Annotated in this window: 52 protein-coding genes and 1 tRNA gene (1 of these 53 running past the window's edge); 3 read left to right on the plus strand and 50 right to left on the minus strand. The window is 60.7% G+C overall.

Annotation, left to right across the window (positions count from 1 at the left end):
- The 18 genes from PLZ73_03565 to PLZ73_03650 form a co-directional block, all read right to left on the minus strand.
- Positions 1–28, minus strand: partial view of an RnfABCDGE type electron transport complex subunit A gene (locus PLZ73_03565; protein ID HOO76944.1) — the 5' end (the start) only. It extends 635 nt beyond the left edge of the window; only the first 28 of its 663 coding nucleotides appear in the window; its start codon is at positions 26–28; its stop codon lies off the left edge, out of view.
- A complete protein-coding gene (locus PLZ73_03570) occupies positions 28–549 on the minus strand; it encodes a hypothetical protein (GenBank protein HOO76945.1) in 522 nt (173 codons plus the stop codon). The genes PLZ73_03565 and PLZ73_03570 overlap by 1 nt, the downstream gene beginning before the upstream one ends.
- Entirely contained in the window at positions 549–1,151 is a 603-nt protein-coding gene (locus PLZ73_03575) for an electron transport complex subunit E (GenBank protein ID HOO76946.1), read from the minus strand. The genes PLZ73_03570 and PLZ73_03575 overlap by 1 nt, the downstream gene beginning before the upstream one ends.
- On the minus strand, positions 1,148–1,759 hold the full coding sequence (locus PLZ73_03580) for an FMN-binding protein (protein ID HOO76947.1): 612 nt from the start codon (positions 1,757–1,759) through the stop codon (positions 1,148–1,150). Before PLZ73_03580 ends, PLZ73_03575 begins: the two co-directional genes overlap by 4 nt.
- 14 nt (positions 1,760–1,773) lie before the next feature.
- Positions 1,774–2,760, minus strand: a complete 987-nt coding sequence (locus tag PLZ73_03585) for an RnfABCDGE type electron transport complex subunit D (protein HOO76948.1) — start codon at positions 2,758–2,760, stop codon at positions 1,774–1,776.
- Positions 2,757–4,079: an electron transport complex subunit RsxC gene (rsxC, locus tag PLZ73_03590; GenBank protein HOO76949.1), complete on the minus strand. Its 1,323-nt coding sequence runs from the start codon at positions 4,077–4,079 to the stop codon at positions 2,757–2,759. Before rsxC ends, PLZ73_03585 begins: the two co-directional genes overlap by 4 nt.
- A gap of 30 nt (positions 4,080–4,109) precedes the next feature.
- Positions 4,110–4,949, minus strand: a complete 840-nt coding sequence (locus PLZ73_03595) for an SH3 domain-containing protein (protein ID HOO76950.1) — start codon at positions 4,947–4,949, stop codon at positions 4,110–4,112.
- Positions 4,949–5,104, minus strand: coding sequence for a small basic protein (locus PLZ73_03600; GenBank protein HOO76951.1), 156 nt, complete (start codon positions 5,102–5,104; stop codon positions 4,949–4,951). The genes PLZ73_03595 and PLZ73_03600 overlap by 1 nt, the downstream gene beginning before the upstream one ends.
- A gap of 101 nt (positions 5,105–5,205) precedes the next feature.
- Complete coding sequence (locus PLZ73_03605) at positions 5,206–6,486, minus strand: HEAT repeat domain-containing protein (GenBank protein HOO76952.1); 1,281 nt, start codon at positions 6,484–6,486, stop codon at positions 5,206–5,208.
- Entirely contained in the window at positions 6,483–7,451 is a 969-nt protein-coding gene (locus PLZ73_03610; GenBank protein ID HOO76953.1) for a tRNA 4-thiouridine(8) synthase ThiI, read from the minus strand. Before PLZ73_03610 ends, PLZ73_03605 begins: the two co-directional genes overlap by 4 nt.
- Before the next feature lie 22 nt (positions 7,452–7,473).
- The gene (locus PLZ73_03615) at positions 7,474–8,271 is read right to left on the minus strand and encodes a sulfide-dependent adenosine diphosphate thiazole synthase (GenBank protein ID HOO76954.1); all 798 of its coding nucleotides are present in this window, start codon (positions 8,269–8,271) and stop codon (positions 7,474–7,476) included.
- Positions 8,272–8,443: 172 nt separating this feature from the next.
- A complete protein-coding gene (locus PLZ73_03620) occupies positions 8,444–9,580 on the minus strand; it encodes a M20/M25/M40 family metallo-hydrolase (protein HOO76955.1) in 1,137 nt (378 codons plus the stop codon).
- A 125-nt stretch (positions 9,581–9,705) separates the two neighbouring features.
- Positions 9,706–10,218 carry a hypothetical protein gene (locus tag PLZ73_03625; GenBank protein HOO76956.1) on the minus strand — a complete coding sequence of 171 codons (513 nt, stop codon included), beginning with the start codon at positions 10,216–10,218 and terminating at the stop codon, positions 9,706–9,708.
- A 2-nt stretch (positions 10,219–10,220) separates the two neighbouring features.
- A complete protein-coding gene (locus PLZ73_03630) occupies positions 10,221–10,718 on the minus strand; it encodes a hypothetical protein (protein ID HOO76957.1) in 498 nt (165 codons plus the stop codon).
- Positions 10,715–11,284 carry an RNA polymerase sigma factor gene (locus PLZ73_03635; GenBank protein ID HOO76958.1) on the minus strand — a complete coding sequence of 190 codons (570 nt, stop codon included), beginning with the start codon at positions 11,282–11,284 and terminating at the stop codon, positions 10,715–10,717. Before PLZ73_03635 ends, PLZ73_03630 begins: the two co-directional genes overlap by 4 nt.
- Before the next feature lie 147 nt (positions 11,285–11,431).
- A complete protein-coding gene (locus PLZ73_03640; protein ID HOO76959.1) occupies positions 11,432–12,199 on the minus strand; it encodes a hypothetical protein in 768 nt (255 codons plus the stop codon).
- Between the two features lie 4 nt (positions 12,200–12,203).
- On the minus strand, positions 12,204–13,532 hold the full coding sequence (locus PLZ73_03645; protein HOO76960.1) for a hemolysin family protein: 1,329 nt from the start codon (positions 13,530–13,532) through the stop codon (positions 12,204–12,206).
- Positions 13,529–14,821 (minus strand): hemolysin family protein, encoded by a 1,293-nt coding sequence (locus PLZ73_03650; protein HOO76961.1) that lies wholly within the window; start codon positions 14,819–14,821, stop codon positions 13,529–13,531. Before PLZ73_03650 ends, PLZ73_03645 begins: the two co-directional genes overlap by 4 nt.
- A gap of 327 nt (positions 14,822–15,148) precedes the next feature.
- Between PLZ73_03650 and PLZ73_03655 the strand changes: the two genes are divergently transcribed.
- Together PLZ73_03655 and PLZ73_03660 are read left to right on the plus strand one after the other, a co-directional pair.
- Positions 15,149–16,003: a J domain-containing protein gene (locus PLZ73_03655; GenBank protein HOO76962.1), complete on the plus strand. Its 855-nt coding sequence runs from the start codon at positions 15,149–15,151 to the stop codon at positions 16,001–16,003.
- A complete protein-coding gene (locus PLZ73_03660) occupies positions 15,991–16,293 on the plus strand; it encodes a nucleoside triphosphate pyrophosphohydrolase (GenBank protein ID HOO76963.1) in 303 nt (100 codons plus the stop codon). Before PLZ73_03655 ends, PLZ73_03660 begins: the two co-directional genes overlap by 13 nt.
- Before the next feature lie 18 nt (positions 16,294–16,311).
- On the opposite strand, the gene mtnP is transcribed toward PLZ73_03660, so the two are convergent.
- From mtnP to PLZ73_03705, 9 genes are all read right to left on the minus strand, one after another.
- Positions 16,312–17,169, minus strand: coding sequence for an S-methyl-5'-thioadenosine phosphorylase (gene mtnP / locus PLZ73_03665; protein HOO76964.1), 858 nt, complete (start codon positions 17,167–17,169; stop codon positions 16,312–16,314).
- 70 nt (positions 17,170–17,239) lie between these two features.
- Positions 17,240–17,701 (minus strand): dUTP diphosphatase, encoded by a 462-nt coding sequence (dut, locus tag PLZ73_03670; protein HOO76965.1) that lies wholly within the window; start codon positions 17,699–17,701, stop codon positions 17,240–17,242.
- Positions 17,702–17,710: 9 nt separating this feature from the next.
- Entirely contained in the window at positions 17,711–18,052 is a 342-nt protein-coding gene (locus tag PLZ73_03675; protein HOO76966.1) for a histidine triad nucleotide-binding protein, read from the minus strand.
- Positions 18,053–18,060: 8 nt separating this feature from the next.
- Complete coding sequence (locus PLZ73_03680; protein ID HOO76967.1) at positions 18,061–18,834, minus strand: hypothetical protein; 774 nt, start codon at positions 18,832–18,834, stop codon at positions 18,061–18,063.
- Positions 18,835–18,902: 68 nt separating this feature from the next.
- Positions 18,903–20,357: a hypothetical protein gene (locus PLZ73_03685; GenBank protein HOO76968.1), complete on the minus strand. Its 1,455-nt coding sequence runs from the start codon at positions 20,355–20,357 to the stop codon at positions 18,903–18,905.
- Positions 20,358–20,417: 60 nt separating this feature from the next.
- Positions 20,418–21,116, minus strand: a complete 699-nt coding sequence (locus tag PLZ73_03690; GenBank protein HOO76969.1) for a 4'-phosphopantetheinyl transferase superfamily protein — start codon at positions 21,114–21,116, stop codon at positions 20,418–20,420.
- Between the two features lie 147 nt (positions 21,117–21,263).
- Positions 21,264–22,556 carry an alginate export family protein gene (locus PLZ73_03695; GenBank protein ID HOO76970.1) on the minus strand — a complete coding sequence of 431 codons (1,293 nt, stop codon included), beginning with the start codon at positions 22,554–22,556 and terminating at the stop codon, positions 21,264–21,266.
- Between the two features lie 88 nt (positions 22,557–22,644).
- Complete coding sequence (locus tag PLZ73_03700) at positions 22,645–23,295, minus strand: tetratricopeptide repeat protein (protein HOO76971.1); 651 nt, start codon at positions 23,293–23,295, stop codon at positions 22,645–22,647.
- Positions 23,296–23,349: 54 nt separating this feature from the next.
- Positions 23,350–25,860, minus strand: a complete 2,511-nt coding sequence (locus PLZ73_03705) for a glycosyltransferase family 39 protein (GenBank protein ID HOO76972.1) — start codon at positions 25,858–25,860, stop codon at positions 23,350–23,352.
- 115 nt (positions 25,861–25,975) lie between these two features.
- Here PLZ73_03705 and PLZ73_03710 point away from each other — a divergent pair, with 115 nt between their 5' ends.
- A complete protein-coding gene (locus tag PLZ73_03710) occupies positions 25,976–27,013 on the plus strand; it encodes a hypothetical protein (GenBank protein HOO76973.1) in 1,038 nt (345 codons plus the stop codon).
- Here PLZ73_03710 and PLZ73_03715 read toward each other — a convergent pair.
- From PLZ73_03715 to PLZ73_03825, 23 genes are all read right to left on the minus strand, one after another.
- A complete protein-coding gene (locus PLZ73_03715) occupies positions 27,003–28,232 on the minus strand; it encodes a PHP domain-containing protein (protein ID HOO76974.1) in 1,230 nt (409 codons plus the stop codon). The genes PLZ73_03710 and PLZ73_03715 overlap by 11 nt on opposite strands.
- A gap of 14 nt (positions 28,233–28,246) precedes the next feature.
- Positions 28,247–29,155, minus strand: coding sequence for a ribonuclease HIII (rnhC, locus tag PLZ73_03720; protein HOO76975.1), 909 nt, complete (start codon positions 29,153–29,155; stop codon positions 28,247–28,249).
- The gene (sppA, locus tag PLZ73_03725; GenBank protein ID HOO76976.1) at positions 29,152–30,156 is read right to left on the minus strand and encodes a signal peptide peptidase SppA; all 1,005 of its coding nucleotides are present in this window, start codon (positions 30,154–30,156) and stop codon (positions 29,152–29,154) included. The genes rnhC and sppA overlap by 4 nt, the downstream gene beginning before the upstream one ends.
- Positions 30,157–30,167: 11 nt before the next feature.
- Entirely contained in the window at positions 30,168–30,818 is a 651-nt protein-coding gene (gene deoC / locus PLZ73_03730) for a deoxyribose-phosphate aldolase (protein HOO76977.1), read from the minus strand.
- Between the two features lie 276 nt (positions 30,819–31,094).
- Positions 31,095–31,574 (minus strand): ribose 5-phosphate isomerase B, encoded by a 480-nt coding sequence (gene rpiB / locus PLZ73_03735; GenBank protein ID HOO76978.1) that lies wholly within the window; start codon positions 31,572–31,574, stop codon positions 31,095–31,097.
- 232 nt (positions 31,575–31,806) lie between these two features.
- Positions 31,807–32,685 (minus strand): NAD(+)/NADH kinase, encoded by an 879-nt coding sequence (locus PLZ73_03740; GenBank protein HOO76979.1) that lies wholly within the window; start codon positions 32,683–32,685, stop codon positions 31,807–31,809.
- Entirely contained in the window at positions 32,682–33,431 is a 750-nt protein-coding gene (locus PLZ73_03745; protein ID HOO76980.1) for a TlyA family RNA methyltransferase, read from the minus strand. The genes PLZ73_03740 and PLZ73_03745 overlap by 4 nt, the downstream gene beginning before the upstream one ends.
- A 38-nt stretch (positions 33,432–33,469) precedes the next feature.
- Positions 33,470–35,344: a 1-deoxy-D-xylulose-5-phosphate synthase gene (gene dxs, locus PLZ73_03750; protein HOO76981.1), complete on the minus strand. Its 1,875-nt coding sequence runs from the start codon at positions 35,342–35,344 to the stop codon at positions 33,470–33,472.
- Positions 35,341–35,589: an exodeoxyribonuclease VII small subunit gene (locus PLZ73_03755; protein ID HOO76982.1), complete on the minus strand. Its 249-nt coding sequence runs from the start codon at positions 35,587–35,589 to the stop codon at positions 35,341–35,343. Before PLZ73_03755 ends, dxs begins: the two co-directional genes overlap by 4 nt.
- A gap of 91 nt (positions 35,590–35,680) precedes the next feature.
- The gene (xseA, locus tag PLZ73_03760; GenBank protein ID HOO76983.1) at positions 35,681–37,075 is read right to left on the minus strand and encodes an exodeoxyribonuclease VII large subunit; all 1,395 of its coding nucleotides are present in this window, start codon (positions 37,073–37,075) and stop codon (positions 35,681–35,683) included.
- Positions 37,072–37,884, minus strand: coding sequence for a TIGR00282 family metallophosphoesterase (locus PLZ73_03765; protein HOO76984.1), 813 nt, complete (start codon positions 37,882–37,884; stop codon positions 37,072–37,074). The genes xseA and PLZ73_03765 overlap by 4 nt, the downstream gene beginning before the upstream one ends.
- A 61-nt stretch (positions 37,885–37,945) precedes the next feature.
- Positions 37,946–39,505, minus strand: coding sequence for a ribonuclease Y (gene rny / locus PLZ73_03770; GenBank protein HOO76985.1), 1,560 nt, complete (start codon positions 39,503–39,505; stop codon positions 37,946–37,948).
- On the minus strand, positions 39,502–40,125 hold the full coding sequence (locus PLZ73_03775) for a 5-formyltetrahydrofolate cyclo-ligase (protein ID HOO76986.1): 624 nt from the start codon (positions 40,123–40,125) through the stop codon (positions 39,502–39,504). Before PLZ73_03775 ends, rny begins: the two co-directional genes overlap by 4 nt.
- A complete protein-coding gene (locus tag PLZ73_03780) occupies positions 40,115–41,431 on the minus strand; it encodes a replication-associated recombination protein A (protein HOO76987.1) in 1,317 nt (438 codons plus the stop codon). Before PLZ73_03780 ends, PLZ73_03775 begins: the two co-directional genes overlap by 11 nt.
- A gap of 277 nt (positions 41,432–41,708) precedes the next feature.
- Positions 41,709–44,111: a phenylalanine--tRNA ligase subunit beta gene (pheT, locus tag PLZ73_03785; protein ID HOO76988.1), complete on the minus strand. Its 2,403-nt coding sequence runs from the start codon at positions 44,109–44,111 to the stop codon at positions 41,709–41,711.
- Between the two features lie 7 nt (positions 44,112–44,118).
- Positions 44,119–45,138 carry a phenylalanine--tRNA ligase subunit alpha gene (gene pheS / locus PLZ73_03790; protein ID HOO76989.1) on the minus strand — a complete coding sequence of 340 codons (1,020 nt, stop codon included), beginning with the start codon at positions 45,136–45,138 and terminating at the stop codon, positions 44,119–44,121.
- Positions 45,139–45,186: 48 nt separating this feature from the next.
- Positions 45,187–45,546 (minus strand): 50S ribosomal protein L20, encoded by a 360-nt coding sequence (gene rplT / locus PLZ73_03795; GenBank protein ID HOO76990.1) that lies wholly within the window; start codon positions 45,544–45,546, stop codon positions 45,187–45,189.
- A gap of 15 nt (positions 45,547–45,561) precedes the next feature.
- Positions 45,562–45,759 (minus strand): 50S ribosomal protein L35, encoded by a 198-nt coding sequence (gene rpmI / locus PLZ73_03800; protein HOO76991.1) that lies wholly within the window; start codon positions 45,757–45,759, stop codon positions 45,562–45,564.
- Positions 45,707–46,309 (minus strand): translation initiation factor IF-3, encoded by a 603-nt coding sequence (infC, locus tag PLZ73_03805; protein ID HOO76992.1) that lies wholly within the window; start codon positions 46,307–46,309, stop codon positions 45,707–45,709. Before infC ends, rpmI begins: the two co-directional genes overlap by 53 nt.
- Positions 46,310–46,335: 26 nt before the next feature.
- A complete protein-coding gene (gene thrS / locus PLZ73_03810; GenBank protein ID HOO76993.1) occupies positions 46,336–48,060 on the minus strand; it encodes a threonine--tRNA ligase in 1,725 nt (574 codons plus the stop codon).
- Between the two features lie 141 nt (positions 48,061–48,201).
- Positions 48,202–48,276, minus strand: a tRNA-Val gene (locus PLZ73_03815).
- 198 nt (positions 48,277–48,474) lie between these two features.
- Positions 48,475–51,426 carry a DNA polymerase III subunit alpha gene (gene dnaE / locus PLZ73_03820; protein ID HOO76994.1) on the minus strand — a complete coding sequence of 984 codons (2,952 nt, stop codon included), beginning with the start codon at positions 51,424–51,426 and terminating at the stop codon, positions 48,475–48,477.
- Between the two features lie 17 nt (positions 51,427–51,443).
- Complete coding sequence (locus tag PLZ73_03825) at positions 51,444–52,151, minus strand: hypothetical protein (protein HOO76995.1); 708 nt, start codon at positions 52,149–52,151, stop codon at positions 51,444–51,446.
- Positions 52,152–52,300: the final 149 nt, after the last annotated feature.

A 52,300-nucleotide genomic window follows, 5' to 3' on the forward strand; every position in this document is an offset into this window, starting at 1 on the left:
AAAAAACCATGAAAACTTCCGCGGCCATCAGCGGATTTCTCCCCTGTCGGTGCTGGGAGAGGGATCGGGCCGGGCGGCGGACGGCGGTTCCTCAAGTTCGTCGATAATCGCCTGAAAATTGACGACGTACCTGCTCTCCGGTTCCATCTCGATAAATTTCCGGAGATTCTCGATGGCTTTATCCCGGTACGTGACCGGATCGAGGTTGTAATACGAAGCGCCGAGGACTCCATACGCGGTCGAATAATCGGGGTACATCGCCAGGCCCTGTTCGAGTGCCTCGATCGCGCGCGCCGGCTGCTGGAGTTCGTATAGACACAGTCCCATCTCGCAAGATATCTTCCCTTTCTGTACCGGATCGGTCTCCAGCATCAGGGCGCGCCGGTAATTTTTGATGGCGGCTTCGTAATTTCCGTCCACCGCGTCGTTCTGAGCGGCTTCGCAATACTCGGGGCCGGTGCTGGGGCCGCAGGAGACACAAAACCCGGCCACCGAGGCCAGCAGCACCGCCGCCATCAACTTTTGCCTGGTCGTATACCCTTTCATCATCAGTTCCTCGCCGTTTTTGCGCCGCTTCGTCGCATCCGAAACAGGGCCAGAAGCACCCCGATGGTTAAAAACGCCCCGGGAGGCAGTATCATGATCAGAGCCGGAGAATAACCGGCGATCACGCGGTACCCCCAGATGGAATTGCTTCCCGCCAGCTCGCGGACCAATCCGATCTGAAGCAGCGCCAGGGTAAAGCCGACCCCCATTCCCAAGCCATCGAGTATGGAAAGACCGACGGGATGACGGGAAGCGAAAGCCTCGGCTCTTCCCAGGATGATGCAATTAACCACGATCAAGGGAATATAGATGCCCAGGCTGCGGTTCAACTCGGGCAGATACGCCTCAAGGACCAGTTCGACCACCGTCACGAAGGTGGCGATAATTACGATAAAACAAGGTATCCGTACCCGGCGCGGAACCAGATTCCGAAGCAGCGAGACCAACAGATTGGAGAAAACCAGAACAAAGGTCGCCGAGACTCCCATCCCCAGGGCGTTCTTGACCGAAGTGGACACCGCCAGGGTGGGACAGAGCCCGAGCATAAGGATAAAAACCGGATTTCTCCGGAACAACCCCTTGGTCATTTCCTGAAAAGGCGTCATGGTTCGGGGCCGTCCATGCCCTGTTGGCGCAGAAAAGCTTCCAAGCTGTCCCGAACCGCCTTAACCACCGCTTTACTGGTGATCGTGGCCCCGGTCAAAGCTTGAATGTTTTCGGTCTCGGCGGCTTTGACCACCCTGAGCTGCTTGAGCTTTTTCCCCGCAAACTGCTCCTGGAACCACGGCCGGGCGGGCGCTTCGGCGGAGGGAGTCCCGGCCAGAACGCCCCAGAGCGAACGATCCTTACCGGTCACGACCGCCTGGTCGCCCAGTCCTGGGGTCTCGCTTTGACGGAGTATGTCGATGCCGGAAAGAGTTCCCCCGGGATCGATGCCCACCATGACTTCGATCGGCCCGCTGTAGCCGCGGGCGGAACCGATGAAAGCATACCCCGCCGGGTCGCCGTTTTCGAGGTAGCCGATATAATAATCGATGGAGCTCCCGGCGGAAAGATCGGAGAACGTTGCCGCCGACGGTAAGACCACCCGGAGAGAAGCAAGGCGTTCCTGGGTTTGCCGCTTTTTCACTTCTCCCGAGGTATGGCCGGCGACTTCAAACAAGACGACGGCCGCGGCTAGGCAGATCGCCCCCAGCACTACCCCCATTTTCATTATTCCGTCGGATTTCATCTGGTCCCGAAGGCCGGGGGCCGTAAGTAGTGATCTATCAATGGAGTAAACGCGTTCATAATCAATATCGAATAACAGACTCCTTCGGGAAAACCCCCGTATAGTCGGATCAGTGAAGTCAATGCTCCGCAGCCGCAGCCGAATAACAGTTTCCCCTTTCCCGTTAAAGGGCTGGTTACCATGTCGGTGGCCATGAAGAACGCCCCCAGAAACAAGCCCCCGCTGAGCATGTGTTCGAGAGGGGAAAGAGCTATCCTGCCCGCGGAGGAGGGAAGCAGCCAGGTGAGGAGCGCCACCATACCGATGAATGACACCGGGATCTCCCAGGTGATGTAGCCGAGCGCCAGGAGGAATACCCCGCCCGCCAAAAGGGCCAGGGCCGAGGTTTCTCCGATGCTCCCGCCGGTATTCCCCAGAAACAGGTCGAGGTCGGTGAGTCCGCCGGGGCCGCCCGGCATCCACTGGGCCACGGCGTTTTTGGCCGCGCCCAGCGGAGTGGCGTACGTCAAAGCGTCGACGCCGCCGGCGCCGAGAGGGGGAACCCATTGGGTCATGTTCGTCAGCCAGGAATGCATGACGAAGGTTCTTCCCGCCAGCGCCGGATTGAAAATATTGCATCCCAGGCCCCCGAACGCCTGTTTGGCCACGGCGATACCGAATGCGGAACCGACGGCCGGGAGCCAGAGAGGAACCGCGGGAGAAATGCAGAAAGCAAGAAGCAACCCGGTGAGGAAAGCGCTGCCGTCGGAGACCGTGACTCTCACCCCCCTCGCCTTCTGGATCACCGCCTCGGTCGCGACGGCGCTGGCAATGGCGATACATTCGATCAAGAGGGCCCGGAAACCGAAAACCAGTACGCTGCAGACCCACGCCGGGACCAGAGCCGCCGTAACCGACCACATGATTCCGGGGACCGAACGCCTTTCGGAGAGATGAGGCCCGGGGGCGACAACGAAGAGCGGGGCCGAGGCAACGGTTTTCATGTTTCTTTCCGGCCCCCGCGCGCGGCGGCTTTTCCCAACTGTATCAGTTGCACCAGTTCACGCTTGGCCGGACAGACAAACGCGCAGCAGCCGCATTCCAGGCAATTCTCGCCGCCCGCCTCTCGAAATTCATCGTACTTACCCTGTTGCGACAACCGCGCCAGATCGCAGGCGGCCAAACCCATCGGGCAGACCCGAACGCAGCTGCCGCAGCGGACGCAGGGATATTCGACCGGGGACGGTGGCGCCGGAAGTACGACCACACCCGATGTCCCCTTGATAACCGGCGCATCGAGCGACGCTTGCGGTATCCCCATCATCGGTCCCCCCGACAGAATCTGGAGGTTGTCCCCCCGGATCCCCCCGGCGGCGACGGTCAGCCAGGAAAACGGAGTCCCCACGCTGACCCGGAAATTTCCGGGTTCGACTACCCCCGGACCGGTGACCGTCACCACCCTGGAGATCAGAGGCTCTCCGAGTAAAACTGCATCGGCCACTGCCGCGCAGGTTTGGGCGTTTTGGACCACGCACCCGACATCGGCGGGCAACTTTCCCGAGGGGACTTCCCGGCCTAAAAGCGCTGCAATCAGTTGCTTTTCCGAACCTTGCGGATACTTGATTCGAAGCAGAACGGGGAATATTTCCGGAAACGGGGCCAGGAAAGGGCCGATTTTATCCAGAACGTCCTTCTTGTTCTCCTCCAGGGCGATAATGCCCTGGGCAGCGCCGGCGGCTTTCATGGACAAGCGCAGACCCTGGAGCGCCTTCTCAGGCGTTTCGAGGAGAATCCGGTGATCCACGGTTAAAAACGGCTCGCATTCGGCTCCGTTGAGAATTACGTACTCGATTCGGGCACTGTCGGGGGGGGTCAACTTGACGTGGGTCGGGAATCCCGCTCCGCCCATGCCCACGATGCCGGCATCCCGCACCCGGGCTCGAATCGTCTCCGGAGTCCACTCGTCTTCACGCGCCAGGGGAGGCAGCGGAGCCCTCCGTTCGTTTTCTTCTCCCGCGGTTTCGATCGCGATCGCCCGAGATCTTCCCCTGATCGGATGCGGGAACTCTCCGATCGCCGTGACGCATCCGGTCGCCGGAGCATGAAGTGGAACGGAACAGTAACCGACGGGTTCGGCGATGACCTGACCGCGCCGGACCTCAGTCCCCCTCTCCACCACCGGGCGCGGAACGGCGCCGGAATTCTGGGCCAGGGGAAGGATCAGAACCGGAGGCAACGGAAGAGCGCGGATGGGCTTATGCGCGGTCAGTTCTTTATATTCCGGCAGTCTGACCCCGCCCGAAAATGTTGCTGGGCGCCTCACAAAAAGCCCTCCGATACCCGCGCCGGATTTTTACCACATCACCTGGATTCCCTTGACCTCATAAACCGGATAAGGAGCGTCGGCTTCGATGCGTTCGCCCCAAACCCGCACCTGCCGCCGCGCATAACGGTCCAGCCGGATATCTCCGCCCGCCAGCCAGGCCGTGATCCCGCTGTCGGGAAGTTCTTCGATTAATTTATATCCGACTTCCCTCCCCGCCACGGAAATCGGACCGGCCAGAGGCTTGACGTACCCCGAGAGAAGTTCGACCCTCGGTTCCTCCCGGGGAACCGGCGCGACGGTCAGCGGTTCGAAGACACTCTCCGAACCCTCGGACGAACTCGAGGATGGTTCCGGTTCAGAACCGGCGGGAGAAGCGGTTTCGTCGATCGACACCACCACTTCCACCCTTTCCCCTTCGAACTTCGGCACGGCGTCGGGAACAAATTCCATGTAATCGGCGTGAACCCAAAGACGGGCCGAAGAAGGCATGGAGATGCGGACCCATCCGCTTTCCCGGCCGAGTTCTTCCACCGCATCCCCCCGGTTGAGAACGGCTATGCGGGCATAGGCGAGGCCGGGCCCGCTGCGAACGTTCACCCGGTCACCGCCGACGGCCCCGTCCCGGATGTACTCCCCGGAGACATACGCCGAAAGAGTCGCCGGAGGCACGATCTGCAGCCATTCCCCCTCCCTGGAGACCATACGCACTTCCTGGCCTTTCTCGAGTTGGCCGACCACTTCGGCGCGCAGAGAAGGCCCCGCGCGGAGATTCACGTCGCCGGCGACGGCACGTACCCCGCTCTCCCCCCCCCGGGCGGCGACCCCTGAAAGAACGACACCGAAAAATACGATGGTGGGACGAAGCATTACTCGACGAATTTAGTCTTGGGCAGTCCGAAAACCGATTCGTCTTCCTGCAGCTTGCCCTGGTCCGCGAGATGGCGGATACGTTCGTAGCGCTTTCTGACGTTACGCTTGGGCTTGACCTTGCCTTTTCCGCCGAAACTGGGATGCTGGGACATTGTCTTTCTCCTTATTTAGGATAACCGCCAGGAAAACCACCGGATCCGGCCGGCGGTCATAAGGTATTACTTATAATACTTCCCGCTCCCGGAACCAAGTATTAATCTTTCCCGAACGCCGTTTTCCCGCTTAGAATCGCATGAGCCGCCGCGGCGGGGGCGCTGCCCCGGTATTCCCTCGTCACAAGTTCCAGGGCCCGTTTCCCTTCCTCCGTTTTCCCGGCTTTCAGGGCGCTCAACCCCCAACAATACAGAGCTTCCGAACGTTCCCCGAAACGAGGAAACCGGGCCGACAGTGCCCGGAACCGGTCGGCGGCCTCAGAATATTTACCGGTTTTGCCCAAAATATACGCCCGCGTGAACAGAGCGTTGTCCAGCAGACCGCTGACATTATCGGGGTCGGCGGCCAGAATTACACCGGCCAGCTCCCAGGCGGGGCTCCAAGCCTCCTCCTCCAGATATCTGCCCGTCAGTATCCATGCCGCTTCCAGGTCCCCGGGATCGGTCGAAAGTCGCCGACGGAGCTCGGACGAGTTCATCCCCCCGTCCAACCCTTTCAGGAGCCGGTCGAGAAACTCCGGTTTGGAAAGTGTCCCCTCCCCGCGACTGAGGACACGGCCCCGACTGTCGAGACAGATCAGAGCCGGGACTTGCCGGACCCGGTAGCGTTCGAATTCGGCCGGGGCCCGGGAATAATCGAGCCAGACCGGCACCGTTCTTTGAAGAGCGTCGATTATTTTTTCATCTCCGAACATCTCGGCTTCGTACGAGGGGCACCCGCCTCCCCCCTGGCGAAAATACAAGACCAGGAGTTTTCCCCCCGCCGAGGCCCGGCGGCGGGCGCCCGAAGGATCGGTTCGCCAGCCGATCGATCCCTCCAACAGCCGCACGGACTCGGCGGCGGCTTCCCGGACCGGGTAAACTTCCCTGTCGGGATCGTAGTAGGGATCGGCGGCGGCGGATCTTCTCAGCTCCGGAAGCGCCCGCCGGTCCCGGCTGCGCCCCAGGGCATACGCGGCGGCCCATCGGACTTCCCAATCGGGATCTCCCATGAGCGGCTCGACGGCTTCGAAGCTGTCCATCTTCCCCATCATCCCCAGGCCCAGGGCCGACATGCGCCGCATCTCCGCGTTTTTTGAGGAGAGACCGCGGGTGAACAAGCTCTCGACCCGTTCCCCCCCGATGCGAGCCAAGGCGAAAGCGGACGAATGCCGAACCAGCATCGATTCGTCATCAAGCAGCGGAATCAGTTCGTCCACCGCCGCCGGGCCGCGTTCCGCCGCCGCCAGGCAGGCCGCCGAACGGTCGGCGGGAGTGGGAGAATCCAACCCGGAAGCGTGCGCCCCCCACAGGGCCGCCAGGGCAAGTATCGCTAAGTTCATATTCGCCAATTCTCCAGTTCCCCGTCGGGCATCGGCTTCGCCCGGATGCGGTTTTCAAGAACACCGGAGCCGTTTCCCCAGGCTATCTCCAGTTCCCCGCCGGGAGCCGGGACGCTGTAGCGGGCGCAGATCCGGGCGGCGGGGAGGATATCCCCCTCCCCGCCGGGACGGAGGAGCACCAGGGACCGGGGACGGTCGGCGCGCTGGAAGAAAAGGTCGGATGCCCTTCCCATGAGCCGCAACCGCTCGTTCTCCTCCCGGTCGCGACCGGAGACCGCCTTGGCTCCCGAGGGGAGCCGAAAATGCCTCCCGATCTTAAGCAGTTCGATATCGTCCCGTGCCCATCCTTCCCGGCCCTCCAGATCGCGCAAACGCGAACAGAAGCCGGCATCGGTCAGAAGACAACCGCCGGAGGGCGAGGCATACTCGGAAATTCCGTACCGGGAGGCCAACTCGATTTGTTGGCGTCGGGAACGTCCGGAAAGCGCCAGCAGTTTCTCGCGGTCCACCCATCCTTCCCGTTCGGGAACGGTGGGCGGTAAGAGTTTGGCGGAGAGGGGCCGGAGGAGGTATCCGCGCCGGCCGGCGGCCGCCACCGCATTCAGCATGTCTTTCCCCTGGGATTTCGGCCTCTGGGCCAGGACTTCACCCGTAAAAACAAACGCGGCTTCTGAGCTTTCCAGCCGTCGAAACGCTTCGGCGATCATTATCCGGTGGCAATCGGCGCAGGGATTCAGGTTTTTTCCCAGCCCGTACCGGGGATTTCTGATCGCCTCCAACAGCGGCTTGGTGATATCGACGGCGCACAGGGTGATGCCCAGTTCTTCCGCCGAACGACCCGCGCGCTCGTCGGAAAAGAACGGGCTGACGAAAACCAGACCGGCCACCTCGACCCCCTGCTCCTGGATGATCCGGACTGCCAGAACGCTGTCCAATCCCCCGGAAAGTAACCCCAACGCCCTCAACCGGTTTCTCCCCGGCCCGTTTTCAACCGTTCGATTCCAGTATCCGTTGCGCGACCTTTTTCCCGGAGAGAAGCATCCCCCCGAATATGGGGCCCATTCTCGGAGCTCCAAAGACGGCGTTGGCGGCCATGCCGCAGACGAAAAGCCCGGGAAAAACCTGCCGGCTGTTTTCCACCACCAGCTGTTCGGCGGCATCCATCCAGAGAGAGCCTTCTCCGACGGGTCTTCCCGTGGCAGTGCCCAGTTCCAATCCCTTTTCCCGCGCAATCCGGCATACTTCATGGGGATGGCCGGTGGCGTCGAGAGCCCAACGAGACGTGATGACCAGGGGGTCGACTTCGATACCGATGCCCCGCGCGGCCAAGGCGCCGACCGTTCCCCAATTGATCACAAATCCGCCGACCCGTTTGCCGCCGTCGGCTGTCGGGAATACGGCGACGTCTTCAACGGTAATCCCGTTGAATACCTCGACCCCGGCCTCCACCGCTCCCGTCACCAGGCGCGCAACGCATTCCACAGCCGACGCCGCCAAGAGCCCGTCCGCAGACCGGTAACGGATGCCGAACTCCCTCAGAACGCCCTCGGCTTCAGGTTGAACCACGCACGTGTTGAAAAACATACCTCCGCCCCACATCCCGCCCCCCAGCGATACTTTCCGGTCGAAAAGAGCCACTTTCAAACCGGCCCGGGCCAATTGCGCGCCCGCGACCAGACCAGCCGGACCTCCGCCGCAGATCGCGGCATCCACTTCCAGATGATCGGTCAATCTCTTGAAATAATCTTCGATTATCAATCGGGTGACGGCGACTTCCCGCAACATGGCATCCTCCTCCCGCATCGGGTTCTCGGGGGACGGTACCACACCTCCCCAACGGTGGCAAGCCGGCCCCGGGGCCAAACCCGTCAGGAAATGAACGCGGTTATCCCCGCACGATCGGAACCGGCGCCCCTTTCGAGAATCTTCGTCCTTCCCGAGGCCGCCGGTCCCCGCCTCAGGACTCGGGTCGAAAAGACGGGTCCATGGAATCGATTATCTGCAGGATCAAGCGGCCGGCATTGATCAGGTCGATTCGGCGCAGATATTCCGAATGGCTGTGAGGGCTCCCCATGCCCACGGAAAGGTTGAGGACGGTTATCCCTTTGCCGTTGAGTATGTTGGCGTCGCTGGCGCCGCAAGAGGTGTCGACATGGAAAGGAAGACCCAAAGCCTCGGAAGCGGCTTCGGCCAACTTGAACACCCTCGTATCCCGATGTATGTGAAAACCGGGATATTCGCGGGTCGATTCTATCTCGACCGTCCCGCCGTATTCCCGGGCGGCGGCGCGAAACGAATCGACCATGGCCCCGACCTGGTCGGCGAGCCGTTTCGGGTCGAGCGAGCGGGCTTCCCCCCAAACCTCTACTTCCCCGGGGACGATGTTGGTGGCGCTGCCTCCTTTGATGATCCCGATGTTGGCGGTGGTCTCGGGATCGATCCGTCCCAACGGAGTCCGGTCGATGGCCCGGGCGGCGATGGAGACGGCGCTGATCCCCTGCTCCGGCTCGATCCCGGCATGAGCCGGTTTCCCCTTGATCAGAAACCGAAGCTTTTGGCCGTACGGCGCTCGGTTTACCAGGGTGGTTATCTCGCCCCCGAGGTCGAGGACAAAACCGTCGCGGGCCTGGAGCCACGCCGGGCTCAGGGCCGAGACCCCCCGCAAGCCCGTTTCTTCCGAAACCGTAAACAAATACTCGAGCGCGGCGGGACTGCCCCCCGATTCGCTCAGAACCCTGGCGGCTTCAAGCATGACCGCGATTCCGGCGCGGTCGTCGGCCCCCAATATCCTCTCTCCTCTCGACCGGAAAACCCCCGCTTCTTCGTAAATCTCAATCCCCGCGGTCGATTGAACCGTGTCCAAGTGCGCTGAAAACAGCACCGGAGGGGTCACGGGACCGGGAATCCGGACGAGGATGTTGCCGCAATCGCCGTCCCGGTCGGCGCCGAGCTCCTCTTCCTCCGTCTCCAATCCCAACTCCTCGAACCGCGCCCGGAGAAAATCGGCCAACCGGCGTTCATGCCCGGAAACGGCGTCGATCAGCGCCAGTTCGACGAACGTGGAAACCAGCCTCTCCTCGTTCAAAGTCCGCATTGGGTTTTTACCTCCGATCGGAACCGCGGTTTCGAACCCGGGAAAGTTCTGGGTAGCATGCCGGTCCGGAAAAATCAAGACAATAGACTCGACCTCGTTCCCGGAAGCGAACGCGGGACCGGATATCAGAACGCCGGAGAGCCGCCGGGTTCCACCTCTCCCCCATCGGGGGGAAGCGGCGGGGTGGGAACGACTTCATCGAGTATCCCGGGATAGCGCCGAGCCAGGGTTTCCTCGATTTCGGCGAGCGCGGATTCGGCCTCGGCATGCCGTTCACGGGCATGAGCCAGTGCCTTACCGGTGATCTTCAATTTCTCCCGAGCGAGTCTGATTCTCAATTTGGCCCCGTCCCGGTGGACATTTTCAAGCATGGACTCCACCTGATCCCGCTCGGGACCGGGCTCCATTTCTTCCAGGCGTTCCTCGAGTTCGTGGGAGAGATGCCGGTTGGCCCTGATCTGACGCCCTAATTCCCTCAACTCCCGCTTAAAAGGAGCGGCGCGAAAACCCATTCCCGACGCCCAGGGCGGCCCGATGGGGCGACACCGCCCCGGGACCTCCTGGTCGGCCCGGGCGGCCTCGGCCCAGACTGTCGCCAGGCAAACCGTCATTCCCGCAACCATGGCCAGTTTATTCATTTTCAGCTCTCCGATATGCCGCCCGCGCCCGCGGTGCCATTGAAGAGTGCATCCAGATCGTCGATCTGGGCGCAAAGTTCGCCCACTTGAGCGAATTCATCCTCCATAACGACGGTCAATCCGTCCAGAACCATCACTTCTTCGGGAAGGTCTTCCGGGGCCGGGCTGCGGGAGATATAAATTATGCCTGCCGCCAAAGCCGCCGCCACCGGGACCGACCACCGCCAGAGCATGCGCACGGTACCGGCGGGAGCCGGCCGGCCGACCGGTCCCGCGCCCGCATGCCGAACGACGCGGGCGCGCAGGCGCCGCTTTTCTTCCTCCCCGAAAACCGGAGGGGACCAGATCGAGGTCAACTCCATCAAACGGCGAATCCGCTCGAATTCACGGCGGCACCGCGGACAGGCCCGCAGGTGGGCGCCGAGTTCTCCGCCGGGAAATTCACCCGGGGCATCGATCGGATATAAGGTCAGATTTTTCCGGAATTCCGCGCAGTTCATGTCTCCCCCGGTGCTCCGGCGTAAAAATCCCGTAAAAGGCGCCGTAGTTTCCGAACCGCATGAAACAAATTCGCTTTCACCGCGCCTTCGCTGCACCCTTGGATTTCGGCGATTTCACGAATCGTACACTCCTGGTAATGTCTTAATACGAACGCCTCTCGCTGACGGCGGGGGAGCCGGGAAACCGCGCTCCGGATGTGGCGGCCGATTTCTTCGTCTCCCAATGCCCCGCCGGGAGACGTATCCGTTCTCCGGTCGGCCGTTTCCGGCACTTCCTCCAGTCCGACCCGGCCTTCCCGCGCCAAACGACGTCCGCGATCACGGGTCAGGTTGACGACAACCCGATACAGCCATGTGAACAACGACGCTTTCGGCTCCCAGCGGGGAAGGACGCGGTACATCCTGATGAATGCTTCCTGGGTTATGTCCATAGCGTCGTCCCGGTTGCCCGTCAAATACCATGCCAGGGAAAGCGTCCGATCCTCAAAAAGCTTCATCAGCGCCTCGAAAGCGTCCTCCTCCCCGGCCCGGAAACGCCCGATCAATTCAGCTTCGGTTAATTCCATCCGACCATGACCGGCACCCCTTTCATGTATTTAACTCCGATCCGCGGGGGTGGTTTAAGAAAATTCCCGAAAACCGGCGGGGACAAACAGGTTCTCCCGCGCCGAAGTTTTCAGCCGTAGGCTGCGTTTGCCCCCGCCGAACGCTCTTTAGAAAGCCACTCCGGCCCTGATTCCGAGCATTCGGGTCGAATTTTCGGGCTCTTTATAGCCGCCGACCGTATCCGAATCCCCCACCTTCCAATAGCGGAAATAGATTTCGCCAAGAAGCGCGAGTTTATCGTTGATATCGCAACGGATACCGGGCGCGAATTCAAAGGCCCAGCCCGAGCACTGCGTGAAGGTCTTGGCGACCGGGGAACCGCTGTGGTTATAACCGTACAGCAGAATATCCCATTCCATCCGCAGACTCAGCTCCCACTTGTCATCCTCCGGAAGCCGATAGGTGGCGGTAGCGCCCCACGGCCAGTAGAGATAAAACTGCTGACGCTTATATCCGCCGCTGCCCAGGTCGTCCAGGCGGTTCACCAGGTACCAGAACCCCAAACCGCTGAAAGGGGTTACAAAAAAATCCTCGACTTCGAACTTGTATCCGAGCAGCGGCCGCACCTGAGATATCGAGTTCCCGACATCGTCCTTGACCGAGGTCGTATCCGTACCTCCGTCATAGGTTATATCCCCGCCGAGGAACGAAACATCCAGGACCGGCATCCACGGGTCGAATTTCAGGCAGCGGGCGGAAGCCCAAACTCCGAACTGGGCCCCGTCCAAACGCATGAGATGCGATTCGTGATAATTGTAGTCGGCCAGCTCCAAACCGGCGGCAATCTCGAAATCCCTGATCACCTCCGGCCTTCCCGCCGAGGGAACCGCCGAGGCCAATGCCGCCGCCCCCAAGCACGCGACGATCCTGTTCACGGCATCACCTCCTCTCCCGGAGTTCTCCGGGGTGAGAACCGGGATCGATCCCCGGACCGGGACGGTTGGCCAATCTCGATACCGCCGGACCTTTAATCTCGAGCCGGAGAACCTGGCGGTCGGTCGCCTTACTCACGGTGAATTCATGCCCGTCGAAACTTACGCGGTCGCCCGGAGAAGGGATCGTTCCCAATAAATCGATAACGAAGCCGGCGATGGTTTCCTCCTCGTTTTCCTCGGGGAGGTTCAGCCCGAGAATCTCATTGATCTCATCGATCCGCATCCTTCCGGAAACATCGGCGAGCCCGCCTCTCAAGCGGAATTCCGTATCCTCTTCGATATCGTACTCGTCGTGGATATCCCCGACGATTTCCTCTATGACGTTTTCCAGGGTTACCAACCCAGAAACCCCCCCATATTCATCGACGACGATGGCCATGTTGTGATTGTTGGTGCGCAGTTCCTCCAGAAGCTCTTCCAGGGGCTTGCTCTCGGGAACGATGAAAGGCTTCCGGATAATGCCGGCGATGGGTTCGTTCTCTTCTGCGGTTAATAGATCCGTGGCCTGGACCGTGCCTATTATCCGGTCGACCCGTTCACGGTAGATCGGTATCCGGGTATGTCCGGTTCGCTCGACGATTTTCCTGATGTCCCCTACGCGGGCTTCTTCCGGCGCCAGGGCGATATCGATCAGGGGAACCATGATATCGTCGACCTGCGTCTCGCCGAAATCGAAGACCCGAGATATCATCCTCCTCTCTTCCTCGGTCAACGCGCCTTGGCGCTGGCCCTCCTCCATCAGAAAATTGAGATCGTCGACCGATGCGAACAGTCTTCGTCTCTGGGCGCGGCCGCCTACCAGCGAAACCAGACCTCGAGACAACAAAGCCACCGCCTTGACGACCGGATAGAGGAGGATATAGAAGACCTGCAGAGGTCTTCCCAGGGCCAGGCTGACTTCCGTCGCGCGCGGTCTGACCAGGGATTTCGGAACGATCTCGGCGAAGATCAGGACCAACGGCAACATAACCCCGGTGGCCACGATCGGGAAGAAAGCCGGATCGAGTCGGTTCACGAGTATCTGGGCGCACAAGGAGGAGGCCACGGCCGCTCCGAGCACCAGAAAAAGATTTATCCCCACCAGCGTGGTGGAAAGAAATTTCTCGGGATGTTGTATCATATCCTGAACGCTTCTGGCTTTCCTATCCCCCGAATCGGCGAGGTGGCGAATCCGAAGGCGATTAACCGCGACCAAGGCCATTTCCGACGCCGCGAAAAATCCCTGCAGAACCAGGCAGACCAGGATGATCAGAAGTGAAACGGTTATACTCACTCCGACTCCTTCTCCGCGGCCAGGCCGATCCCTTTCTTCCGGATCATGACCTGGCCGACCCGGTTTCCTTTCATGCTTAATACTTCGAAATAGATTCCGTCTTCCTGGTAAACGGCTCCGGGACGGGGAATCTTTCCCAATTTTTCAAAAAGGAATCCCCCCAGGGTGACGCTTTCCTTGCTGTAAAGATCGAGCCCGAGTTCGTCGTTGATGAACTGCAGTTCGCACCGGCCCCGAATTCTGATACTGTCCCGATCCATGATTTCAAATTCGGGCAGAATTTCCCCCTTGTCCCTGATCTCCCCCACTATCTCCTCCACCAGATCGTCAAGGGTGATCAAGCCCGAAAACGCCCCGTATTCGTCGACGACCATGGCGATATGGATTTTGCGCTGGAGAAACTGTTTAAGGAGCCGGGAAGCCCGCATGGTTTCGGGGACGAAATAGGGTCGGCGCAGATAGCACCCCAGGTGGGAGATTTTCTCTCCTTTGGAGAGGGCGACGATGAGGTCTTTCGGGTAGAGCAAGCCGACGATATTGTCTTCCTTCTCGGAATAGATGGGCAGCCGCGAATACTCTTTAAGCCTGATCGCCTCGGCGATATCGTCGAAACCGGTCCCTAGTTCGAACGAGACAACCTCGTTGCGGGGAGTCATCAGCTGGCGGACCGTCTTCGACCCCAACTCGAAGATATCGTGGATCATCTCTTTCTCTTCCCCGTCCAAGGTCCCCTCGCGGCTGCCCATTTCGATGGCCGTGGCTAATTCTTCCTTGGTCAGCGGAGGGTCGAAGCCGTCCGCCCGGCGATGGACCGCCAGTACGATACGGTCGGTGAGCCACCTGATCACGGACCGGACGGGTCCCACCATGCGGTCCAGAAACAGAATGGCCGGGGCCACGCGCAAAGACATTTCCTCCGCCCGGTTGATCGCCATCGTCTTGGGAACCACTTCCCCGAGAATAAGAATCAGAAGAGCCATGATCACCGTGGAGAAGACCCAAGCCAGGGAAGCCATGCTCGGAGGAATGACGTCGGCGGCGAAACGTTCGGCCAGAGTCGAAGAAAATATATTGACCAACATGTTCCCCACCACGATCGAAACCAGGAGACGGTCGGGGTGGGATAGAAGTTTGGCGATGATCCCTCCCCGGGCGGGATGCCGGTGCCTCATCTTTTCCCGGGCGACCGGACTTAACGAAAACAGCGCCGTCTCGGCCCCCGAAAAAAGAGCGGAAAGAGCCAAAAGCACGGCGAGAAATCCGACTTCCAGGATAAGAATCGCCGTCATCCGACCGGGAGTCCGTTGTGATTTCTAGGTGCAACCGGCCCGGGGGATAATCCTCCGGGGCGCCGAACGCCGTTTTGAGCGCCGCGGTCCATTCTCAAAGCGAATCATCCGCGGCGGCGAGCGCCGGTACAACAAGGGAGAAAACCGATCCCGGTTCTGCGGGAGCGTGAGCCGTTCCGTCTTCTTTCGAACTATCTGGTCCGCTCATGTGCGTTGGCATATTGATGATCTTGAATGTACACCGGAAGGGCGGTCGGACGCAACCACTGTTCGATATTGGCGGGGGAATCGGGCATGCGATATACTCGTAAATCGGGTGAAAACAGCATGATCTCCTTTAAAAATTATTACCGCATCCTCAACGTCGGTCTGCACGCTTCCCCGGCGGATATCCGTCGGGCTTTCCGGCGGCTGGCGAAAAAATACCACCCCGACACTTCCGAATACGATCCCGACTCCGCCGCCAGCCACATGCGGGCTTTGCTGGAAGCTTATCGGATCCTCATGGATGAGGAGAAACGAAGGATCTACAACCTTCGCTTCAAAGGGCGGCTGGAACGGGAAGAAACCACTTTCGGAGAATTCCTACGCGGCCGGGGCGACGACCCTTACGCCCGGGCCCTGCTTGTTTTTTACAACCTCCTCTCCGGCAGGCGAAAAGAGGCTATCTCCATTTACGAGTACCAGAAAAAGGAATACGGGGAATCCGTCTTCCTCCGGGAACTGCTGGGCTTCGCCGATTACCTGGACTGCGTTTTCCTCCTGGGAGAAGCGTACGAGTTTTCCGGGCGGTTCGCCGAAGCGGCCCACTGCTACGAGGAGGCCTACCGCGAGGATCTCAAGTGGTCGTATTTCCGTCATTTCCGCCTTGAGGTCAAGCACCGGATCCGAACGATTTTCTGCCGCCATCTGGCCCGGGACGCCGATCCCGAAACCTCCATCCGCTACTATCGGGTCCTCCTGGAAGAGTATGCCTTTCCCCGGCACGACCGGGCGTTTTTTTGGAAAAAGATCGCCGAGCGGTACTGCGAAATGAACGAATACGAAATCGCGCGGGAGTGCCTCGCCGAAGCCGAAAGACTCAAACCCAGGTTGACGGGAACCAAAAAACTCCGTGTCCGCCTGGAAACTGTTCCTCCCGAAACCGAAAAAGACCCGGGGGAAAGCCCGTGGAAAAATTAGTCAGGGACCGTATCCCCGAAATCATCGCCGCCGACGGCGCTCCTCCCCTCCCCCTGCGCCGACTGGAAGCCGGGGAAAAACTGGAGAAACTGGAGGAGAAATTGCGCGAAGAAGTCGGGGAATATCTGGAAAGCCGCGCACCCGAAGAGTTGGCCGACATTCTCGAAGTAATCCGGGCCCTGGCGGAGGCCCTCGGTTTACCGCCGGAGGATTTGGAGAGGATCCGCCTACGCAAAGCCCGGGAGCGGGGAGCGTTCGAACTGGGAATCGCCATGGATTTCCCGGAATGAACTTCCCGGGAAGAGCTTCTAAAGATACCTGCCGATAATCAGGTCCAAGCGATGCCGTTGCGCGGGGGGGATGGCATCGGGCGCGGTGACGATGGAATTTTCCAGAGCCCGGGAACAGAGACAGTCTCGGACACCGGGGATTCTGGGAACCGCGGTTTTGATAATCTCCTTGGCCAGGGCGGTGTTCTGCGACAGGTTCCGGATCACCATTTCCAGAGTTACGTGTTCATGGTCGGGGTGCCAGCAATCGTAATCCGTTACCATGGCCAAGCTCTGATAACAGATCTCCGCTTCCCGGGCCAAACGGGCTTCGGCCAGATTGGTCATTCCGATGATATCCATCCCCCATTGCCGATAGACGTTCGATTCGGCTCGGGTCGAAAAGGCCGGACCTTCCATGTTGAGGTAGGTCCCTCCCTTGTGAACGACGGCTCCCAGCTCCGTGGCGACGGCGAACAGAAGTTCCAAGAGCACGGGACAACTGGGTTCGGCCATGGAAACGTGGGCGACGACCCCTTCCCCGAAAAAGGTGGAGCGCCGGTCGTTCATCATCCGGTCGAAATACTGATCGGGGAGTACCACGTTCTGGGGGGCGAAATCTTCGCGCAGGCTCCCCACCGCCGTGACCGAGATGATCCTCTCCACCCCCAGCTTTTTAAACCCCCAGATATTGGCGGCGTAATTGATCTCCGAGGGCAGCAACCGGTGGCCGTTACCGTGGCGGGGAAGAAAAACAACCCGGTTCCCCTCGATCTCCCCGGTGGTATACGCGTCCGACGGCTCCCCGAAAGGAGTATGAAGGACAACCTCTTTCCGCCCCCCCAGGCCTTCCATCTCGTATAAGCCGCTTCCCCCGATGATACCGATCGCGCTCATTGCACCCTCCTTCCCCGCCTATCGTAACCCGACCGTCTTCCCCCAAAGGGAAAAGGCGGAACCAATCTTTTCAATCACATTCTCCGGTATGGCCGAACCCCCCCGAACCCCGGTCGGTGGCCCCGAGGTCGGCCGAAACCAGCAGTTCCGCCCTTACCACTTCCTGGACGACCATCTGGGCCACTCTCATGCCCCTGGTGACCTCGATCGCCTCGCGGCCGAGATTGACCGCAATCACGCCGATTTCCCCGCGGTAGTCGGCGTCCACCGTTCCCGGAGAATTCACGATCCCCAGCCCCCGGGATAGGGCCAGCCCGCTGCGGGGCCGGATCTGAGCTTCATAGCCATGGGGAAGCTCTATATGTATCCCGGTCGGGATCAACCCGATCTCCCCCGGTTCCAGGGAGAAAGGACTATCGACGGCGGCGGTCAGATCCATCCCCGCCGCCCCGTCGCTCATGTAAGCAGGCAGCGGAATATCTTCGCACCCGGGTTTCCTCCGTATCTTCACCTCCACCGTCTTCAAAATCATGCCTCCCGGTCAACCCGGAGGCCAGGAGAGCCGCCGACCGCCGAGAAGATGACAATGGAGGTGAAACACCGCCTGACCCGCGTCGGGACCCGCGTTGATCACAAGCCGGTAGCCGCTTTGCCCCACTCCCTCTTTTTCGGCTAAACGGGCGCCGACCCGCAGAAGGCGCCCGAGCAACACCTCGGCGTCGGGCCCGGCGGCATCCACCCCGGATATATGAGCCCGGGGGATGATGAGGATATGAACGGGGGCTTGGGGGGAAATATCCCGGAAGGCGACCACATCGTCGTCTTCATAAACTTTTTCGGAGGGGATCTCGCCCCCGGCGATTTTACAGAATAAACAACCCATGGTTTCCCCTACCGCTTTTCGACGTCTTCGGTCGCTACCGGGCGGCCGAAAAGAACCCGATTGAGCTTGTCGGCCCCCATGGTTATCTCCTGGCCGCCGGCCAATTCCATCTTGAAGCGGGGAGGGTCGATATATCCGCTGACGATGTCTCCGTTTTTGAGCTGAACCACTTCTTTGATATCGTCCTGTTCGCGGTTGACCCTGATCTCGAATATCAAGCGGTAATCGATGGTTACTTTCCCGTAGGAAGTCAGGATATCGATCGTTTTACCGGCCAGCTTTCCGGAAACGATATCGCCGTCGAAGGTGACGAAACGATCGGTGTGCTCGACCGGGGGTATGATCGGGGAAATCGCGACCGTCTCCCGGCTGACGGGCTCACCGTTCTCGTCCAGGAAAACCACTCCCCGAACCAGGGTGGCATTGATCTCGAACGGCCCGTAGATCGAATAGCCCCTCAGGTTGTATTCGTCCTCAAAAAATTCATTAAAAAGATCCGAACGTCCGTCGCGGAAGTTTACCTGCGTGAGGTTGTCGTCGACCTTGACGGCCGAGGCGAGCTCGCCGAAGGGGAGATCGACCTTTTCCAGACTTCCCCGCCAGCGGGGATTAAAGGCCTCGCTGGAAAACTGGAATTTTTTCTCCCAGAGATGAAGATTGACGACATCGATCTCGTCGTTGTCGATCGTGTAGATCCGGGCGTTGTATACCTCCTTCTTGGGAGGGGCGGCGCAACCGACGACAAACACCGCGGTGACGATTAATAACCAAGCGTTTCTCATCCCGAACTCCCGGGGTAACGGATTGCCGATGTATCTGCCATGGGATACATACTACGAACCGGGTGATTTTAAGGTTCAGTCCCGAATTCGTAAATCAAGATCCTCTCCCGGGGCTCCCGAAAGACTTTTCCCAGGCGACCCCGAGCCAGAAACTCCTGAATGCGGGGATCCATCCAAAAACTGCTTTCCCGAACAACCACGAATCGGAGACGCGGTTCCCGCTTCAATCGCGCCAAGGTCTCGTCCACGTCCGCCAGACCGGCCCGAAAACGCATGTGGTTGGTATCCACCATATCCAGGGCCAAATCCCTGCCGGATAGGAGCGCCAGGAGGGGTGCGGTCGTGACGTGACCGAAGATCAGATCGCCGTCACGGGAATTCTTCCGGATATACTCCAGTTCCTCATCCAACGAATAGAACCTGGTCAATTTCTCATGGAAGACCGCTCCCCGGGAATGTTCGACCGATGTCAGCGCAATCAAGGCTACGACGGCGGCCGACGCCAAAAAACGGGGCGCCCTCGGGGCCAGACGGCCGAGCCAGCCGGCGACCGCAACCGCCCCGCCCCAGGCCAGAAACGGCAGAGGAAGCATGAAGTACTGGGTGAAGAGCGGATCGAGAAACAACAGAAACGCCATAAACGTCAACCCCGCCGCTATGGCTGCCGACACGGGCCGCGAGCGCGGAGCCCAAAAATAGAAAATGGGCAGCGCGAACGGAATGAGATTTCGCGACAGCACTTCCAGCGTGACGTCCAGGGGGCTGCCCGAACCGGGAGGCTTGAGGAAATGATAGCGGATGACGGGATCGAAGTAATCTTTCCCGAACACCGCGAGCAGACAAAGGGTCACCGCCGAAAAAATCCCGGCCGAACCGACCAGGAAAAGCAGTAGCCGTCTTCCGCCCTCTCCTTTCCGCCAGTCGCGGAAGTAGTAAAAAAGAGGGATCAGTCCCCAGGGGGCGGCATAAAAACCGGAAAGAGCCCCCAGGGCCAGCAGAGTTCCGGCAACCAGGGGGAGGCCGCGAACGAAGAAAAAGAAACTGATCATGAGCCAGCAGGCGGTGAGATTGAGACCGAACGGATGAGACGTGATCTTCAGGGCTTCATAGCCGAACAGCATGCCCCCCAGGAAAACCAGCGAACCGACTCTCCCCGCCCGCTCCCACGCCAGTTGGTGCAGGAAGGCGGCTCCGACCAATATCGGAATAAACGCGGTCGCCTTCATCGCCGCGATATTGAAACCGAATACGGCGTAAACCAGGGTCAAGAGCAGCAGTTGCAGGGGGGGGTGGGCGTAAAAGAAATCACGATAGGCGATCTTGCCGCCGACCATCAGCCGGGCCATATAGTAATACGCGTTTTCATCGCCGCTTCCGGTGTACTGAATACAAAAGGATTTGACGTAGAGATACAGAACCGCCGCTAAAACAAATATGCCCCATTTCTCCAGGTAAACGCGCGCCGGAATCCTCGATGCTCCTTGAGCCGGCCCGGCCCCGCTCGGAACCGAAAGGGTTGTCATCGGAAAATTCATGGGTTCTCGCCCCGCCGGAGGCGCAAAGAAAGCTTCCGGGAAAGGCATTTAGTCATACTGATGAAAAACATCCGCCGGCAAAGCCGCGTAGTCCAACCGGGCGTTCGCCCCCGCCGCGACCACCGTCCCCGCCCAGCCTTCTCCCAGGGGCGGTTCCCAAAATAGAAACTGTCCCCGTTCCCGCGCGGATGTTTGTCCCGGCAAACCGACTTCCGTACTTAAAACCCGATATACGCTTACCCCCCGGACCTTAGCATAAGCTTCCTTTCGGGTCCAGAGCCGGAAAAAAGACTCCCGTCGGGAAGCCTCGGTCGCAAAACCCGCGACCCACTTTTTTTCTCCGGATGACCACCAGCGTTCGATCAAGGCACGGTAATCGACGGACGGCCGGATCTCCTCGATATCGATTCCCACCGAAACGGCCGGAGAGACCGCGTACGCCACCATCCTCCCGGAATGGGAAAGATTGAAGAAGACCGGGTTTTCCCGAAGATAAGGCTTCCCCTCCTCGTTGTACGCAAAATTCAGATCGCCCGGAGAAACCCCCAGCTCCCGTCCCAACAACAGCCTCAGAAGGGCGCGGGAAACGATGAAATCGTCCCGCACCCGGCGGTGAGAACAGGAATCGGCGCGGCGGCGTTCGCCCGGGCCCAGAAGGCCCCGCAATCGTTCAAGATCCGACTCCAGCGAAGCCAGGTTTACGATTCGGACTTTGACGACGTTTCCCGTTCCCGGAGCGGCGCTCATGGCTGCAGTGTACCTTCTCTCCCGGGACCCCGTCCACTTCCTCCCCGCCTCCGGGTTATCCCGGATGAGTGCGCCCTACCGGGCGCACCGATAAAAAAGCCCCGCCGGGCAGCGGCCCGGCGGGGCTTGTTGGCGAGATCCTCCCGATCAGAAGCTCAGGAAAAGCTCGGCGCGCAATTCGAAAACGTCATCCGGGCTGTTGTCGTTTCCGACGACTTCATAGGCGTCGCCGGGTTTGAACCAGGCCCCGATCAACTGAGCGCTGACATCCTCGGTGTAGTCGTATTCGAGAATGGCGTCGAACTCCACCCCGAGATAATCGTCGTTCCCGTTGGTGAGCGCATCCACTCCGCCGTTGTCCATATCGGGATTACCCATGACCATCATGGCTTTTTCCATCTGGGCATAGTAATAGAAGCTCCCGATCAGGGTCATGCTTTCGGAGGGAAGAAAGCTGATCTGGGCGTTGAGAATGCCGATGTTGGACAGATAAGGGCTGTAGGCGTATCCGTAGTAGTTGTAATTGAAGAACGGATCGAAGAACTTGTATTTGTCGTCGTCGGCCTTGCCGCCGGACCCCATGGTATAGGAAAGGGCCAGAGCCGGTTCCCAGGCCACGTCGAAGACATACACCATCCCGGCATCGAGGCCGTAAGCGGCATAGTCCTGCTGATCGGAGAGAGGGTCGGCCTGATAGGTACCCAGTTCGTAGACGAACTCGGCCCAGACATCGAAGGCCTCCAGGGGAGACGCGTCGAACCTGGCGCCGATGGCGATGGGGGCGTTCTTGTCGGTACCGTAATCTTCGTCGTAAGCGTCACGGATCCCGAACACATAACCTTCCACGGTCCAGAGATCGGCCACATACGTCAAATTCATTCCGAAGAGGTCTTCATCGTCGCCGGCATCCGCCACGCCCGGGATCCAATCTGATTCGACCAGGCGCGAATAGACCAGGTCGATCGTCCACGGAGCGAAATCGAAGATCAAGCGGGCAGCGTCAAACTTATAGTACCATTCACGGCTGCTGATCAGGAACCCGTTGCCGTAATTGAGGTACTGCCTGCCGGCCTTGAATGAAACCGGGCTGTAGAACATTTCTCCGAGCTGGATATAGGCCTCGGCCAGGTTGACGTCCCAATCGTTTTTGAACTTGGTGCCGCCGAAAGCCAGATCCTGTCCCCAGTACCCGTTGGCTTCCACCGTGGCGACCGCCCAAACGTTTTCGGTCAGATCGGCTTCGGACGAGATCCGGCTGAGCTGCCGGAAGTAGAAATCATCGTGATCGTCCTCGCTGTCGACCGAATTCAAGTTCTTGGTATAGTAACTCCGAATCCTGATGTCGCCTCCCAACCTGACGTTCTGGACTTCCGCCCAAAGAGCGGTCGTCATCGAGAACGCTACGGCCAGAGCCAACGCCGCAACCAGATACTTGCGCATGACACAACCTCCTTGTGGTGCCGTTTCAGTATCCCCCATTAACAGTGGTGAACTTTAACAAGGTGAAAGCCGCTCCGTCAAGCCGGAATCAACCGCCGTCCGAAACTGCCGGCGCCAAAGCGCAGTATCTGTCCTGCGCGAACCGGGCGTAGACGCTGCGCGGGTAGGTCGCCACCAGTTGCCGGTAAGCGTTCAACCCTTCCGTATTTCTTCCGGCGTGGATCAGGCAACGGGCCGAATTATAGAGAGCCTCGGGGAACAGGGATGAATTCGGATATTTTGCCGGGAGTTCCCGATAAGCCAGGGCGGCTTCTTCCCAGCGCTGTTGTCCTTCCAGGGAATATCCTTTGCCCATCTGGGCCATGTCCGCGAGAGGATGGGCGCCGTACCTGTTGAGGAAGGTCTGGTAGTTCTGCAGGGCGGCCGCATACTCTTCCTGGCCATAGACGAGATCGGCCAAGCGCAGCAGCGCGAGGGGAGCTTCCGGGGAACTCTGATATCTCCGGGCGATCTCGGCCAGTTGAGCCGGCGTCTCGGCTTGGGCCAGTGCTTCCCGGGCAGTCGCCTTCTGCCGGTTTCCCTGGTAGACGAACACTCCCACGAGAACGGTCGCTACGGCGACGCAGACGACTCCGATCAAATAGAGCAGGGAGTGCCTCTGGATATGCATGGATACGAGGGTTACGGTATCCACCAACCCGTCGTGCCGCAGTTCTTTCTGATCGATCTTATGGCTCATTTCACCGTTTCCTTGTACCGTTCATTTATATCAAGCCGGCCGCCGAAGGCAAGATTATTGAACCATGATCCCCGGTTTTTCCGAGGGCGGCAGCACTTCGAAAACCACGTATCCCGTGTCCTCTTCTTCGTCCCTGACGCTGTATCTGGGCACGAACCGTTTCAAGCTCCCGGGATCGTACAGCATCCGGAAAAGGAGCGTCTCCCTCAAGGCGGGCAGGGTCTTGATCCCGAGTTGCTGGGGCTGATAGACGATGTCGGGGGAAAAGCGATATTGATATTCCCCGGTTTTCTTGTTCACGGCCAACAACTTGAAATACTTCGACGAGATCACCACATAGCGGATATCGTGGCGGAGGAATTCGTCGGCGGCGGGCGCTTCCGGGGACCAATAATAGCGGGGGAGGGAGAAATCGATGTTTTCGGGAGAAAGGATCGACGGCAAGCCGGAAACCGCCTCCGCCATATATCCGTCGCTCCATGGGACGAAAATCTTTCCCGAACGAGCCAGGTTACGGTTCATCCAATGGTAGAGATCGTATTCGCCCTGAGTGCTTTTCGGGGTTTGGTTCATGGAAGGGATCACGGTGGCGAAGAGCCAACAGACCAGAACTACTCCCCAGTAACGCGGGCGCCCGGTCTCCTCCCGCCGGTCCCAGGTCAAAACCGCGATCAACCCCCCGAAAAAGACCGGCGCGACGAACTTCAGATAATCGTAGATTCCCGTTATCCCCAGCCAGAGCAGCAGCACTACCAGAACAGGGACCGCGATCGAGGCGAATATCCGGGCGCGCTTACCCCTGCCCTCGCGAACCGCCCTAACCCGGGAGCGGTTGCCCCACGCTTCCCAAAGAAGCAACAGGACGGGAACGATCAGGCAGATTTGTATCGTCCAGTATCGTTTCATCCACTCCATGGTCGCCAGCGCGTTCTGGGAATGGAGCTGGGTATAATCCTCTTTGGCGAAAAAGGCGACGGCGCCCAGAACCCCGCCGAGCGTCAACCAGGCCAGATTGCCGGCGAACACATGCCAACCCACGGGGTTCCTGTCCTTGTCGGACCATTGCAGGGCCAGACAGATGAAAACGGCGGCGGCGGGAAAGAAAACGGCGTATTCGGTGGAATACATCCCCCCGAACTGACCGATGATGAAACCCATCCAGGCCGCCAGGATCCACTGGTAACCGACCTTCCAGTGGGTAAAAGCCAGAACCCCCATGGCTACGAATCCGAAAGTCAGGGGCCGGGTCCCCCGGTCGGCGGCCAGAGAAGCCAGAAATCCCGACAGGAGCAGCACCCAGGACATGGCGTCTCTTTTTCTGAATGCCACCCAGAGGCCGACCGGGAGGAAAAACAGCAGAAAATTGAAGCGCAGCCAATAGTCGCCCAGAGAACTGCCGAGCAGGTCGCCGCTGCCGGCGCGGATTTGGGCGCCGACATCGATCCCGCGTTCCTGTAGGGCTATCTCAAAGGTTTTTTCCTTAAGCTGCGGCAGAATACTGGTATGAAGCGGCAGGGCCACGGTAAATACGATGAGGAGAAACGCGGCCATCTGGATCAAGGCAAGACCGCCGCCACGGCGCTGGTGGCGGAGAGCAAGCACGAACGCCGCCGCCCCGAAGACAACGGCCAGAAGCACCTGCGCCCACCAGCCCGTGATAGTAGAACCGAATAGCCCGTACTCTTCCGCGCCGGCCAGCCAACCGAAGACCGCCGCGGCCAGGAAACAGACGCCGGGAGCCGCCCAGGCGATCCCACGCTCGGTTCCCCGGCGCATGAATTCCCAGGCGCCGAATATCGCCAACGTCACCGCCAGCGAAACCGTCAACGCTTTCCAGGAGAATTGCCCGAAGAGGAATCGGCCGGACGCGGACACGATCGCCGCCGTTCCCGCGGCCGCCACAAGCGGGAGGAGATAGCGTGAGGGCTTGTTCCCCTCTAAAAAGACCCGGCAGGCTTCCCAGAAAAGGAACAGCACGGCGGCACCCACACCCACCAGAATCGTGGGGCCCACCTGCCTGCCCAGGAACATGGAGATCAGGGCAATGGCGGCTCCCGCCGCCTTCCACCATATTCCGGGGCGGCGGCAGGCCAGCAATACCCCGTACAGGGTCAGAACCAGCCAGGAATAGGCAAAAACATCGTGGGTCACCGTTCCCGCGCTGTTGAACATGGGCAGGACCGCGGAAGCGTAAACCAGCCCCGCCAGAAATCCGGCGCGGCGGCCGTGGAGTTCGCCGATGAACAGGCAGAACACGGCGGAGTTGAGAGCGGAACAGACGGAGGAAAGCAAATAAACGGAATAGAGGAGCGGAAGCCCCGACAGGAAACGGCCCAGAAAATCAAGGGCCCACCAGGTAGGGTCCCAGCCGGAATACAGCGGGAAAGTCCCCTGGGCGACACCGTAATAAAACCACAATTCGATTCCGCTGACGGTCTGCCATCCGTAGCGGATAAAGAGGACCAGGGTAACTATGAGGCGCTCCGAGAGCCCGAAGAGAAAAACCCAGACCATCAGCCGCCAAAGTGGTTTTTTCTCGATTTCCTGCCAGAAAGCGCTTCCCATGAACTGAGCCTGCGGGTTAGACTAAACAACAGTAAAGTGCGAGCGATGCTACCAGAGGAGGCCGGTCCCCTCAAGCAGAAAACTTTCACCGCCAACCTTGGAGGAGAAGGGAGTTATGAAAATATTTCCGTATAAATTTCCGGCTGCGGTCATAGCTGTCCTGGCCCTGGCCTTCCTGTGCGCGCAGATAAGTTCCGCCGAGACCGTCAGTGTCCGGTGCTGGAAGTGCGGCGGGACGTTCGAAACCGATTCCTCCCAGAAAATCGTCACCTGCCCGTACTGCGGTGCGAAATGCGTGGTTCCCCAGCCTCCGGCCGCGTCGGGAGATGAAGGCATGGCGGGGGAAGATGACTCGGGGGGCGGAGACCAGGCCTCCGAATCGGAAGAAGCCCAAGCCATCACCTGGCAGGAGGCCATGAGCCGCAAGGGCCATTTCGTGGTGGTCGAAGCCAAGATCGTCAGCGTCTACGACCCCGACCGGATGGGTAAAAAAGGTCCGGTCAAGCTCAATGTCGACCGCAATTGGCGGGACTCGCTGACCTTTGTCCTCTTTAACCGCGACGGCAAGTTCGGCAACCCGGGCCGTTTTCTCAACCAAGTGGTCCGGGTGAGGGGCATGGTCGGCGATTATAAAGGCGCCGTCCAGATCAAAGTGGAAAGTCCCGGCGACATCGAGATCGTGACCCCCGATTCCGAAGGCCCCTCCGAGGAGAGCACGGGAACCGAAGCCGACGTGGTGGCTGCCGGAGACGAATCGATTTCCGCCGACTCCGAGGAATCGGCGGCGGAAGCCCCCGAAGTCGAATCGGTCGAGGAAGCTCCGGCCGAAGAGACCTCGTCGTCGGCCATCACCTGGCAGGAAGCGGTCAAGAAAATCGGCCAGCAGGTCACCGTCGAGGCCACCATCGTCAGCGTTTACGATCCGGCGGCGCGGGGAAAGGGCGGCCCGGTGAAGTTGAACACCGACCGGAATTGGAAAGAAAGCCTCACCATCGTCTTTTATGCGAAAAGCCGTTCGGGGATGGACCAGGGTTTCGGTAACCCCGGTCGGTTCCTGAATAAAAAGGTGCGGGTGACGGGGGAGGTTTCGGAGCATCAGGGGGCCCCGCAGATCATGCTCAGAAACCCGAGCCAGATCGAGGTTATCCAGTAAGGGGCCCCGCCGAATTTTCTCCCGGGGAAGCCGGGGCGGCAAACTGAGTGACAAGTGCGCCGCGCGAGCGGCGCAAGGGGACGGTTTCCCTCAGCTTCTCCAATGAAGCGGGGAGAGGGCGGTTTTTGTCCGGATCGACGCCCCGTCCGGCCCCGACCAGTTTTTCCGCCAATTCATACAGGATGGGGTTACTCTCCCTATGCCGGGAGAGTACCGGATCGCGGGCGACCGACTCGCGCAGGGACAGATCGGCCGGGAATCGTTTCCGGAAATCGTCTCCCTGAAGAAACTCGTCTCCGAGCACTTGCGCCGTGTCCCGAACCGCCTGCGCCGGCGACAGCAGGCGCGGAACACCCCAATAAACGCGGGGGGAACCGGTCTCTTCCGGTTCCGGGAGACGGGGACCGGGGGAGAGGTCGACTTCACACGAAAACGCGAGGTCGACGGCGCGGGCGTACCATTCATCCGGAAAACCGAGCGAACGCATCCGCTCCTCGCTTTTCAACGAGTAGTCCCGAGCTTGTAATTCGAAGGTCGACGGCTTGCCGAACCTGGTTTTGATCAAGACGTCATGGGCCCGCCAATCCCCGTCCAGGCGGTAATGACAGTCGTTGGTGACCACGGCCCCGCAGCCGAACGACCGGTTCAATTCCGCCATCATCCGGTTGGCCTTTCCCTCGTCCGCGATGCCGTGGTCTTGAAATTCCAGGTAGAATTCCCTTCCGAATATATCCAGGTAGCGCTTCAGTTCCCGCCTTCCCGCTTCCAGCCCTCCCCGGAGACAGGCCTGGGGGAGAGAGCCCCAGAAACAAGCGCTGAGGGCGGAAAGGCCCGCGCCGTACCTCTCCAGCAATTTCCAATCGACCAATCCCCGGATTTCGCGGTAATTGTTCTCCAGCCACGACGCGTTGTTGAGCCTGATCAGATTCCCGAATCCCTCCTGAGTCCGAGCGAGAAGTATGAGATGGAACCGCTCCGAACTCCCTTCCTCCAGGGAACGCCGCGCGTCTTCCACAAAGTAGCATTCACACCCTATAACCGGGTGCAGGCCTCTCCGGCGACAGGCCCGCCAGAACTCGTAAGCGCAACCGATATCTCCGTGATCGGTTATCGCCACCGCCCGGTGGCCCGCGGATGCAAGGAAATCCAGATCTCCGGAAAAATCGAGAAGGCCGTCGTTCCAGGAACCGATGAAGTGACAGTGGAGGTGGGCGAACATCCGGCTCGATTCGGTCAGCTCAGCATGACTTCCCGAGTGGTCTTGAAATGAATCTTGGCGACTTTGACCAAGCTTTCCAATCCGTTTTTCTTGACCATCTTCTTGGCCGCCGGGATGACGTTCTTCTTCCCGTTGCCCTTGGGAAAATCGATCCCGAACTCTTCGGAGAGCCTGCCCAGCCTCAAAATAAATTCCGCGCGCGCCAGGATCGAGCCGGCGGCAACGGAGATATCCTCTTCGCCGCGGAACCGTTGGGCAACCTCGATGTTCCGGCCTTTTTTCATCAGCGCGCTCAATACCAAGTCCTTGTGACCGAACTGGTCGAGCACCGCCTGGCGGCAGGGGACTTTGCCTAGAATATTTTCGATCACCCGCGCGTGGCCCCAGGCCAAAATTTTATTGAGATTGCCCATGGTCGGGTAGAGCTGGTTATATCGTTCCGGGCCGATGGCCACCACCGAATTGATGCATTCCCGGCGGATGAGCTTGCGCAGTTCCATGACCCTGCGATCGGAAATTTTTTTGCTGTCCTTGACCCCGGCTTCGCGCAGTTTTTTTTCCAAAGCCGGAGTGATGTAGACTCCCGCCACCACCAGCGGCCCGAAGTAGTCCCCCTTGCCGCTTTCGTCAACCCCGATTCTCTCCTCTCCCTCCTCTCCGAGAACTTCCTCATAGCCCAGCCGGATCTCCTTCAGTACTTCCGGCTCCAAAACGAACTCGATGAAATCCCGGGTTCCCTTGCCTTGGATCAACACCTTGCCCGTGCGGTAGGCGGCGATGGAGACGGTATCGCCCGCGGCCTGAAAAAATCCGTATTGGAGCGGCTTGAAGACGAAGTTGCGCGCTTCCAATATCCCCTTGAGGGAGGAAAGCTGCTCGGTATCGAGCGCGCAGGAATACGATGTTAGTACTTTCCCGCTCATAAGCGCCAGAGATACATCAGGCGAGGCGTGGCCGCGGCCTCCAGGCGTTCCAGCAAGCGCACCGCGAGCGGCGCCGGGAAGGAAGCTCCCAACAGGCTCAGCACCCCGAAATGCGGCTGATATTCGACGACCGTGGACGATTCGATTCCCGCCAATTCTTCGGCCGCGGCGATCGCATCCTCGAGATACCCGATCTCGTCGACCAGGCCTGCCTGAAAAGCTTCTTCGGCGTCGAAAATCCTTCCGTCGGCGGCGGCGCGCACATCTTCTTCGGGGAGCCCCCGGTTCTGAACGATAACCTGGATGAAGCGTTCGTGCATTCCGTTCACCAGAGCCTGCAACTCTTCGTACTCGCCCGGCGTCAGCTGCCGGAAGGGCGAGAGCATATCCTTCTGCTCGCCGGCCTTGATGGTGACGTCTTCGACCCCTATTTTCCGCATCAGGCTTTCGACGTTGAACGACTGGATAATGACTCCGATGCTGCCGGTGATGGACGTGGGATGCGCATAAATCAGGTCGGCGGGGGCGGCGATATAATACCCCCCGGAAGCGGCGATATCACCCAGGAGCGCCACCACCGGTTTCCCGGACTTCTTGAAGTCCAGAAGCCGGTGATACATGACGTCGCTGGCGGTGATCCCCCCCCCCGGGCTGTCCACGGTCAGGATAACGGCCTTGACCGACTCATCCGCGGCGGCAGCGCGCAGGGCCGCCGAGAATTCGCTCACGACGTTGCGGGTCTTGAAACCGACGCTTTCGTCTTCGTCGCGGATGATCCCGCCCACCCGGATCAAGGCGATCTTGGCGGCTCCGGAGCCGCTGACCACTGCCTCGTTCAGACGGGGCCACGCCGAAACCGGTTTGTTCTCCTCATCCAACAACAGAGCCGCGGCGGCGAAAAAGCCCAGTCCCAACCCCAAGAGGAGCCAAGGCCAGATACGGCGTTTCCTGACCAGATAGACGATCTTGGAATCGGGCAGGACTATCTCGCGGTTGCTCATCACCCGGCGCTTCAGTAATCGCTTTTTACATCCTTGGCTCGAATGATTTTCAGACTGGCGCTGGCTCCCAACCGGCTGGCGCCGGCTTTCATCATGGTTTGAGCGTCGTCGAAATCCCGAACTCCGCCGGAAGCTTTGACTCCCAAGGCCGTTCCCACCACTTTCCTCATCAAGGCCACGTCGGCGGCGGTGGCTCCACCCGTTCCGAACCCGGTGGAGGTCTTGACGAAATCGGCCCCCGCCTGCTTGCTCAATTCGCACGCCTTGACTTTCTCTTCGTCGGTCAGATAGCAAGTCTCGATGATCACTTTGACCAGAATATTGGGGCGGCTGGCCCGAACCACCGCCTGGATATCCTTAAGCACCCAATCCGACCTGCCCGATTTCATGGCGCCGATGTTCATCACCATATCCACCTCCGCGGCGCCGTTTTCGATGGCGTTACGGGCCTCAAAAGCCTTGGTCCGGGACGTATTCGCCCCCAGAGGGAAACCGATCACGGTGCAGACCTTTACTTCGGACCTCCTCAGGAGCTTGGCACAGAGTTCTACCCAGGCGGGATTGATGCAGACCGACGCGAAACCGTATTCGGCGGCTTCCCGGCAGAGCTGCCGGATCTGCTCCTCGGTGGCGGTGGCCTTGAGCAGGGTGTGATCGATCATGGAGGCGATCTGTCGTTCGACCTCGCCGATGCCGGGGTGCGCGCTGATCCGGGCCAACCCGTTGGCGATCATGCGATCGACCACATCGCGGCGGTTGGTCACGCAAAGTCCGCAGTCGTTGCAGGGCTGACCGTTCAGAACCGCGCAGGAGCTGGCGGCCTCGGTTCGAACCGCTCCTTCCCGCCCGAGAAACGAGATGACTTCCTTGGTTACTTTTTCGACAAGCAGATTCTCATCCATGGGGAAAAACCGTCCTTTCAAAATAACCGCGTGCTTTCAGCGGGGACCGCGTTCCAGGGCCATGATCTTATTGACCCGAGGCCAATGGCGCCCACCCGCAAATGGGGTCGTCAGCCAAGCGGAGACCATTTCCTCGGCTAGGCTGGGATCGAGGATCTTCCCTCCCAATGTCAGGACATTGGCGTTATTATGCTCCCGGCTGCTGATGGCGGTATCCCGGTTCCAGCAGACGGCCGCCCGGACGCCGCGGATCTTGTTCGCGGCCATGCCCGAAGCCACCCCGAAACTGTCGATCATAATTCCCCGATCGCAGTCCCCGGAAGCCACCGATCGGGCGACCGCGCCCGCGTAATCGGGATAATCGCAGGCCCGGTCGTCATAAGTTCCCACGTCTTTGACGGTATAGCCTTTGCCTTCGAGAAAGGAGATCAAGGCTTGTTTAAGTTCCAAGCCTCCGTGGTCGGAACCTACGGCGATACGGCCGGCAAAGCCGTTGTTTTCCGTGGCATTCGTCATCTCCGCCTCGTTGGAGCTGCCGGGATGAGGAGGGCGCGGATTCCGGGAAACCAGGTCCGCCAAGTTCTCTAATCTTCCCATCCGTGCAAACTCTCAATGGCCGTTTTTGTTATTTTCTCCGGAATCCCGTCCTTCGTCAATACCATAATGACTCCGGAGAAACCCTGAGCGGAATCCCCATTCGGGTAGAAGTTTCAACCCGTTAGGGAAAAACCCGGAAACGCCCCCCTCTTTAAACCTCCCGTTCCGGATAGTAGGAACTCCCCCCCCAGTGCAGCTTCTTCTTCAGAACCCGGTAATAGGTGTTGCCGGCGAGCGTGAGCAGAATCAGGGGCCGGCGGTGGCGGCGGATTTCCACCAGGTCCCCTTTTTCCAAAACGGCCTCCACCTGGCCGTCGATGGTCAGCGATGTCCCCGCCGGGGCGGTCAGCAAACGGGTTTTAAAAACGGACCGGTGAGATACGACCAAGGGACGGTTGGTCAGCGTATGCGGGCAGATCGGGTTTATCAGGAAAGCGGGGACATCGGGCCCGAGGACGGGGCCGCCCGCCGACAGGGAATACGCGGTCGACCCGGTGGGGGTGGCGACGATCAGCCCGTCGGCCAGATAGGAGGTCAGGTACTCTCCGTCGAGAAAAGCTTCCATTCTGATGACCCGGGCGCGCCCCCCCTTCCCGATCACGGCGTCGTTGACGGCGACCGACCGGAACAACTCCCGCCCTCCCCGGGAGCAACGGCAATCCAGCGTGGCCAGAGAGTTTCTGACCAACGTCCCGCGCTTCATTTCCCGGACCATTTCGGGGACATGCTCCAGGGGAATGCCGGTCAGAAACCCCAGGCCGCCGAGATTGACGCCCAGCAAGGGGATGTTCCCTCCACCCAAACCCCGGAAAGTGCTGATCAGGGTCCCGTCTCCTCCCAAAACAATCAAAACTTCCGGCCCGGGACCGAACGAAGGCGTCCAGCGCTGTTTTTCTTCACCCAGCAGCCCGGCCAGTTTCTCTTCCACAAAAACGGCGAATCCGGCGCGGCGCAGGCGACGGCAGAGGTCCCCGGCCGCGTCCAGGGCGTTTTCTTTGGCCAAATTGGCGGTTATCCCGACCGTCTTCATCCCCTATCCCGATCTTCCCCGGCCACGACCACCCGGATAAAAAATTCCCGGTTGCCGGCGGGACCCGTGAGTCTCGATTCCTTCACCCCCGCAATCTTGTGGCCGAGTCCGGTTATGAACCGGATTATATCATCGATTACTTCCCGGTGCACTTCCGGGTCCCGGACCACTCCCCCCTTCCCCACCCGGCAGGGAGGGGCTTCGAACTGGGGCTTGATCAAAGCCAGTATCTCGCCGCCCCCCTTGACCGCCGGGATCAGAGCGGGAAGAATTTTCTTCAAGGATATAAACGATAGGTCGGCGACGGCCAGGTCCACCTGCTCGCCCACATCTTCCGGTCTCAAGTACCGGACGTTGAATTTCTCCCGAAGCTCCACCCGGGGGTCCGTCCGTAAGGTCCAGGCCAATTGACCGCGACCTACGTCGAAGGCGAACACTTTCGCGGCGCCGCTCTGAAGAAGGCAGTCGGTGAACCCCCCGGTGGAAGCCCCCGCGTCAATGGCGGTCTTTCCCTTTACCTCGATTCCGAAATCCGACAAGGCCCCCGACAACTTGTCTCCTCCACGGCCGACGTAGCGGGGACGGGCGAGAACCTCGATCGAGCAGTCCCGGGGAAACGGTTTGCCCGGTTTGTCCGCGGGGCGGCCGTCCACCTTGATCCAACCGGCCCGCACCGCCCGCGCCGCCTGTTCGCGGCTGGGAAACAGCCCACCTTCGGTCAAGAGCGTATCCAGCCGTTTTTTCACCGTTTCTCCCGGTCTCCGGTTGCGGCGAACCCCGTTTTTCAGGGCAGGCGCGCGGATACTTTCTCGGCTACGGCTTCCGGGGTCAGCCCGCACAACTCCCGGAGCAGGGGAACGGGACCGTGTTCGATAAACCGGTCCGCGATCCCTATCCGGATCACGGAATCCGTGCTCCGGCCGGCATCTTCCAGTTCCTCCATCACCGCGGCCCCGAAACCTCCGGCCAGCACATGCTCTTCCAACGTAACGATGCGCTGTTCCGCCGAGACCTGGCGAAGCAGGAGCTCCCGATCCAGCGGTTTTATGAAACGGGGGTTTACTACTCCGAAATCCAGCCCCTTTTTCCCCAGAATTTCGGCCGCCGCCAGGGCTACCCCGATCATCTCGCCCCCCAGGGCCCAGAACCAACCGTTCGTCCCTTCCTTGACTATCTCGGCGCGGGTGTCGGGGAGGGGAACGGGGCGCTCCGGAACCGCGGTCAGTTCGCTGGCGCCGCGCGGGTACCGGACTACGGCCGGACGACCGAGCGCTAAGGCGGTGGCGAGCATGGAGCACAATTCCTTCCCGTCCCGGGGCTGCATGATGGTCAGCCCCGGGATATGGCGAAGGTAGGAGATATCGAAAACACCGTGATGAGTCGGACCGTCGGCGCCGACCAGGCCGGCGCGATCGATGGCGAACACCACCGGAAGTTCCTGGAGGCAGACGTCGTGAACCACCTGGTCATACGCCCTCTGCAGAAACGTCGAATACAGGGCCACTACCGGCTTCAAGCCGCCCGCGGCCATTCCGGCCGCAAAGGTGACGGCATGGCCCTCGGCGATGCCCACATCGTAAAAACGGGAAGGGAAGCGGCGGCCGAAGTCGCAGAGTCCGGTCCCGAGGGGCATGGCGGCGCTGACCGCAACCAGCTTGGGTTCGGTCGCACCCAAGCGGATCAGGGTCTGCCCGAAGACATCGGAATAGGAAAGAAGGTCCGAACTTTTCCGCGAGCGGCCGGTGGCGATATCGAAGGCTCCCAACCCGTGGAACCACTCCGGATTTTTCTCGGCGGGCGGATACCCCTTGCCTTTTCTGGTCACTACGTGCAAAAGCACGGGATCGGACAAACCGCGCACTTTCTCCAGTATTTCGACCAAGGTAGTTAGATCATGGCCGTTGACGGGGCCGACATAACGGTAGCCGAACTCTTCGAATATCTGCCCGGGGGTGATGAGCCCTTTTAAGGCCTCTTCCAGCCGGTGCGAAGCGTTGACCACCCGGGAGCCGACGCCGGGAATCCGTCGCATGACTTCTTCCATTTCGTGTTTCAAGCGGTTGTAGGTCGGAGCGGTGATCAGCTGATTCAGATATTCGGAGAGAGCCCCCACGCTGGGGGCGATCGCCATTTCGTTGGCGTTCAGCACCACCAGGGTGTTGCGGGCGGCGGCGCCGCCCTGATTGAGCGCTTCCAGGGCCAAACCGCCGGTCAGGGCGCCGTCGCCGATGACGGCTATGATCTTCTCCCGACCGCCGCTTTGATCCCGGGCGGCCGCCAAACCCAGGGCGGCGGAAAGCGAGGTGCTGGCGTGCCCCACTCCGAAAGAATCGTACGGACTCTCTTTAATCTTGGGAAATCCGCTGATGCCTCCCAACGTACGAATGGAATCGAACTCCCGCTCCCTTCCCGTTAAAAGTTTATGCGCGTAAGCCTGGTGCCCGACGTCCCAGATAACCTTGTCCCGAGGCAGATCGAAGACGCGATACAGAGCGAGGGTAAGCTCGACTACGCCCAGGCTGGCGGCCAGATGTCCCCCGTTCTCGGAGACTACCCTGATGATTCTTTCCCGGACTTCCGCGGCCAGCGTCTCCAAGTCGCGGCGGGAGAGTTTCTTAAGATCGGCGGGTTCGCGGATCTCCGGCAACAGCTTCTTCACCGGTCTTCTTCCCCCTCCGTATCTTGGAGTTTAAACTCCTCCGGTTTCAGGATGCCGTCGGCGGCGCGGCGTAGGATTTCGATTTTCTGCTCGGCGGAGGCGAGTTTTTTCATACATAAACCGGCGAGTTCGACGCCTTTCTCGTAAAGCTTCATCGCTTCTTCGAGCGAAATTTCCTCGTTTTCCAACCGTCCCACGATCGCTTCCAACCGAGCCAACCCTTCATCGAACTTGAACTTTTCCATTGTTCTCGAATCTCCCCTTGCGGCCACCATCTTATCCGCGATCGGCTTCGATTCCGACCATAAAAACCCGAACCGGGGGAAGGAGGAACCGCTACGTTCCCGCCGTTTCCGAATCGAGCTCGTTTCCCGAAACTCCGGTAACGACGGAAACGAATTCTCCCGCGCCCACCCGGGTTCTGACCTCCTCTCCGGGGCTCAAGGTCCCCGCCGTTCGTACGACGGTCCCATCGGCGGCGAAGACGACGGCATACCCCCGGCCGAGCACGGCCAGGGGGCTCAATGCTTCCAGGCGTAGATACACGTCCCCCAGGCGGGAACGTCGCGAGCCGACGGCCAGGTCCGTTACCCGATCGAGCCGCTGCGCGGACTCCGCCGCCCTTCGGCGACGGAACGCAAGCAAGCGGGATGGATCTCGAAAAACGGCTGCTCGGGAAACGGCTTCCAATTTCCAACGGCGCCCGCTCAATAGATTCCCCGTAACCCGCTCCAGCCGCGCGGCCAAATCGTCGGTTCGCTGCGCCCCCTCGGCCGCCAGCCGGGAGGGACGGCGCATTGCCCAACCACCTAAAACGGCGGCGACCGCGGAACGGGAACGGCCGAGGGAATGCGCCAGGGCACGGTCGAGCCGGTTCAGCGATTCGGCGATCCGGCCGGCCAAGAGCCCGGGCTCGCGGGTAATCAGTTCGGCGGCTGCCGACGGGGTGGGCGCCCGGACATCGGCCACGAAATCGGCGACGGTCCAATCGATTTCATGACCGACCGCCGAAACGACCGGAATGGCGGATCGAAAGATCGCCCGGGCCACCCTTTCTTCGTTGAAGGCCCACAGATCCTCGATGCTGCCGCCGCCGCGGCCGACGATCAGGACGTCCACCCCCCCCCGCAGATTGAACTCCTCGATGGCGCGGGCAATATCTTCCGCCGCCCCTTCCCCCTGAACCCGCACCGGATTGATCACCACCCGCAACCCCCTGAACCTCCTTCCCAGCACCTGGAGGATATCTTTAATGGCGGCCCCGGTCGGCGACGTGATCACCCCCACTGCGGAGGGGAAAGGGGGCAATGGGCGTTTATGATCTTCGCGGAAAAGTCCTTCTTTCTCCAATCTGCGCTTCAACTGTTCCAGCGCCAACTGGAGTTCTCCGCCGCCTCGGGGACTCATCTTCACGGCCTGTATCTGATATTGCCCCCTGGGGCCATAGACGGTCAGACGGCCCTGAACGACGACCTTGAGCCCGTCTTCGGGAACAAATCTTAAAAGCGCCAGAGCGCTCCTGAACATAACCGCGGCCAATTGGGCCCTTTCATCCTTAATCGTAAAATAAGCGTGGCCCGAGGCCGGCAGTCTGAAGTTGGAGATTTCTCCCTCCACGGAAAGCATGGCGAAACTCGATTCCAACAGACGTTTGACCGAGGCGGTCACCTCGCTCACGGTCAACGGCCGGGAGTTCGCGACGGCCTGACTCGAAAAGGAAGAAACCCTCACCGAATTTCGTTCCCTCCGTAGTTGACGGCGGAGATATCGAGCGCATGCCCGCTTTCCCGATCCAATTCCAGAAGCACCCCCTGAAGCCCCGGATCTGCCGCCGCTACCGGGAAACGCACGGGGCGCCCCGTGAGAAAAGCGGTTATGACCGCCCTGGGTTCGCGGCCCAAAATCGAATCCAGGCTCCCGCACATGCCGATATCCGAAATAAACGCCGTTTTCCCCGCCAGAATCCGGGCGTCGGCGGTGGGCACGTGAGTATGCGTGCCCACCACCGCGGAAACCCGGCCGTCGAAGTGCCGGGCCAGGGCGGCTTTCTCGCTGGTGGCTTCGGCATGAAAATCGACCACGATCAGCCGGGTACGCCGGGAAAGCACGTTCACTTCCCCCTCCAAATGGCGGAAGGGACAATCCATCGGGGCCATAAAAACCCTCCCCAGCAGTGAAACCACGGCGATTTCTCCCCCGCCGGGCAACGGGGAGACCCGGCTGCCCCGGCCGGGCGCCCCCGGAGGAAAATTGAGCGGGCGCAGTACCTTGGGGTTGCCGTTCAGAAGCTCCACGGCTTCTTCCCGGCGCCAGATATGGTCCCCCGAGGTGAGTACGTCGGCTCCCGCGCGCAGCAGCTCCTCGGCGGTGTCGACCGTCAGTCCGGAGCCGCCGGCGGCGTTTTCGGCGTTGACGATGCAGAATTCCACCCCCCGCTCCTCCCGGATTCGCGGGTAAAGCTCCGCAAAGGCCGCGCGGCCGGGGCCGCCGACCACGTCGCCGACAACCAGAACCCTGACTGTTTTCTCCTCGGCCATCATGTCGAGACGGTTGGTGCCGCGGCCACAATCCTCTTTCCGCGGGCCGGAACCGCTTGTACCGTCAACGGGCGTATTCCACCGCCCTTGTCTCCCGGATCACCGTGACCCGCACCTGGCCGGGATAATCGAGTTCTTCCTCGATCTTCTTGCTCACATTCCGGGCCAGCTGCAAAATCTCGCGGTCATCGACCTTGTCCGGTTCCACCATCACCCGGACTTCCCGGCCTGCCTGAATCGCGTAAGATTTCCGGACCCCATGAAAGGAAACAGCCAACCGTTCCAATTTTTGAAGCCGCTTGATATAGGCTTCCATCGATTCGGTCCGAGCACCGGGACGGGCGGCGCTGAGGGCGTCGCCGGCCTGGGCCAGCACGTCGAACACCGTCTCCGGTTCGACCTCGCCGTGGTGCGAAGCTATGGCGTGCACCACCAAGTCGGGGAGGCCGTATTTCTTGGCCAGGTTGGCGCCGATCTCCGCGTGCGGGCCTTCGATTTCATGGTCGACGGCCTTCCCGATGTCATGAAGCAAACCGACTTTTTTCGCGGTTTGAACGTCCAAGCCCAATTCGGCCGCCATGATCCCCATCAGGTAAGCCACTTCCCGGCTATGGTCGAGAACGTTCTGCCCGTAACTGGTCCGGTACTTCAGCCGGCCCAGCAACTTGATTAATTCCGGTTTCAGGCCGTGAACCCCGACGTCGAACGCCGTCTGTTCTCCGGCTTCCTTGATCGCGGTTTCCACTTCTTCCCGGGCTTTTTTGACCAATTCCTCCACCCGGGGGGGGTGTATCCTCCCGTCGGCCACCAACCGTTCCAGGGCGACCCGGGCGATTTCGCGGCGAACGGGGTCGAAAGCGGAAAGGACCACTACCTCCGGAGTATCGTCGACCACCACATCGACGCCGGTTGCGGTCTGAAACGCCCTGATATTCCTACCCTCCCTTCCGATGATGCGCCCCTTCATATCGTCGGAAGGAAGCGCGACGGTGGAAACCACCGCTTCCGAAACGTGGTCGGCCGCATAACGCTGGATGGCGATGGAGATGATCTTGCGGGCTTCCTTTTCGGCCTTGTCCCGGGCCTCGTTCTCGATCTGCCTGATCATCAGGGCGGCGTCCCGCTCCGCCTCTTCTTTCAAAGAAGAGAGCAAAAGGGTCTTGGCTTCTTCCTGACTCAAACCCGAGATGCGCTGCAACCGGATCCTCTGTTTCTCGATAATGTCCCGAAGATCGTTCTCCTTGGTCTTGAGTTCCTCTTCCCGCTCTCCCAGCGCCTTTTCCCGGGATTTGATCCCCTCCTCCTTCTGGTCGATGAGCGCGACCTTCCTTTCCAGGTTTTCTTCCCGGCTGTTGATCCTCTGTTCCAGCTTCTTCAATTCCCGGGTGCGTTCCCGGCTCTCTTTCTCGAAAGCGGTGCGGGCTTTGAACATCTCTTCCCGGGCTTGAATCGAAGCTTCTTTTTTCATGGCCCGGGCCTCGGTATCCGCTTCCGACAGGATGCGCTCGGCTTCCCGGGCGGCAGAATCTACTTTTTTCTTGTTCCAGAGAGCCGCGACCAGCAAACCGAGCAAAACACCGGCCGCCAGAGCGGCGCCGGAAATCACCAATGCGATGCCGTTCATGATCCCTTCTCCGTAGTGAGTGGTTCTTCCTGATAAACCATGGGTAACCGGGGAGGACGAATCCTGACGACCCGGTTTTCGGTAATGAGTACGTCGATCGGCTGATCGTGGCCGGAGACGGGAAGCCGGTCCACGATCTGGCACTGAAAAGCCAGGGCCACGCGGAATATCCGCGGCCAGTGCCCGAGGAATTCGTCATAATAGCCGCCACCGCGGCCGAGCCGCGCCCCGCGGCCGTCGAACCCGACGCCCGGGACCACCGCCAGGTCCACTTCCTCCGCCGGCACTTCGACGCAGCTGCCGGGCGGAGGCTGGGGGCACCCCCGGCAACGGTCGTCCAATTCCCGGGCCGGATCCGAAATCAAAACCGGCCGCAGAAGCCGCCCGGAAAGATCGATCGCGGGAACCGCCACTCGTTTGCCGAGTTTCAGGGCGGTGAGCATGACAGACTCGGTTTTAACCTCGGAGCCCGTCGCCGAATAGATGAAGACGGTGCGGCTTGTCCCGAATTCGGGGAGGCCCAGGAGCTTGGAAGCGATCCGCTTGCTTTTTACCGCGTTCTCCTCCGGGGAAAGAGAGCAACGGCGCGCAAGCAGGTCGCGGCGGAGTTCAGCTTTCATGTTTTTTCCCCCGGTCTTCCAGCCGTTTCAGGATGACGCCTTCGTAGCCCCTGCCGGCGGGCCGGTAATACTTTTTTTTGACCGTGGTGTAGTCTTGGGAGACCCAACCGCCGGGGTGGTCGTGCGGATAAAGGTATCCTTGGCCCCGATCGAGTCGGGCCGCGCCCGCATAATGGGAATCCCTGAGGTGAGCGGGGACTTCCTGAACATTCCCCGATCTGACGTCCTGCGCGGCTTCTTCCAGGGCCTGGTACGAAGCGTTGCTTTTGGGCGCGGAAGCGAGATAGGTGACCGCCTGGGCCAGATTGATCCGGGCTTCGGGCATCCCGACCGTCTCGACCGCCTGAGCGGCGCCGACGGCGATGGTCAAGGCGGCGGGATCGGCGTTGCCGATGTCCTCGGAGGCGGCGATTACCAGGCGCCGGGCGATAAACCTGGGTTCGTCCCCGGCTTCGAGCATGCGGGCAAGCCAATAAACCGCCGCGTCCGGGTCGCTGCCGCGGATACTCTTGATCAGCGCCGATATGGTGTCGTAATGATCGTCCCCGTCCCGGTCGTAGGGCGCCGTTTTTTTCTGCAGCGCCTCCATCATGACCTCGGGAGTGATCGCCAACGGGTCGCCGGGACGTCGGGGAGTGGTGAGAAAAGCCACTTCCAGCGCCCGCAACGCCCGGCGCCCGTCGCCTTCGCAATGGGCGGCGAGGTACTCAAGCGCCTCCGGGGCCACGGCCAGGGATTCGGAACCGAGACCGCGTTTCCGGTCGGTCAATGCCCGTTCCAGAATCAGGAGAATGGATTCGCATGGGAGCTTCTTGAATTCGAACAGATGGGTGCGCGAGAGCAAGGCCGGGGCCAGCGCGAAAAACGGGTTATACGTGGTCAGACCGACGAAACCGATCGCCCCTTCTTCCACATGAGGCAACAGCACCTCCTGCTGGGCTCGGTTGAAACGATGGAATTCGTCGATGAAAAAAAGCGTGCGCTGACCCGAATTACTGAGGCGGTGGCGGGCCAGGACGATGACTTCTTTCACCTGCCGGACATTGGAATCGACCGCGCTGAGAGTGACGGGGTGGTACGCGGTGGCCCCGGCGATATATTTCATGAGGCTGGTCTTGCCCGAGCCGGGAGGTCCGTAGAAAATCGCCGCTTCCAGGCAATCGGCCTCGATCAACCGCCGCAGCAATTTGCCGGGGCCGAGGATATGGTCCTGTCCGACGAAGTCGTCCAGGGACGAGGGGCGCAGCCGGTCCGCCAGCGGCCGGGCGGCCTCCTCTTCTCCCTCGGGGGAGGCGAAAAAGTCCATAATGCCACCTTACCCGTTGCTCGGCTGCAGCGGGGCGGCGGCGTAGACAAGACGGACGGGAATCCTCCCGTAACCCGCTTCAAGCGGGCCGTACCGGCATAATCAGGGCACACTGCCGGAAAGAGTTTTCCCCACCTTTTTCATTCTCCAGAATTTAAACCGGAAAACTGACAGGCATCGACAGCCTGTTGCGCATTCATCATGTCCTGGCCGCGCTATCAACCCGCACCAGCCAAATCTATGTTCAACGACCCGGTATTCCGGGCACTCGGTTCCATCACCGCAATCTGCCGCGAGTCTCCCCGAGCAGCTCCGTTATAAGAGGGTCGTGGAGACTCGAAACCATTTTGTCGTCAAGTGTACCATCCGGGGAGCGATAGATCAAGTGAATGGCCAGGCTTTTCTTATCGGCAGGGACCTGGTCCCCCGTGTAGATATCAAAAAGCGTATACGATTCCAGGGCCGGGGGACGGAGCTTGTCCAGAATCTCCGCAACCTTCCCGTAGGGAAGTTCCCGGTCCACGAGCAAAGCTATATCTCTTTCCACGGCGGGATATTCGGGTAAACGGCTGTATTTTCTCTCCGTATGCGCGGCGCCCAAGAGCCGATCCAGGTCGAGTTCGGCCAGGAAGACGGGGCCTTCCAGGCCGGAGGCCGCAACCACCGGATCGGAAACCGCCCCCACGACGCCCGCCGGAAAGTCGCCGAGCCACAGAGCCGCGGCTTGACCGGGCTGGAAGATCGGGTCCTCGACCGGAAGGTAACGGGCCGCGGCTATCTTCAGATGGGCGCAGAGGTCTTCCACCAGACCCTTGATCGAAAAAAAGTCGGGACGGCTCGAGTCGCCGGACCAGTGGGAGAGAGCTTTTCCAGGGGCCAGGACCGCGGCCAGGCGGCACTTTTCCAGGGGTTTGCCCCCGTCCTTCGCTTCCTGAAAGACGGCGCCGGTCTCGAAACAGCGGATATCCGCCGCTTTCCTTCGTTGGTTCAATCCCGTCACCTCCAAGAGCCCGGGTATCAAGGTCGTGCGCAAAAGGTTCTGCTCTTTGTTGACCGGATTGAGGATCGCGGGTGCCTCCCGCAAGGGGTGCCCGGGAGGGAGCCCCAGATTTTCCAGGTTCCGCGCGCCGAGAAAGCTGTAGGTAATGACTTCATCCAGCCCCCGGCCGCAGAAGAATTCCCGAATTCGGGAAAGGATTCCCTCCTTGCGGGAGGGGATGGCGTTGCCGAGGGGGCAGCAGGGTAGAATCTCAGGGACCCGGTTGTAGCCGTAGAGGCGGGCCACTTCTTCGAAAAGATCCGCTTCCCGCTCCAGATCGGGACGCCAGGTCGGGATCGAGAAAACGATCCCGGCTTGATCCGCGCCGCGCTTTTCCAACCCGATCGACGATAAGAACCCCGCTATATCTTCCGGGCCGAGGGGAACCCCCAGAAAAGCGGCGGCGCGGGCCGGATCGATCCTCACCTCCCGCCGGGGAAAACCCTCCGGATGAGTGTCGATCATGCCCGAACTGGCTTGGCCCCCCGCCGTTTCCAGGATCAGACCGGTCAAGCGCTCCAGGGCGCGGGGGGCCAGGTTGGGGTCGACGATCCTCTCGAAACGCCGCGATGATTCGGTGGCGAGCCCCACCCGGCGCGAAGTGCGGCGAATCTGGCGGGATTCGAAATATGCGCTCTCCAGAAACAGATCGACTGTCTTCTCGGAAACCTCGCTGTCCTTTCCGCCCATGATCCCGGCCAGCGCTACCGGTCTTTCGGCGTCGGCGATCACCAGCATATCCGCGTCCACCTGCCGCTCGCTTCCGTCGATGGATACGATCGTTTCTCCGGGGCGGCCGCGGCGCACGACGATGCGCCCCCCCCGTAAAAGCGCGAAATCAAACGCATGCAGGGGTTGCCCGACCGCCAGCATGACGTAGTTGGTGGCATCGACGACATTGTTGATGGCACGGATGCCGCATGCTTCCAGGCGCTTTCTCAACCAATCCGGGGAAGGCGAAATTTTTACTCCTTTGATCAGGCGCGCGCAATACCGGGGACATAACTCCTCGTCTTCGACCAGGACATCGGTCAGTTCTTCCGTAGCGGGCCCGGCGCATTCGGGAGGCGCGAACCCATCGTTCACCGGAGAACCGTGCCGAGCCCCCACTTCCCGAGCCAGACCCAAGACCCCGAAAAGATCGGGGCGGTTCGGGGTAACATCAACATCGAGAACCCAATCCGGAAGTTTCAGGTAGGTCTCGAACGGAGTTCCCGGCGCCGCCGCGCCGGAAAGCTCCCAGATCCCTTCATGGTCATCGCCCAGGCCCAATTCCCGCTCGGAGCAGATCATACCGCTGGAAACACGTCCCCGGAAGGGGCGGGTTCCCACTTCCATCCCGTCCGGAAGCACTGTCCCCGGCAAAGCCACGGGCACGTCGATCCCCTCGCGAACGTTTCCGGCCCCGCAAGCGATCTCCAGGGGCTCTTTTGCGCCGACGTCGACGGCGCACCAGGTTATCTTTTTCAACTTCGGATCGCGTTCGCAACCGCGGACCCGGCCCACCACCACGCCCGCCGGCACCTCGAGGCGCTCCACATTTTCGACTTCGGCGGCCTGCAAAGTGATTTCTTCCGCCAGGGAACGCGGATCGACGTCCACGGAGGTGAATTCCCGAATCCAGTGAATCGTGGCTTTCATCAGTCCTTTAGAATTGATCCAGAAATCTGAGGTCGTTTTCGTAGAACAAGCGGATGTCGTCGATGCCGTACCGGAGCATGGCGCAACGGTCTATCCCCAACCCGAAGGCGAAACCCCGCCATAAATCGGGGTCGTACCCCACGGCCCTGAAGACATGGGGATCGACCATGCCGGCCCCCAGGATCTCAAGCCAGCCCTTGCGCGAACAGAGCGAACATCCCCGGCCCCCGCAAACTATACAAGAGATATCTCCGTCGGCCGAGGGCTCGGTAAAGGGGAAGAAACTGGGCCTGAATCTGAGCTTGGTATCGGGACCGAAAAACCGGCGCACGAACTCGCTCAGGACCGCTTTGAGGTGGGCGAAGGAGATATCGGTATCGACCATCAGGCCCTCGAGCTGGTGAAACATGGGAGAATGGGAGGCATCGACGGAATCGGCGCGGAAGGTCCGTCCCGCGCAGATCATCCGCAGCGGGGGTTTTCCCCTCTCCATGGTGCGGATCTGGACCGGGGAGGTATGGGTCCTGAGGAGAAAACCGCGGTCGAGATACAGCGTATCCTGCATATCGCGGGCGGGATGGTCGGAGGGGATATTGAGCGCGTCGAAATTATACCACTCGGTCTCCACTTCCGGCCCCGTTTCCAGAACGAAGCCCATCCCCTCGAAGATCGAAATCATCTCCCGGGCCGTCCGAGTGAGGGGATGAATGTGTCCCCGGGGGTAACGATGACCCGGGAGGGTGACATCGACCCTGTCCCGGCGCACCCGTTCGCGAAAACCGGCTTCGGCCAGTCGTAGCCGGCATTGTTCGCATTCGGATGCCAGGGTGCCCTTGATCCGGTTGGCCAAGGCCCCCATCTCCGGACGTTGCTCGGGAGGGAGCTTGCCCACCGACTTCATGCAGGAAGTGATCCGCCCCTTCCGCCCCAGATACTGGATCTGAAACTCTTCCAGGGCGGCCTCATCCTCCACCCGGCTCAAGTCATCGAGAGCTTGAGCGCAAATCTGTTCGAGTTCGTCTTTCATGTTCCGGAGCCGGGCCCGGCCCGGCCGGGACCCGGAAGGCCGAAAGTATCAGGCGGAGACGGACTCTTTCACTTCCGCGATCAGGCGGGAAAATACCTGCGGGTGACGGACCGCCAAGTCGGCTAAAATCCGTCGATCGAGCCGGATATTCGTCTTGTTGAGGCCGTCGATGAACGCCGAGTACGACATGCCCTCGGCATTCGCGGCGGCGCGGATCCTGGTGATCCAGAGGCGGCGGAAATCCCGCTTGCGCTGTTTGCGGTCCCGGTACGAATAAGCCCAAGCCCGCATCACCGTTTCCCGGGCGCTGCGGTAGAGCTTGCTCCTGCCCCCCCGATACCCTTTGGCCTGGTCGAAAAGCCGCTGCTTGCGTCTTTTTCTCGCGGGCGCGTTGGTTGCTCTTGGCATGGTGATCCCTCTTCTTTAAGCGTAAGGAAGCTGTTTCAAAACTTTCTTGGTCTCCGGCGCGGAAAGAATCTCGGCGCTGCGGAGCCGCCGTTTGCGCTTCCGGGATTTACCGGTCAAAAGATGGCTCTTGCCGCTGCGACGGTTCTTGACCTTACCCGATTTAGTCACTTTGAAGCGCTTCTGCACTCCCTTGTTGGTTTTCAGCTTGGGCATCTTCCACCCCCTCTTTCTTGGCTTTCTTGCTTGTCTTCCCCGCCGGGCTGGGGTTGATCAGACATGTCACCCGGCGCCCCATCTTCCTGTAATCGGTTTCCAAAGTGCCATGTTCTTTCAGATCTTCGATCAGCCGAGCCAGGGTCTGATAGCCCAGCTCCTGGTGGGCCATCTCCCTACCCCGGAACATCAGGGTCAGCCGGAGCTTGAACCCTTTCTGCAGGAACCCCACGGCCTTGCGCAGCTTGACCCCGTAGTCGTTGTCGTCGATCCGGGGACGGATCTTGATCTCCTTCATGCGGTCGGTATGCTGCTTCTTCTTGGCGTCCCGCTCGCGTTTGCTGATCTCGTATTTGAACTTCCCGTAGTCCATGATCCGGCATACCGGCGGAGTCGATTGAGGAGCAACGCAAACCAAATCACGGTGCTGCTCCTTGGCCAAGTTCAGCGCGTCCTCCAGGGGAATGATTCCCACCTGGGCGCCGTCTTCGGCAATCGTCCGGACCTCGCTGGCGCGGATCTCCTCGTTTACAAAGACCGATTTGGGAATGATGGCACCTCCGGTTTTTCCGGTTGTTACGATTTTTCGCGAATAGCCTGGGTAATCAAATCCGGGACTTCATCCAGAGCGAAACTACCCAATTCGCCTTCGTTCCGTTTTCTGACCGACACTTCTCCCGTTTCGGCTTCGCGCGCCCCCACGATCAGCATATAGGGAGCCCGAATTTCCCGGGCGGCGCGTATTTTCCATCCGAGTTTCTCGTTCCGGTCGTCCAGCTCCGCCCGGATACCTTCACCCTCCAGACGGCTCAGGACTTCCCGGGCATATTCCCGGCATTTGCGCGAGACCGGGATCACCACCGCCTGCACCGGCGCCAGCCAGCAGGGCAGCGCTCCTCCGTAATGCTCGAGCAGGATCCCGAGAAAACGTTCTATGGAACCGAACGCCGCCCGGTGAATCATAACCGGGCGGTGTTTCTTGCCGTCCGGGCCAATATACTCCAGATCAAAGCGTTCCGGCATGGAAAAATCGAGCTGGATGGTTCCGCACTGGTAGCTGCGTTTGAGGCAGTCCCGGATGTGAAAATCGATCTTGGGGCCGTAAAAAGCCCCCTCCCCTTCCCGAACCTCGTAATCGATGGACATCGATTCCAGAGCTTCGGTCAGGCTGCGGGTGGCGAGATCCCAATCCTTATCGCTGCCGATCGAAGATTCGGGACGGGTCGATACTTCGATCTGATACTCTTCGAATCCGACCGCGCGATACAGCTCGAGAATGAGGTCGACGGTCGCCCGGATTTCGTCCCTGATCTGCTCTGGAAGGCAGTAGATATGAGCGTCATCGATGATAAAGCTTTGAACCCGGAACAGTCCGTGGAGTACGCCGGTCAACTCCCGGCGATGAACTCTTCCCAATTCGGCGATCCGCAAGGGGAATTCCCGATAGGAGTGCTGGTTTTCCTTGTAGAACAGTATCCCCCCGGGACAATTCATGGGTTTGACCGCGTAGTTTTCGTCTCCGACCGGACAGAAATACATATGGTCCTGATAGTGATCCCAATGACCGCTGCGGTGCCATAACTCGTCTTTGAGGATCAGCGGGGTCATGATCTCGCGGTAACCGCGGGAGCGGTGCAGCGAGCGCCAGAAACTCAGGAGAGCTTCATAGAGAGCCACGCCCCGGGGGTGAAAAAAGACCATCCCCGGAGCCTCCTCGTGAAAGCTGAAGAGGTCCATCTCCTTTCCCACCCGGCGGTGGTCGCGCTCGCGAGCCTCTTCCAGATTATGCAGGTATTCGGCGAGTTCTTCTTCCGCGGGAAAGGAAGTCCCGTAAATCCTCTGGAGCATAGGGCGTTGCTCGTCCCCTTTCCAGTAAGCCCCCGCCACGCTCAGCAGCTTGAAGGCCTTGATCTCGCCGGTCGAGCCCACGTGGGGCCCCCGGCAAAGGTCGAAAAACTCGCCGTCACGATAGATGGTGATATCTTCGCCCCGGAGGTTATCGAGAAGTTCCAGCTTGTAGACCTCCCCGGCGTCGGTGAAAATCCGCCGCGCCTCCTCCCACCCGACGCTTTCCCGCTCGAAAGGGTGGTTCTCGGCGGCGATTTTTTTCATCTCGTCTTCAATCCGTTCCAGAGACTCGGGATTGATGGTATCGTCGAGATCGAAGTCGTAGTAGAAGCCGTCCTCGATGCTGGGTCCGATCCCCAGCTTTGCCTGCGGATAAAGCCTTTTCACCGCCTGCGCCATAACGTGCGCGCTGCTATGGCGATAGGCATCCAGATAATCCTGTTTCGAGCTCATGACCGTTAAAAAAGCCGAAAACCCACCGCCGATCGGGAGAATTCCCATCTCGCGATCGCCCCGGGTTCCGGCTTCGCTCCCGCAGTTGTTGTCTCTCCAGTCCCTCGGATGTCGAACCGTCCTGAAAGGGCGTGAAACCCTTGGGCGATACTGGACTCGAACCAGTGACCTCTACGATGTCAACGTAGCGCTCTAACCAGACTGAGCTAATCGCCCCGAAGCTAGGTATGTATATATGCCTCCACCCCCGGGATGCAATAAAAATTTAACCGGCGCCAAGGAGGCGCCGAGGGTGGCGCGGACGGCCGACAATGAACCGGAATCGATCAATTTTCGCGTTCGAACCCTGACCGTACGGCGGCGAGAACGGCTCCGATCAACACCAGCACCGCGATCCAGACAAGTGCGCTCATCTCATTCTCCCCGGTCTTCCCGGTAGAAACAACCCTGTCGATTGTCGCTCAGACGCCGCTTCGGGGGCAGTAAAAAATACTCCGGGGAGGGGCGCGAAACTCCCTTTTGCTCTTCCCGGGACGGGTACACACCGGAAACGACCAGGAGCGCGGCTCCGGCTCGGGTTTCGAACCGGCCCCGGAAAACCCGGCGGGCGCCGGGCACGACCAGGTGCCCGCAACGGGCGTAAACATCGGGGAACATAACCCCCTCCACCAATTCCCGTTCCGAATCGAGAGTGACGAACAGCATCATCCGGTCGCCGGCGGACGACACCCGGCGCCTGGCCGCCACCCGCGCGACCAGGCGGACGTCCCCGCCGGGAAGCGGGATGCGGTCGGGCGCCCGGGCGACCGGCGACCCGGGGGAAGGGAAACCGGGAGGACCGCCGGGGAAAACGGGGGGCCGATCTTCGGGAGAGTAACGACGCGAACCGGCCGTTCCGGAATACGCGGCGTACTTCCACCCCAGTTCCGCCCTTCCGACACCGAGGCCGTCCAAGGCGCCGGCGGACAGCAACCTCCGGGTTTCGGCTACTCCCGGTCTGACCCGTCCGATGAAATCTTCCCACGACGAGAATCCGCCCCGCGGGCGCGCAACCACTATCCGGCGGATCGCCTCCGGACCGAGGCCGGACACCTCCATCAACCCCAAACGAATTCCGGCGCCCTCGGATATGGAGACGCCTTCGCTGTGGTTGACATCGGGAGACAGAACCTCCAACCCCAAACGGCGCGCTTCTTCGATGTACTCCGAGGAAGGATAAAATCCCCCCCGTCTCGAAATAACCGCGGCCAGGAACGATGCCGGGTAGTGAGCCTTCAGCCATGCGGTTTGGAAGGAGAGGACGGAAAAGGCGGCGCTGTGGGCCTTGCAGAACGAATAGGCCGCGAAACTGCGGATCTGACCCCAAAGAGCGTCGATCTCTCTCTCCGGGAAACCGGTGGTCCGGCAACCGGACCGGAAACGTTTTTCCAGGACCCCCATGTTCTCCTTCCCGTTCATGGCCCTCCGGAACAGGTCGGCATCCCCCATACTCATTCCCGCCGCCGCGCTCACCACTCTCATCACCTGTTCCTGGTAGATCATCACTCCCTTGGTTTCGGCAAGGATGGGCGCAAGAAGCGGGTGAAGGCGGGGGACCGGCTCCTCCCCCCGGCTGCGGGCGATGTAGCGATCGGCCAGGCCGGAACTGTTGACTCCCGGACGGATGATGGAACTGGCCGCCACCAGGGTTTCGAAATCGCGGCAGCCCAACCGCCGCAGCAGCAAGCGCATGACCGGGGACTCTATGTAGAAACAACCCAGCGTTCGACCGGTCGCTATCAGGCGCCCGGTCGCCTCGTCCTCCCGTGGTTTGACGGTTCCCCAATCCAGGGTGGTGCCGCGGGCCGCTTCCAGGCGGATCGTGTCCTCCACCACCGCCAAGGCGCGCTGCCCCAGGATGTCGACCTTGACCAGCCCCAGATCGCGAATCGAATACATGTCCGGCTGGGTCACCACCAGACCGCCGGAGGCGCGTTCCAATGCCACCATATCGGTCAGCGGGCGGGGAGAAACGACCACCCCGCCGGGGTGGACGGAAATATTCCTGGGTATCCCCTCCAGGGCGGCGGCGAGCGTCAATATCCGGCAGAACCCGGAATCCGCCCAGGGGAGATCGCGGCATTCGGGAATCTCCCGGCGCAACCGCTCCGGCTCCCGGTTGCTGAAGAAATAGGGCAGTTTCCGGGAAATCTCCCGGATCTTCTCCTCCCTCCACCCCAGAACCCGCGCGGCTTCACGGAAAGCGCCCCGACCGCGGAACCGCGACGTCGTGGAAATCAGCGCCGTCCGCTCTCTTCCATAACGGCGACGGATGAATTCGATCACTTCACGACGCCGGTGGGTGGGGAAATCGATATCTATGTCGGGGGGGTCCGGGCGATGTTCGTTCAAAAAACGCTCGAAATAGAGCCCGTGTTCGAGGGGGTTGACGGCGGTGATCCCCAACAGGTAACAGACCAGGCTGTTGGCGGCGCTTCCCCGGCCCACCCAGGGGATTGCCCGTTCCGCGGCGAAAACGACGATTTCCCGGGCCAGGAGGAAGTAGCCGGCAAACCCCATCCGCTCGATTACCCCCAACTCCCGCTCCAGGCGGACCCGGCCCGGTTCCGAGCCTCCCATCGTTCGGGAGAAGGCATCCCGGCAGGCGGCGCGGAGTACGCCGACGTCTCCCTCCGGGTACAACCGCGGCGGAGATCCGTCGAACCTGAAATCGCAGGCGGCGGCGAGGCGCCCCGACTCCGCCAGCGCCGCCCGGGCGAACCCGGCCCGTTCCAACTCTCCCCGGCGCGGCAGACACCCTCCGTCCGGACGGCGGGTAGGCGTCTTCTCCTTCCGGGTCCGGATCAGGGAAAGGAATCCGGCCACGGCGGCGGCGGCGGGGTCAGGAAACGCCACCCGCGGCATCGCTACCGCGACCGGTTCCCCCTTTCCCCGCTGCCGTGCGCGTACCGGATTCCAGGCGAGCCGTAGCCCCGGGATTGCCCGGGCAGAGGGGGGAAGAAGCGCCGGGTTATCGACCAGGATGAACAGGTTTCCCCGGCGCCCGGTTTCAAATACCCGGGCCGGGGAAAAACCGGGGTCCAGCCGGCGAGCCGTCGTCAGCCGGCACAGTTCGCTCCACCCCTCCCGGTTCCGGGCCAATAAAACGAGGTTGCCGGCAGGAGACGTCAACTCGACTCCCAGCAACGGCCGGATACCGGTCTCGCGGCACGCCCGGTCGAATTCCACCGCGCCGTACACGCCGTCGCGATCGGTCAGGGCCAACGCCGGATATCCCAGGCGGGAGGCGGTCCGCGCCAGAACCGCCGGAGACGCCGTTCCCCTTAAGAAACTGTAGTGACTGTAGCAGTGCAACGGCACAAACATTGCCCGCCGCCTCCGCCTTACTTCCGCCTCCAGAGCCGCGCCGCCCGTTTTCCGTACCTTCTCCGCAACCCGTCCAGGATCGGACCGAGGACCGCCAGTTTTTCTCCCCTGCTTCCCGGGGGAAAAAGGCTCCCGGTCGCTGCCGACTGTTCTCCAACCGGCAGCGGCAGTCGACGAACCACGGGTCGGAGGTCGCGGCCGCGAGCCTGTTCCATCATCATGTCCCCATGCTTCCCCCAGACCGAGCGTATCCAGAAGGGAGCGACCAGGTTCAGGTCCCCCACCCGCGCTATCCCCAACGCCCGAAGCTGCCGCACCATCCGGCCGTCCAACTCCGGCCAGTATTCGACCGGCAAGCCGGAAAGCGCTTCCTGCCGACCCTGGGAGAGAATCCAGAAGCAACCGCCGGTTCCCGCCAACCGCCCGGCCGCCCGAGCCAGGAACTTGTTCTCCCCCACCCCGATCTCCGGGCGAAACCCCTGGCGGCGCAAACACGCCCGAAGATGGTCGACCGCCTCCAGGGGGTGGCTCCAGAGACGCTCCTGGCCGGTAAAATCCAGATAAAATCTCCCCCCGGCGCAATATTCCACCAGGGGCGTGTAACGCTCGAGGATCCCGGCGAGCCGGAGGAGTACCGCCCAGTCTTTTTCGGCCTCCGGAACTCCGACGAACGCTACCGTCCGAACGCAACGACGCCTCGTCGACGCTGTTCCACCGTATTCCATGCCGTGGCCTCTCGTTCGTTTTTCGCCGCCGCTATGCTTTCCCCGAGGGCTCGGGGGAGAGAAGCAGAGAGTATAGGGCATAGCATACCCCTCCTCCGTCCCCCTTCATGATCTTCATGTCCTTCATGGTCCTTTCCCAATGCTTCCCC

The organism is bacterium, assembly GCA_035380285.1.
Lineage (GTDB): Bacteria > Auribacterota > Erginobacteria > Erginobacterales > DAOSXE01 > DAOSXE01.

Coding starts and splice junctions, on each gene's coding strand:
- PLZ73_03570 (HOO76945.1), bottom strand. CDS start 549: ATGATGAAAGGGTATACGACCAGGCAAAAGTTGATGGCGGCGGTGCTG.
- PLZ73_03575 (HOO76946.1), bottom strand. CDS start 1,151: ATGACGCCTTTTCAGGAAATGACCAAGGGGTTGTTCCGGAGAAATCCG.
- PLZ73_03580 (HOO76947.1), bottom strand. CDS start 1,759: ATGAAAATGGGGGTAGTGCTGGGGGCGATCTGCCTAGCCGCGGCCGTC.
- PLZ73_03585 (HOO76948.1), bottom strand. CDS start 2,760: ATGAAAACCGTTGCCTCGGCCCCGCTCTTCGTTGTCGCCCCCGGGCCT.
- PLZ73_03595 (HOO76950.1), bottom strand. CDS start 4,949: ATGCTTCGTCCCACCATCGTATTTTTCGGTGTCGTTCTTTCAGGGGTC.
- PLZ73_03600 (HOO76951.1), bottom strand. CDS start 5,104: ATGTCCCAGCATCCCAGTTTCGGCGGAAAAGGCAAGGTCAAGCCCAAG.
- PLZ73_03605 (HOO76952.1), bottom strand. CDS start 6,486: ATGAACTTAGCGATACTTGCCCTGGCGGCCCTGTGGGGGGCGCACGCT.
- PLZ73_03615 (HOO76954.1), bottom strand. CDS start 8,271: ATGTTGCGGGAAGTCGCCGTCACCCGATTGATAATCGAAGATTATTTC.
- PLZ73_03620 (HOO76955.1), bottom strand. CDS start 9,580: ATGCGGACTTTGAACGAGGAGAGGCTGGTTTCCACGTTCGTCGAACTG.
- PLZ73_03625 (HOO76956.1), bottom strand. CDS start 10,218: ATGAATAAACTGGCCATGGTTGCGGGAATGACGGTTTGCCTGGCGACA.
- PLZ73_03630 (HOO76957.1), bottom strand. CDS start 10,718: ATGAACTGCGCGGAATTCCGGAAAAATCTGACCTTATATCCGATCGAT.
- PLZ73_03635 (HOO76958.1), bottom strand. CDS start 11,284: ATGGAATTAACCGAAGCTGAATTGATCGGGCGTTTCCGGGCCGGGGAG.
- PLZ73_03650 (HOO76961.1), bottom strand. CDS start 14,821: ATGACGGCGATTCTTATCCTGGAAGTCGGATTTCTCGCCGTGCTTTTG.
- PLZ73_03655 (HOO76962.1), top strand. CDS start 15,149: ATGATCTCCTTTAAAAATTATTACCGCATCCTCAACGTCGGTCTGCAC.
- mtnP (HOO76964.1), bottom strand. CDS start 17,169: ATGAGCGCGATCGGTATCATCGGGGGAAGCGGCTTATACGAGATGGAA.
- dut (HOO76965.1), bottom strand. CDS start 17,701: ATGATTTTGAAGACGGTGGAGGTGAAGATACGGAGGAAACCCGGGTGC.
- PLZ73_03675 (HOO76966.1), bottom strand. CDS start 18,052: ATGGGTTGTTTATTCTGTAAAATCGCCGGGGGCGAGATCCCCTCCGAA.
- PLZ73_03680 (HOO76967.1), bottom strand. CDS start 18,834: ATGAGAAACGCTTGGTTATTAATCGTCACCGCGGTGTTTGTCGTCGGT.
- PLZ73_03685 (HOO76968.1), bottom strand. CDS start 20,357: ATGACAACCCTTTCGGTTCCGAGCGGGGCCGGGCCGGCTCAAGGAGCA.
- PLZ73_03690 (HOO76969.1), bottom strand. CDS start 21,116: ATGAGCGCCGCTCCGGGAACGGGAAACGTCGTCAAAGTCCGAATCGTA.
- PLZ73_03695 (HOO76970.1), bottom strand. CDS start 22,556: ATGCGCAAGTATCTGGTTGCGGCGTTGGCTCTGGCCGTAGCGTTCTCG.
- PLZ73_03700 (HOO76971.1), bottom strand. CDS start 23,295: ATGAGCCATAAGATCGATCAGAAAGAACTGCGGCACGACGGGTTGGTG.
- PLZ73_03705 (HOO76972.1), bottom strand. CDS start 25,860: ATGGGAAGCGCTTTCTGGCAGGAAATCGAGAAAAAACCACTTTGGCGG.
- PLZ73_03710 (HOO76973.1), top strand. CDS start 25,976: ATGAAAATATTTCCGTATAAATTTCCGGCTGCGGTCATAGCTGTCCTG.
- PLZ73_03715 (HOO76974.1), bottom strand. CDS start 28,232: ATGTTCGCCCACCTCCACTGTCACTTCATCGGTTCCTGGAACGACGGC.
- rnhC (HOO76975.1), bottom strand. CDS start 29,155: ATGAGCGGGAAAGTACTAACATCGTATTCCTGCGCGCTCGATACCGAG.
- sppA (HOO76976.1), bottom strand. CDS start 30,156: ATGAGCAACCGCGAGATAGTCCTGCCCGATTCCAAGATCGTCTATCTG.
- deoC (HOO76977.1), bottom strand. CDS start 30,818: ATGATCGATCACACCCTGCTCAAGGCCACCGCCACCGAGGAGCAGATC.
- rpiB (HOO76978.1), bottom strand. CDS start 31,574: ATGACGAATGCCACGGAAAACAACGGCTTTGCCGGCCGTATCGCCGTA.
- PLZ73_03740 (HOO76979.1), bottom strand. CDS start 32,685: ATGAAGACGGTCGGGATAACCGCCAATTTGGCCAAAGAAAACGCCCTG.
- PLZ73_03755 (HOO76982.1), bottom strand. CDS start 35,589: ATGGAAAAGTTCAAGTTCGATGAAGGGTTGGCTCGGTTGGAAGCGATC.
- PLZ73_03765 (HOO76984.1), bottom strand. CDS start 37,884: ATGATGGCCGAGGAGAAAACAGTCAGGGTTCTGGTTGTCGGCGACGTG.
- rny (HOO76985.1), bottom strand. CDS start 39,505: ATGAACGGCATCGCATTGGTGATTTCCGGCGCCGCTCTGGCGGCCGGT.
- PLZ73_03775 (HOO76986.1), bottom strand. CDS start 40,125: ATGAAAGCTGAACTCCGCCGCGACCTGCTTGCGCGCCGTTGCTCTCTT.
- PLZ73_03780 (HOO76987.1), bottom strand. CDS start 41,431: ATGGACTTTTTCGCCTCCCCCGAGGGAGAAGAGGAGGCCGCCCGGCCG.
- pheT (HOO76988.1), bottom strand. CDS start 44,111: ATGAAAGCCACGATTCACTGGATTCGGGAATTCACCTCCGTGGACGTC.
- pheS (HOO76989.1), bottom strand. CDS start 45,138: ATGAAAGACGAACTCGAACAGATTTGCGCTCAAGCTCTCGATGACTTG.
- rplT (HOO76990.1), bottom strand. CDS start 45,546: ATGCCAAGAGCAACCAACGCGCCCGCGAGAAAAAGACGCAAGCAGCGG.
- rpmI (HOO76991.1), bottom strand. CDS start 45,759: ATGCCCAAGCTGAAAACCAACAAGGGAGTGCAGAAGCGCTTCAAAGTG.
- thrS (HOO76993.1), bottom strand. CDS start 48,060: ATGAGCTCGAAACAGGATTATCTGGATGCCTATCGCCATAGCAGCGCG.
- dnaE (HOO76994.1), bottom strand. CDS start 51,426: ATGTTTGTGCCGTTGCACTGCTACAGTCACTACAGTTTCTTAAGGGGA.
- PLZ73_03825 (HOO76995.1), bottom strand. CDS start 52,151: ATGGAATACGGTGGAACAGCGTCGACGAGGCGTCGTTGCGTTCGGACG.